The 56,142-nt window shown below is 70.7% G+C and carries 53 protein-coding genes, 5 tRNA genes and 1 pseudogene (2 of these 59 running past the window's edge); 38 read left to right on the top strand and 21 right to left on the bottom strand.

From position 1 onward, the window contains the following. The 8 genes from DJ476_RS08370 to DJ476_RS08335 all read left to right on the top strand — a co-directional run. A protein-coding gene (locus DJ476_RS08370) for an ABC transporter permease (protein WP_112490206.1) crosses the window boundary here: on the top strand, nt 1-923 show its 3' portion. It extends 85 nt beyond the left edge of the window; the window shows 923 of its 1,008 coding nt (coding positions 86-1,008); the start codon falls outside the window, past its left edge; it ends in the stop codon at nt 921-923. After that, nucleotides 920-1,996 carry an ABC transporter ATP-binding protein gene (locus DJ476_RS08365; RefSeq protein ID WP_112490205.1) on the top strand — a complete coding sequence of 359 codons (1,077 nt, stop codon included), beginning with the start codon at nt 920-922 and terminating at the stop codon, nt 1,994-1,996. The genes DJ476_RS08370 and DJ476_RS08365 overlap by 4 nt, the downstream gene beginning before the upstream one ends. Before the next feature lie 33 nt (nt 1,997-2,029). Further along, nucleotides 2,030-3,442: a GH1 family beta-glucosidase gene (locus DJ476_RS08360; protein ID WP_112490204.1), complete on the top strand. Its 1,413-nt coding sequence runs from the start codon at nt 2,030-2,032 to the stop codon at nt 3,440-3,442. A gap of 81 nt (nt 3,443-3,523) precedes the next feature. After that, nucleotides 3,524-6,625 carry a glycoside hydrolase family 3 N-terminal domain-containing protein gene (locus DJ476_RS08355; RefSeq protein ID WP_112490203.1) on the top strand — a complete coding sequence of 1,034 codons (3,102 nt, stop codon included), beginning with the start codon at nt 3,524-3,526 and terminating at the stop codon, nt 6,623-6,625. 58 nt (nt 6,626-6,683) lie between these two features. After that, on the top strand, nt 6,684-8,072 hold the full coding sequence (locus tag DJ476_RS08350; protein ID WP_103421507.1) for a hypothetical protein: 1,389 nt from the start codon (nt 6,684-6,686) through the stop codon (nt 8,070-8,072). A gap of 275 nt (nt 8,073-8,347) precedes the next feature. Beyond that, nucleotides 8,348-8,581 (top strand): hypothetical protein, encoded by a 234-nt coding sequence (locus tag DJ476_RS08345; RefSeq protein ID WP_019766964.1) that lies wholly within the window; start codon nt 8,348-8,350, stop codon nt 8,579-8,581. 198 nt (nt 8,582-8,779) lie between these two features. Next, complete coding sequence (locus tag DJ476_RS08340) at nt 8,780-9,685, top strand: AraC family transcriptional regulator (protein WP_112490202.1); 906 nt, start codon at nt 8,780-8,782, stop codon at nt 9,683-9,685. A gap of 175 nt (nt 9,686-9,860) precedes the next feature. Continuing rightward, complete coding sequence (locus tag DJ476_RS08335) at nt 9,861-10,103, top strand: hypothetical protein (protein WP_103421509.1); 243 nt, start codon at nt 9,861-9,863, stop codon at nt 10,101-10,103. 77 nt (nt 10,104-10,180) lie between these two features. On the opposite strand, the gene DJ476_RS35460 is transcribed toward DJ476_RS08335, so the two are convergent. Both DJ476_RS35460 and DJ476_RS08325 read right to left on the bottom strand, forming a co-directional pair. After that, nucleotides 10,181-10,450 carry a DUF397 domain-containing protein gene (locus DJ476_RS35460; RefSeq protein WP_103421510.1) on the bottom strand — a complete coding sequence of 90 codons (270 nt, stop codon included), beginning with the start codon at nt 10,448-10,450 and terminating at the stop codon, nt 10,181-10,183. A gap of 89 nt (nt 10,451-10,539) precedes the next feature. Beyond that, nucleotides 10,540-11,280 (bottom strand): annotated as a pseudogene (locus tag DJ476_RS08325) (helix-turn-helix domain-containing protein); the annotation flags it as partial. A gap of 111 nt (nt 11,281-11,391) precedes the next feature. Here DJ476_RS08325 and DJ476_RS08320 point away from each other — a divergent pair. Together DJ476_RS08320 and DJ476_RS08315 are read left to right on the top strand one after the other, a co-directional pair. Next, nucleotides 11,392-11,805, top strand: coding sequence for an ATP-binding protein (locus DJ476_RS08320; protein WP_112490201.1), 414 nt, complete (start codon nt 11,392-11,394; stop codon nt 11,803-11,805). 77 nt (nt 11,806-11,882) lie between these two features. Further along, nucleotides 11,883-12,878 (top strand): NAD(P)/FAD-dependent oxidoreductase, encoded by a 996-nt coding sequence (locus DJ476_RS08315; RefSeq protein WP_103421513.1) that lies wholly within the window; start codon nt 11,883-11,885, stop codon nt 12,876-12,878. Nucleotides 12,879-12,931: 53 nt separating this feature from the next. Here the strand turns inward: DJ476_RS08315 and DJ476_RS08310 are convergent, their stop codons facing one another. The 5 genes from DJ476_RS08310 to DJ476_RS08290 form a co-directional block, all read right to left on the bottom strand. Beyond that, complete coding sequence (locus DJ476_RS08310) at nt 12,932-13,144, bottom strand: hypothetical protein (protein ID WP_103421514.1); 213 nt, start codon at nt 13,142-13,144, stop codon at nt 12,932-12,934. A 94-nt stretch (nt 13,145-13,238) separates the two neighbouring features. Then, nucleotides 13,239-13,853: a hypothetical protein gene (locus DJ476_RS08305; protein ID WP_103421515.1), complete on the bottom strand. Its 615-nt coding sequence runs from the start codon at nt 13,851-13,853 to the stop codon at nt 13,239-13,241. Nucleotides 13,854-14,083: 230 nt separating this feature from the next. After that, on the bottom strand, nt 14,084-14,710 hold the full coding sequence (locus DJ476_RS08300; RefSeq protein WP_112490200.1) for a GNAT family N-acetyltransferase: 627 nt from the start codon (nt 14,708-14,710) through the stop codon (nt 14,084-14,086). A gap of 61 nt (nt 14,711-14,771) precedes the next feature. Further along, nucleotides 14,772-15,236, bottom strand: coding sequence for a hypothetical protein (locus DJ476_RS08295; RefSeq protein WP_112490199.1), 465 nt, complete (start codon nt 15,234-15,236; stop codon nt 14,772-14,774). A 124-nt stretch (nt 15,237-15,360) separates the two neighbouring features. Beyond that, complete coding sequence (locus DJ476_RS08290; RefSeq protein ID WP_103421518.1) at nt 15,361-15,741, bottom strand: winged helix-turn-helix transcriptional regulator; 381 nt, start codon at nt 15,739-15,741, stop codon at nt 15,361-15,363. Nucleotides 15,742-15,851: 110 nt separating this feature from the next. Between DJ476_RS08290 and DJ476_RS08285 the strand changes: the two genes are divergently transcribed. From DJ476_RS08285 to DJ476_RS08275, 3 genes are all read left to right on the top strand, one after another. Continuing rightward, the gene (locus DJ476_RS08285) at nt 15,852-16,259 is read left to right on the top strand and encodes a RidA family protein (protein WP_103421519.1); all 408 of its coding nucleotides are present in this window, start codon (nt 15,852-15,854) and stop codon (nt 16,257-16,259) included. A gap of 208 nt (nt 16,260-16,467) precedes the next feature. Then, complete coding sequence (locus DJ476_RS08280; protein ID WP_103421520.1) at nt 16,468-16,734, top strand: GlsB/YeaQ/YmgE family stress response membrane protein; 267 nt, start codon at nt 16,468-16,470, stop codon at nt 16,732-16,734. Between the two features lie 141 nt (nt 16,735-16,875). Continuing rightward, nucleotides 16,876-18,399, top strand: a complete 1,524-nt coding sequence (locus tag DJ476_RS08275; RefSeq protein WP_112490198.1) for a catalase — start codon at nt 16,876-16,878, stop codon at nt 18,397-18,399. 69 nt (nt 18,400-18,468) lie between these two features. On the opposite strand, the gene DJ476_RS08270 is transcribed toward DJ476_RS08275, so the two are convergent. Further along, nucleotides 18,469-19,032 (bottom strand): MSMEG_1061 family FMN-dependent PPOX-type flavoprotein, encoded by a 564-nt coding sequence (locus DJ476_RS08270; protein ID WP_103421522.1) that lies wholly within the window; start codon nt 19,030-19,032, stop codon nt 18,469-18,471. A 235-nt stretch (nt 19,033-19,267) separates the two neighbouring features. Here DJ476_RS08270 and DJ476_RS08265 point away from each other — a divergent pair, with 235 nt between their 5' ends. From DJ476_RS08265 to DJ476_RS08250, 4 genes are all read left to right on the top strand, one after another. Further along, entirely contained in the window at nt 19,268-20,332 is a 1,065-nt protein-coding gene (locus DJ476_RS08265; protein ID WP_112490197.1) for a FecCD family ABC transporter permease, read from the top strand. After that, nucleotides 20,329-21,402, top strand: a complete 1,074-nt coding sequence (locus tag DJ476_RS08260) for a FecCD family ABC transporter permease (protein WP_112490196.1) — start codon at nt 20,329-20,331, stop codon at nt 21,400-21,402. The genes DJ476_RS08265 and DJ476_RS08260 overlap by 4 nt, the downstream gene beginning before the upstream one ends. 97 nt (nt 21,403-21,499) lie before the next feature. Further along, nucleotides 21,500-22,309, top strand: coding sequence for an ABC transporter ATP-binding protein (locus DJ476_RS08255; RefSeq protein ID WP_053562748.1), 810 nt, complete (start codon nt 21,500-21,502; stop codon nt 22,307-22,309). Nucleotides 22,310-22,442: 133 nt separating this feature from the next. After that, a complete protein-coding gene (locus DJ476_RS08250; RefSeq protein WP_112490195.1) occupies nt 22,443-23,468 on the top strand; it encodes an iron-siderophore ABC transporter substrate-binding protein in 1,026 nt (341 codons plus the stop codon). Between the two features lie 120 nt (nt 23,469-23,588). Here DJ476_RS08250 and DJ476_RS08245 read toward each other — a convergent pair whose 3' ends face one another. Then, a complete protein-coding gene (locus DJ476_RS08245) occupies nt 23,589-24,215 on the bottom strand; it encodes a YceI family protein (protein ID WP_070201884.1) in 627 nt (208 codons plus the stop codon). A gap of 248 nt (nt 24,216-24,463) precedes the next feature. Here DJ476_RS08245 and DJ476_RS08240 point away from each other — a divergent pair, with 248 nt between their 5' ends. After that, complete coding sequence (locus tag DJ476_RS08240; protein WP_103421525.1) at nt 24,464-24,841, top strand: hypothetical protein; 378 nt, start codon at nt 24,464-24,466, stop codon at nt 24,839-24,841. Nucleotides 24,842-25,002: 161 nt separating this feature from the next. After that, nucleotides 25,003-25,179 (top strand): hypothetical protein, encoded by a 177-nt coding sequence (locus DJ476_RS08235; protein ID WP_162638543.1) that lies wholly within the window; start codon nt 25,003-25,005, stop codon nt 25,177-25,179. Between the two features lie 81 nt (nt 25,180-25,260). Here DJ476_RS08235 and DJ476_RS08230 read toward each other — a convergent pair whose 3' ends face one another. Further along, nucleotides 25,261-26,472, bottom strand: coding sequence for a glycoside hydrolase family 64 protein (locus tag DJ476_RS08230; RefSeq protein ID WP_112490193.1), 1,212 nt, complete (start codon nt 26,470-26,472; stop codon nt 25,261-25,263). A gap of 431 nt (nt 26,473-26,903) precedes the next feature. Between DJ476_RS08230 and DJ476_RS08225 the strand changes: the two genes are divergently transcribed. The 3 genes from DJ476_RS08225 (at nt 26,904) to DJ476_RS08215 (ending at nt 32,913) form a co-directional block, all read left to right on the top strand. After that, a complete protein-coding gene (locus DJ476_RS08225; RefSeq protein ID WP_112490192.1) occupies nt 26,904-30,788 on the top strand; it encodes an endo-alpha-N-acetylgalactosaminidase family protein in 3,885 nt (1,294 codons plus the stop codon). A gap of 264 nt (nt 30,789-31,052) precedes the next feature. Continuing rightward, complete coding sequence (locus tag DJ476_RS08220) at nt 31,053-32,639, top strand: acyl-CoA carboxylase subunit beta (RefSeq protein ID WP_028416541.1); 1,587 nt, start codon at nt 31,053-31,055, stop codon at nt 32,637-32,639. A gap of 70 nt (nt 32,640-32,709) precedes the next feature. Continuing rightward, nucleotides 32,710-32,913 (top strand): acyl-CoA carboxylase subunit epsilon, encoded by a 204-nt coding sequence (locus DJ476_RS08215; protein WP_053559225.1) that lies wholly within the window; start codon nt 32,710-32,712, stop codon nt 32,911-32,913. 78 nt (nt 32,914-32,991) lie between these two features. Here the strand turns inward: DJ476_RS08215 and DJ476_RS08210 are convergent, their stop codons facing one another. The 8 genes from DJ476_RS08210 to DJ476_RS08175 form a co-directional block, all read right to left on the bottom strand. After that, nucleotides 32,992-33,573, bottom strand: coding sequence for a GTP-binding protein (locus DJ476_RS08210; RefSeq protein WP_014048542.1), 582 nt, complete (start codon nt 33,571-33,573; stop codon nt 32,992-32,994). Beyond that, the gene (locus DJ476_RS08205) at nt 33,554-34,186 is read right to left on the bottom strand and encodes a DUF742 domain-containing protein (RefSeq protein WP_112490191.1); all 633 of its coding nucleotides are present in this window, start codon (nt 34,184-34,186) and stop codon (nt 33,554-33,556) included. The genes DJ476_RS08210 and DJ476_RS08205 overlap by 20 nt, the downstream gene beginning before the upstream one ends. A gap of 90 nt (nt 34,187-34,276) precedes the next feature. Further along, nucleotides 34,277-34,690 (bottom strand): roadblock/LC7 domain-containing protein, encoded by a 414-nt coding sequence (locus DJ476_RS08200; protein WP_006127847.1) that lies wholly within the window; start codon nt 34,688-34,690, stop codon nt 34,277-34,279. A gap of 10 nt (nt 34,691-34,700) precedes the next feature. Then, nucleotides 34,701-37,982, bottom strand: a complete 3,282-nt coding sequence (locus tag DJ476_RS08195) for a sensor histidine kinase (protein WP_112490190.1) — start codon at nt 37,980-37,982, stop codon at nt 34,701-34,703. A 363-nt stretch (nt 37,983-38,345) separates the two neighbouring features. Beyond that, the gene (locus DJ476_RS08190; protein ID WP_015611636.1) at nt 38,346-38,927 is read right to left on the bottom strand and encodes a GTP-binding protein; all 582 of its coding nucleotides are present in this window, start codon (nt 38,925-38,927) and stop codon (nt 38,346-38,348) included. Beyond that, nucleotides 38,908-39,315, bottom strand: a complete 408-nt coding sequence (locus DJ476_RS08185) for a DUF742 domain-containing protein (protein WP_003966010.1) — start codon at nt 39,313-39,315, stop codon at nt 38,908-38,910. The genes DJ476_RS08190 and DJ476_RS08185 overlap by 20 nt, the downstream gene beginning before the upstream one ends. 134 nt (nt 39,316-39,449) lie before the next feature. Continuing rightward, complete coding sequence (locus DJ476_RS08180; protein ID WP_006127850.1) at nt 39,450-39,863, bottom strand: roadblock/LC7 domain-containing protein; 414 nt, start codon at nt 39,861-39,863, stop codon at nt 39,450-39,452. Between the two features lie 9 nt (nt 39,864-39,872). Continuing rightward, a complete protein-coding gene (locus tag DJ476_RS08175) occupies nt 39,873-43,592 on the bottom strand; it encodes a sensor histidine kinase (protein ID WP_112490189.1) in 3,720 nt (1,239 codons plus the stop codon). 579 nt (nt 43,593-44,171) lie between these two features. Here DJ476_RS08175 and DJ476_RS08170 point away from each other — a divergent pair. The 9 genes from DJ476_RS08170 to DJ476_RS08130 all read left to right on the top strand — a co-directional run bounded on the left by DJ476_RS08170 (nt 44,172) and on the right by DJ476_RS08130 (nt 48,304). Next, nucleotides 44,172-44,357, top strand: a complete 186-nt coding sequence (locus DJ476_RS08170) for a hypothetical protein (protein ID WP_019763135.1) — start codon at nt 44,172-44,174, stop codon at nt 44,355-44,357. A 258-nt stretch (nt 44,358-44,615) separates the two neighbouring features. Then, on the top strand, nt 44,616-45,401 hold the full coding sequence (locus tag DJ476_RS08165; protein WP_103418908.1) for a fumarylacetoacetate hydrolase family protein: 786 nt from the start codon (nt 44,616-44,618) through the stop codon (nt 45,399-45,401). Further along, the gene (gltX, locus tag DJ476_RS08160) at nt 45,394-46,908 is read left to right on the top strand and encodes a glutamate--tRNA ligase (RefSeq protein WP_103418909.1); all 1,515 of its coding nucleotides are present in this window, start codon (nt 45,394-45,396) and stop codon (nt 46,906-46,908) included. The genes DJ476_RS08165 and gltX overlap by 8 nt, the downstream gene beginning before the upstream one ends. Nucleotides 46,909-47,003: 95 nt before the next feature. Continuing rightward, nucleotides 47,004-47,723, top strand: a complete 720-nt coding sequence (locus DJ476_RS08155) for an HAD family hydrolase (protein WP_103418910.1) — start codon at nt 47,004-47,006, stop codon at nt 47,721-47,723. 88 nt (nt 47,724-47,811) lie between these two features. Next, a tRNA-Gln gene (locus DJ476_RS08150) sits at nt 47,812-47,883 on the top strand. A gap of 38 nt (nt 47,884-47,921) precedes the next feature. Then, nucleotides 47,922-47,994: transfer RNA gene (locus tag DJ476_RS08145), tRNA-Glu, on the top strand. 60 nt (nt 47,995-48,054) lie between these two features. Continuing rightward, a tRNA-Glu gene (locus DJ476_RS08140) sits at nt 48,055-48,127 on the top strand. A gap of 12 nt (nt 48,128-48,139) precedes the next feature. Further along, a tRNA-Gln gene (locus DJ476_RS08135) sits at nt 48,140-48,211 on the top strand. A gap of 20 nt (nt 48,212-48,231) precedes the next feature. Further along, nucleotides 48,232-48,304 (top strand) — tRNA-Glu (locus tag DJ476_RS08130). A gap of 203 nt (nt 48,305-48,507) precedes the next feature. On the opposite strand, the gene ndgR is transcribed toward DJ476_RS08130, so the two are convergent. Continuing rightward, on the bottom strand, nt 48,508-49,224 hold the full coding sequence (ndgR, locus tag DJ476_RS08125; protein ID WP_026237628.1) for an IclR family transcriptional regulator NdgR: 717 nt from the start codon (nt 49,222-49,224) through the stop codon (nt 48,508-48,510). Nucleotides 49,225-49,397: 173 nt separating this feature from the next. Here ndgR and leuC point away from each other — a divergent pair, with 173 nt between their 5' ends. The 4 genes from leuC to DJ476_RS08105 all read left to right on the top strand — a co-directional run bounded on the left by leuC (nt 49,398) and on the right by DJ476_RS08105 (nt 52,546). Then, the gene (leuC, locus tag DJ476_RS08120) at nt 49,398-50,825 is read left to right on the top strand and encodes a 3-isopropylmalate dehydratase large subunit (protein WP_103418911.1); all 1,428 of its coding nucleotides are present in this window, start codon (nt 49,398-49,400) and stop codon (nt 50,823-50,825) included. Nucleotides 50,826-50,827: 2 nt separating this feature from the next. After that, nucleotides 50,828-51,421 carry a 3-isopropylmalate dehydratase small subunit gene (gene leuD / locus DJ476_RS08115; RefSeq protein WP_103418912.1) on the top strand — a complete coding sequence of 198 codons (594 nt, stop codon included), beginning with the start codon at nt 50,828-50,830 and terminating at the stop codon, nt 51,419-51,421. A gap of 104 nt (nt 51,422-51,525) precedes the next feature. Then, the gene (locus DJ476_RS08110) at nt 51,526-51,753 is read left to right on the top strand and encodes an SCO5555 family protein (protein ID WP_070199296.1); all 228 of its coding nucleotides are present in this window, start codon (nt 51,526-51,528) and stop codon (nt 51,751-51,753) included. A 142-nt stretch (nt 51,754-51,895) separates the two neighbouring features. Further along, on the top strand, nt 51,896-52,546 hold the full coding sequence (locus DJ476_RS08105) for an HU family DNA-binding protein (protein WP_018488679.1): 651 nt from the start codon (nt 51,896-51,898) through the stop codon (nt 52,544-52,546). 190 nt (nt 52,547-52,736) lie between these two features. On the opposite strand, the gene DJ476_RS08100 is transcribed toward DJ476_RS08105, so the two are convergent. Both DJ476_RS08100 and cofC read right to left on the bottom strand, forming a co-directional pair. Continuing rightward, nucleotides 52,737-52,940 (bottom strand): hypothetical protein, encoded by a 204-nt coding sequence (locus tag DJ476_RS08100; protein WP_070199294.1) that lies wholly within the window; start codon nt 52,938-52,940, stop codon nt 52,737-52,739. A 10-nt stretch (nt 52,941-52,950) separates the two neighbouring features. After that, nucleotides 52,951-53,643: a 2-phospho-L-lactate guanylyltransferase gene (cofC, locus tag DJ476_RS08095; RefSeq protein ID WP_103418913.1), complete on the bottom strand. Its 693-nt coding sequence runs from the start codon at nt 53,641-53,643 to the stop codon at nt 52,951-52,953. A 161-nt stretch (nt 53,644-53,804) separates the two neighbouring features. Here cofC and DJ476_RS08090 point away from each other — a divergent pair, with 161 nt between their 5' ends. The 3 genes in view from DJ476_RS08090 to DJ476_RS08080 are tightly spaced (at most 34 nt apart) and all read left to right on the top strand, a layout consistent with a single transcriptional unit that may run on beyond the window. Further along, a complete protein-coding gene (locus DJ476_RS08090) occupies nt 53,805-54,557 on the top strand; it encodes a lysophospholipid acyltransferase family protein (RefSeq protein WP_112490188.1) in 753 nt (250 codons plus the stop codon). After that, nucleotides 54,554-55,564, top strand: coding sequence for an NAD(P)H-dependent glycerol-3-phosphate dehydrogenase (locus DJ476_RS08085; RefSeq protein ID WP_070199291.1), 1,011 nt, complete (start codon nt 54,554-54,556; stop codon nt 55,562-55,564). The genes DJ476_RS08090 and DJ476_RS08085 overlap by 4 nt, the downstream gene beginning before the upstream one ends. Nucleotides 55,565-55,598: 34 nt before the next feature. Continuing rightward, nucleotides 55,599-56,142 carry the start of a D-alanine--D-alanine ligase family protein gene (locus DJ476_RS08080; protein WP_112490187.1) on the top strand. 632 nt of this gene lie beyond the right edge of the window, so the window shows 544 of its 1,176 coding nt (coding positions 1-544); the start codon lies at nt 55,599-55,601; the stop codon falls past the right edge of the window.

Raw genomic sequence — 56,142 nt, 5'->3', positions numbered from 1 at the left:
TGCGCGGCGGCAAGACCCGGACCGGGCTGCTCCTGCTCGCGTTCTTCGTCCTGCTGGCCGTCATCGGCCCGTGGATCGCCCCGTACGACCCCGACGCCATGAGCGACCAGCTCCTCCAACCCCCGTCCGGGGAGCACTGGTTCGGCACCACCCACACCGGGCAGGACGTCCTCTCCCAGATCCTCGTCGGCACCCGGGGCGTCCTGATCGTCGGGTTCGTCGCGGCCCTCATCGCCACCGTGCTCTCGGTCCTCATCGGGGTCACCGCGGGCTTCCTCGGCGGGGCGGTCGACGAGATCCTCTCCGCGCTCGCCAACATCTTCCTGGTGCTGCCCGGCCTCCCACTGATCATCATCGTGGCGAGCTTCGTCCCCGACACCGGCGATCTGCTCATCGCCTTCGCCATCGCCCTGACCTCCTGGGCCTGGGGGTCCCGCATCCTGCGCGCCCAGACCCTGTCGCTGCGCCGCCGCGACTACGTGGAGGCGGCCCGCGCCACGGGGGAGTCGACCTGGCGGATCATCCTCTTCGAGATCATGCCGAACCTCACCGCCGTGATCGCCTCCGGCTTCGTCGGCACGGTCATCTTCGCCGTCCTCACCGAGATCACCCTCGCCTTCATCGGGGTCGCGGACATCTCGCACTGGAACTGGGGCACGGTCCTCTTCTGGGCCCAGTCCAACCAGGCCCTCGCCCAGGGCGCCTGGTGGTGGTTCGTCCCGGCCGGACTCTGCATCGCCCTGCTGGGCACCGCGCTCGCCCTCATCAACTTCGGCATCGACGAGTTCGTCAACCCGCGCCTGCGCACCGCCACCGGCTCCTCCCGGAAGGTGAAGATGCGCGTCGGCTTCACCCCCGTGGCCCGCAAGCCCCCGGTCGGTGCCCCACCCGAGCCCAGCACCAGCAAGGAGCCCCGCCCATGAGCGCCGAGCCGGTCCTCACCATCAGCGGACTGAACGTCGACTACGGCACCGACGAGCGGGCTGTGCACGCCCTGCGGGACACCGACCTCACCCTCCACCGGGGCGAAGTCCTGGGCCTGGCAGGGGAGTCGGGGTCCGGCAAGTCGACCCTGGCGTACGCCGTGACCCGGCTGCTCGCCCCGCCCGGGGTGATCACCGGGGGAGAGGTCCACTACCACCGGCCCGGCGGCGACCGGCTGGACATCCTCTCCCTCTCCCCGGAGCAGCTGCGCGCCTTCCGCTGGCAGGAGCTGTCCCTCGTCTTCCAGGGAGCGATGAACTCCCTCAACCCGGTGCACACGGTCCACAGCCAGCTCACCGACGTGCTCAAAGCCCACCGCCCCGATCTGAAGAAGGCCCAACGAACCGAACGTGCGAAGGAGTTGCTGAGCCTCGTCGGGATCTCCCCCGACCGGCTCGCCGCCTACCCGCACCAGCTCTCCGGCGGGATGCGGCAGCGCGTGATGATCGCGATGGCGCTCGCCCTGGAGCCCGAGATCGTCATCATGGACGAGCCGACGACCGCGCTCGACGTGGTGATGCAGCGCCAGATCCTGCGACGACTGGTCCAGTTGAGGGAACAGATCGGCTTCTCGGTCGTGTTCATCACCCATGACATCTCGCTCCTGATCGAATTCTCGGACCGGATCGCGATCATGTACGGGGGCCGCATCGTGGAGGAGGCGGGCGCGGCGGAGATCTACCGCGACCCCCGCCACCCTTACAGCGACGGGCTGCTCCACTCCTTCCCCGCGCTCCACGGCCCGCGCCGCGAGCTGACCGGCATCCCCGGCTCGCCCCCGCACCTCTCCGCGATGCCCACCGGCTGCGCGTTCCACCCGCGGTGCGGCAAGGCCTTCGAGCCGTGCGCCGTACGGGTCCCGCAGCTGACGGCCCCGGCGACGGTCGCGGCCGGTGCGCCTGCCGGGGCGACGGTCCCGGCCACCACCCCGGCCGTGGCCGCCGCCCCTCCGCCCGGCGCGCCCGGCGACCCCGGACGCCGTACGGTCGCCTGCCATCTGCATGCCCCCTGACCAGGCCCTTCCCCTCCTACGTACGGAGACCGGATGAACCTCGCCACCAGCCCGCAGCGCCTCCTCCGTCCCACCGCGGTACGCGGACTCCCGGCCGGCTTCCGCTGGGGCGTCGCCACCTCCGCGTACCAGATCGAGGGAGCCGCCGCCGAGGACGGCCGCACCCCCTCCATCTGGGACACCTTCTGCCGGGTGCCCGGCGCGGTCGAGGGCGGTGAGAACGGGGATGTGGCCTGCGACCACTACCACCGGATGCCCGAGGACGTGGAGCTGATCGCGGGCCTCGGCGTCGACACGTACCGCTTCTCGCTCGCCTGGCCCCGCATCCAGCCGGGCGGCCGGGGCCCGGCGAACGCGAAGGGGCTGGACTTCTACAAGCGGCTGGTCGACGAACTCCACGGGCGGGGCGTCACCCCGTGGATCACTCTCTACCACTGGGACCTGCCGCAGGAGTTGGAGGACGCGGGCGGCTGGCCCGCACGGGACACGGCCCTGCGCTTCGCGGAGTACGCCTCCCTCGCGTACGAGGCCCTCGGCGACCGGGTCGAGCACTGGACCACGCTCAACGAGCCCTGGTGCTCGGCGATGCTCGGTTACGCGTACGGCGTCCACGCCCCCGGCCGCAAGGATTTCGGCGCCTCGATGCACGCCGTCCACCATCTGCTCCTGGGCCATGGACTGGCGGCCCGGGCGCTGCGGGAGGCGGCGGGGAGCAACCCCCTGGAGCTGGGCATCACCCTCAACCTGGGCACCGCCACACCCGAGACGCCGAGCGAGGCGGACCGGGAGGCGTGCCGCCGCGCCGACGGCATGGGCACCCGCCTCTACCTGGACCCGATCACGCACGGCCGCTACCCGGCGGACGTCGTCGCGGACCTGGCCGCCCAGGGCGTGGAACTCCCGTTGCAGGAAGGCGACTTGGCGGCGATCTCCACCCCGCTCGACGTTCTCGGCGTCAACTTCTACCGGGGGATGCAGTTCTCCGGGGTCACCGAGGACGGATCACCGACCGACGCCGATGGGCTGCCCGTCGTCCGGGTGGTGGAGCGGGAGCTGCCCCGTACGGCGATGGACTGGGAGATCACTCCTACCGAACTCGCCGATCTGCTCGTACGGTTGGAGCGTGACTACGGACTCCCGACCGTCATCACCGAGAACGGTGCCGCCTTCGACGACGCCGTGGCCGAGGACGGCTCCGTCCCCGACGCCGACCGCACCGCCTACCTCGCGGACCACATCGACGCCGTCGTCGCCGCCCGCGCCCAAGGGGCCGACGTCCGGGGCTACTTCGCCTGGTCGCTGATGGACAACTTCGAGTGGGCGTACGGCTACGACAAGCGGTTCGGCATCGTCCGGGTCGACTACGCCACGCAGACCCGCACGCTCAAGGACAGCGCCAAGTGGTACCGCGACACGATCCGGCTCACCCGGGACGAGCAGCGGTAACCCGCAGGCCCTTTCCCGCGACACGCATTCCTTCTTTCCGACGACCCATCCGACCCCAAAAAGAGAGCGCTCCCAAAACTCATGTATCGCACCCCGCGCCTCCGCCCCCGCAAGGGCCGGAGCAGACCCGCGACCGCCGTCCTGGCCGCCGCCGCGGTCCTGGCCACCCTGCTCGCCGGAGCCGCGCCCAGCCAGGCGGCCCCCGACGACGAACCGGCCCCCGTCCTCATCGACCGTTTCGAGGGCGAGGTCCCGCTCGGCAACACCCCGCCCGCCGACGCCATCTTCACCTGGGGCGGCAACGCCACCGACCACCCGCAGCTGAAGCTGGCCGAGCGCGCCGACGCCCCCGAGGGCGAAAAGGTCCTCGAAGGCTCCTACGACATAAGCGCGTACGGCGGGTTCAGCCACGAGTTCGCCGTGGACACCCCGCCCCAGGACTGGACCGCCCACAAGGGCGTCCGCTTCTGGTGGTACGGCCAGAACACCGCGCCCCTGCCGCCCGGTTCGGGCAAGCGCATCCACTTCGAGATCAAGGACGGCGGGGCGAACGGCGGCGCCTCCGAGCTGTGGACCACCTCCTTCACCGACGACTGGGAGGGCTGGCAGCTCGTCGAGATCCCGTTCGCGGACTTCGTCTACCGGGCCGACTACCAGCCCGTCGGCGGCATCGACCAGATCCTGGGTCTCAACGAGATGTGGGGGTACGCCTTCACCATGCCGCCCGGCGCCCCCGGGGCCTTCGCCCTGGACGCCGTCGAGCTGTACGGCAAGGCCGACCCGGCGCTGACCGCGAGCGTGGTGACCGACGCGGCCGTGCACCCCGTGAAGAACGGCGGCAGCGCGGACCTCACCCTCTCCGTCGCCACCACCGGCTCCGTCCCCACCGAGGAGCCGATCACCGTCACGTACGCCACCCAGGGCGGCACGGCGGTCGCGGGCAAGGACTACACCCCGGTCAGCGGCACCCACACCTTCCCCGCCGGCACCGCCTCCGGGACCAGCCACAAGGTGACCGTCCGCACGGCGAAGGCGTCCAAGCCCGCCGAGGCGAAGACGATCCCGCTGGAGCTGACCGTCACCGGCGCCAAGGCCCCGGCGGAGCACCCGCAGGTCGTCATCGACGCCCACGGACTCCCGTACCAGAACGCCAAGCTGCCCGTGAAGCAGCGGGTCGCGGACCTGCTGGGCCGGATGTCCCTCGCGGAGAAGGCCGGTCAGATGACCCAGGCCGAACGCAACGCGCTCCGCACCCCCGGCGACATCGCCGCGTACGACCTCGGCTCGCTGCTCTCCGGCGGCGGCTCGGTCCCGACCCCCAACACGGCAGCCGCCTGGGCCAAGATGGTCGACGCCTACCAGCTCCGCGCCCAGGCCACCCGCTTCCAGATCCCGCTGATCTACGGCGTGGACGCGGTGCACGGCCACAACAACGTGGTCGGCGCGACGATCATGCCGCACAACATCGGCATCGGCGCGGGCCGCGACCCGAAGAGCGCCGAGAAGACGGGTGCGATCACCGCGAAGGAGGTCCGGGCCACCGGCATCCCGTGGGACTTCGCCCCTTGCGTCTGCGTCACGCGCGACGAGCGCTGGGGCCGCTCCTACGAGGCGTTCGGTGAGGACCCGGCGCTGGTCGAGGCCATGGAGACGGTCATCCAGGGCATGCAGGGCCACCCGTCCGGCAAGGACCTGCACCGCAACGACAAGGTCCTCGGCAGCGCCAAGCACTTCGTCGGGGACGGCGGCACCGAGTACGGCTCCTCCACCACCGGCTCGTACACGACCGACCAGGGCATCACCAAGGTCACCCGCCAGGAGCTGGAGGCGGTGCACCTGTCGCCGTTCGCGGAGTCGGTCAAGCGGGGCGTGGGCACGATCATGCCGTCGTACTCCTCGCTCGACATCATCGGTGACGGCGAGGGCCCGGTGAAGATGCACGCCCACGGCGAGATGATCAACGGTGTCCTCAAGGACCGGATGGGCTTCGAGGGCTTCGTCATCAGCGACTGGCAGGCCATCGACCAGATCCCCGGCGACTACCCGAGCGACGTCCGTACGTCGGTCAACGCCGGACTCGACATGATCATGGTCCCGACCGCGTACCAGGAGTTCACCAAGACCCTGAAGGACGAGGTAACGGCGGGCCGGATCAGCGAGGCCCGGATCGACGACGCGGTCTCCCGCATCCTCACCCAGAAGTTCCGCCTCGGCCTCTTCGAGAAGCCGTACGCGGACAGCACCCACCTGGACAAGGTCGGCTCGGCCGCACACCGCGCGGTGGCGCGCGAGGCGGTGGCGAAGTCGCAGGTGCTCCTGAAGAACGACGGAGCGGTCCTGCCCCTCAAGCCGAACCAGAAGGTGTACGTCGCCGGGTCCAACGCCGACGACATCGGCAACCAGGCCGGCGGCTGGACGATCAGCTGGCAGGGCTCCTCCGGCAAGATCACTCCCGGCACCACGATCCTGGAGGGGATGAAGAAGGCGGCGAAGAACCCCGACTCCGTCACGTACTCGAAGGACGCCTCGGCCGCCACGGACGGTCACGACGTGGGCGTGGTGGTCGTCGGGGAGACCCCGTACGCCGAAGGCATCGGTGACGTCGGCAACGGCCACGACCTGGAGCTGACCGCCGCCGACAAGGCCGCCGTCGAGAAGGTCTGCGCGGCCATGAAGTGCGCAGTCCTCATCGTCTCGGGCCGCCCGCAGCTCATCGGGGACCAGCTCGGGGACATGGACGCGCTGGTCGCCTCCTGGCTGCCGGGCTCCGAGGGCGACGGCGTGGCCGACGTGCTCTACGGCAAGCGCCCCTTCACCGGACAGCTCCCGGTGACCTGGCCGAAGTCGGAGGCGCAGCTTCCGATCAACGTCGGGGACACGGCGTACGACCCGCAGTTCCCGTACGGCTGGGGCCTGACGACCCTGAACAAGCCCCCGGCCGGAGGCGAGCTGACCCTCGCCGCCCTCGCCGTCGCCGCCCAGGTGGCGCAGAAGGCGAAGCTGGGCAAGACCCCGGCGGGCAAGGCCATCGTGGACCAGGCGCGGCTGCTGGTCCAGCAGAAGATCAACGGGAAGTTCACGCAGAGTGTCTCCAAGCCCTTCGCGGAGGCGGACCACCTGCTGCTCAAGGGTGACCTGACGGGCGCGGTGGCCAAGCTGCGCACGGCCTACCGAGCCGCGTAGGCACCCCGCTCTCCGGGCGGGCGACGGCATTCGTCGCCCGCCTGGAGTAGCGTTAAGTATGAGGAAAAGGCTCTTCCCCACGCTGTTGGCGGGCCTGCTGCTCATCATCGCAGCGGCTGCACTCGCCCTGACCTCCCCTGCGTCGGCGGCCCCGGCCGCGACGATCAACGACGCCGCCCAGGCCCTGCGCGAGGACCCGGTCTATGTGGACCCGGGCGCCCGCGATCAGCTCTCCGTCGCTGACGAGAAGGCCCTGGAAGCCAAGATCCTGGACGCCGACAAGCCGGTCTTCGTCGCCGTCCTGCCCGACACCGAGGCCTTCCCCGAGGAAGGCCTCCTTGCAACCCTGCGCAGCGACACCGGCATCACCGGCGTCTACGCGATACGCCTCGGCGACGGCTTCAACGCGGGCGCGGACCCGCAGGTCATGCCCACGCGGGCGGTCGACAACCTGACCGCCTCGGTCAAGAACCCGGCCACCGCCACCGACGCCACCTCCCAGCTCAACGCCTTCGTCGACCGCGCCGTCGAACAGGCCCGGGGCACCGCCCCCACCTCCTGGTCCGGCACCGGAGGCGGCACGGCCGACGACTCCGGAGCCCCGGTCGGCGGCCTGATCACGCTCGGCGCCCTGGTGGCGGCGGGCGGCGCGGGCGCGTACGCGGTCTCCCGCCGCAACAAGCGCCGAAAGGAGGAAGAGGAGCGCATCGCCCTCGACAAGCTCCGGGTCGTGGTGGACGAGGACATCACCGCGTACGGCGAGACCCTGGAGCGCCTGGACTTCCACCCCGCCGAACCGGGCGCCGACGACACCATGCGCGGCGACTACGAACGCGCCCTGGACTCCTACGAGACCGCCAAGACGAAGATGGCCAAGGCCGAGCACCCCTCCGACGTGCGCGGGGTGACCCAGGCCCTGGAGGACGGCCGCTTCTCCCTCGCCGTCCTGGAGGCCCGCCGCACCGGCAAGGAGATCCCGGCCCGCCGCCCGCCCTGCTTCTTCGACCCGCGCCACGGCCCCTCGGTGGCCGACGTCCGCTGGACCCCCTCCGGCGGCGCGCCCCGCGAGGTCCCGGTCTGCGCGGCGGACGAGGTACGCCTGAGCCGGGGCGAGGACCCCATGAGCCGCATGGTCGACGTGGGCGACGGCAACCGCCGCCCGTACTGGGAGGCGGGCCCGGCCTACGGCCCCTGGGCCGGTGGCTACTTCGCCGGAGGCCTCCTCCCGGCCCTCCTGATGGGCACCATGCTCGGCTCCATGCTCGCCACCCCGGCGTACGCCTCCGAGTACGGCGGCGGTGACTTCGGCGCGGGCGGCGAATGGGGCGGCGGCGACTTCTCCGGCTCCGACTTCGACTCCTCCGGCTTCGGCGGTGGCTTCGGGGACGGCGGCGGGTTCGGTGACGGCGGTGGCTTCGGCGGCGGATTCGACGGCGGCGGGTTCTGACGCCCGGCCTGCTGGAGCCTGCCCCCCGGCGCCCCGGCCTCGGTGACGGCCGGGGGACGGGTACCCGTCCCTGAAGCTGAGTGAGAGACGCTGGGCACCCGGGCGTGCTCCTCGTCGGCGCTTCTTGCACGGTGCCGGCGGCGGGGGAGGTGCGCCGGGCGGACGGAAGCGTCGTGGTCTGGTGAGCCCGCGGTCGGCACCTCCGGAAACCCGCGGTCGGCGTCCCCGGAAATTCGGGGCGTGCCCTTTCCGGGGGCTGAGCCGTTGGACACGGCATGAAGAAGCGAAGCGTTCTCGCCGTCGTCACTCTCGCCACCGGAGCGGTCATCGCCGCGATCTCCCCGCACCCCGGAGGCGGGGACACCGCCCACGCGGCCGAGCCGCCGGTCAGCCTGGGTGCGCTGGACCAGATCGGGGACCTCGGCAAGGTGGTCGACGGTGCGGCGGACACGGCCTCCTCCACCGCCGGCACGGTGACCACGACCCTCTCCGAGGCCCGTTTCAGCTGAGCCGACGACCACCGGCACACGAAAGGGCGGCCCACCGGGAAGATCCGGTGGGCCGCCCTTTCGCATGCCCGCCCGGTCACGTACGGGAGCCGGGGGCCACGACCCCGACCGATCCGGGCGCGGAACGGTCGGGTCCGGCAGCCCGGCCGCTTCCTACGGTGGACGGACGGAGGAAGGCAGGAGAAACAGGAGGCAAGGTTGCTGGAACGACTGAACGAGGCCATGGAGTACATCGAGTCGCACCTCGGTGAGCGCATCGAGGTCGCGGACCTCGCGCGGACCGCGACGACCTCGGAGTACCACTTCCGCCGGATGTTCTCCGCACTGGCGGGCGTCCCGCTGGCGGAGTACATCCGCCGACGCCGGATGACCGTCGCGGGCGCCGAGGTCCTCGGGCACCCCGACCGCACGCTCCTGGAGGTGGCCGTGCGCTACGGCTACGACACGGGGGAGGGCTTTGCCCGCGCGTTCCGGGCCGTGCACGGCATCGGCCCCGGCGAGGCCCGGCGGACCGGCGCGGTTCTGCGGTCCCAGCAACGCCTGACCTTCCGGCTCGTCGTCGAAGGGAGCAGTGCCATGAACTACAGGCTGGTGGAGAAGGGGGAGTTCCGGGTGGTGGGGAGGAGGGCCCGCGTACCCCTGATCCATGAGGGGCCGAATCCGGCCATCGCGGAGTTCATCCGCTCTATCGGGCGGGAGGAGCTGGAGCGCATCGCGGCCCTCTCCGACCAGGAGCCGGCCGGGCTGGTCGGCGTGAGCGACCAGCTCGACCCGAGCCGGGCGGAGGGCACCGAACTCGACTACTACCACGGCGTGGTGACGGGCCCGGAGCCCTCGGACGAGGGCACGGAGGAGGGCTTGGACTCCCTGCCCGTACCGGCCGGTGCCTGGGCGGTCTTCACGAACGACGGGGAGTTCCCGCAGGCCCTCCAGTACCTCTGGCGGGACGTCTTCACCCAGTGGTTCCCCTCGAACCCGTACGCCTCCCGGCCCGGCCCGGAGATCCTGAGCGTGCGGTTGTACGAGGAGGGGAGGCGTGCGGCGGCGGAGCTGTGGATCCCGGTGGAGCGGGTGGAGCGGCTGGAGCGCGAGCCGGGCCGCTAGTCGGCGATGCGCATGTTCACGGCCAAGGGGCATATGCGAGGTCTTATTGGTCTAGACCTATTGTGCGCGGGCTCGCCGCTCGCTAGCTTCTCTCGGCGGCGCGCGCCGATCGGATCGGCTCTACCCCTTCATTGGTGCACAGTCATGTGCGTCGACTGGAAACGGAGTTACCGACATGCGCAGACGTATCACCACCATCGCGGTCACCGCTGTGGCGGCGGCCGCGATGGCCCTCGGCGCCGCCTCCACCGTGTCGGCCGTGGGCGGCGGCTACACCATCCGCGGCCACTACGCGTCCCAGGCGGACTGCCGGGCCGCCGGGGCGGTCGGTGCCGCCGCCCACATATGGAGCCCGCTCTTCATCTGTCAGCCGTTCGCGGCGCAGCCGGGCGTGTACGAGCTGTGGGTGCGGTACTAGGCCGTGCCGCGCCGCTCATGAGAACCGCCCCGCTTCCGGCCGAGATGCCGGGGGCGGGGCGGGCGCGGTGGTGTGCGTCAGAGAGCGGTGCCGCTCCGCACGAAGGCGCCCCAGGCGGCGGGCTCGACGGTGAGGACGGGCCCGTCGGTCACCTTGGAGTCGCGGATGTGGACGGCGGCGGGGTGGGCGGCGACTTCGATGCAGTTGCCGCCGTCACCGTTGCTGTAGCTGGACTTGTGCCAGTCGTAGGCGACTTCGATGCAGGCGCCGCCCTGGTCGCTGCTGTGGCTGGACTTGAACCAGTGGAGGGTGGTGCGGCCTGGGGCCAGGTGTGCTGCGCGGGACATGTCTCTCCAAGCAGAGCGGCGAGCAGTGCGTCGAGTAGCCGGACGCTCTTCTCAACGGTGAGCGCCTGGGAACGCAGCATCCCATATTTCTGCATGAGGGCGCTGACGTGGGCTGGATCGTCGTACAGCTCGGCTCGCAGGTGCATTTCGGCGTACGCGAGTTGATCGTGATCCTGCGTCTCCAGCAGGACCAGTGGCCCTGCGAGACCAGCGTGTTTGGGAGTCTTCCGCGGCATGATCTGAATGGTGACGAACGGCAGATCCATGCAGCGCCGCAGGTGGAGAAGCTGGTCACGCGTGGTTTCGGGGTCGCCCAATTCGCTGTACAGGATGCTCTCTTCGAGGATGAAGTGCAGGATCGGCCGAGGCTTCCGTTCCAGCAGCTTCTGTCGGTCGAGCCGTATGGCGACTCGCTCCTCGATCACGTCCGCTTCCAGGGGCGGGTAGTGGCAGGAGAAAACGAGACGCGCGTACGCCTCCGTCTGGAGGATCCCTGGAATGAGCTGAGTCTCGTACCAGAACAGGCTCACCGCGTCTTGCTCGTAGTCCACGTAATCCTGGGAGAGCACCAGATACCGCTCTTTCTTCGGGACCTTCGTTACCGCTACCTCTAACGCGCCCTTGGTTCCGAGCAGTTCGTCCAGCTCGATGGCGAAGTCCAGCTTGAGCGACCGGCGCCCCTGCTCGATGGAGGCGATGGTGTCCTCGCCTACGCCTAGCTGCTCGGCCAGAGCCGGCTGCGTCAGCCCCGCCTGTTTGCGGAAGTGGGCGAGCTGTGCCCCGATGACATGCCACGAACTGACTCGCCTGTTTCGCTTTCCTGGTTGCATGCGATGGCTCTCCCCGGCCTCGTGCCACTTCGACCCGTCAAGAGTCGTACAGATGCGATGTACGACCCTCCGCTCTGCTCCACCCTAGTCACGGTGTGTGAGCGTGAAGGCATGAACGAGACAACCCAACCCCCCTACCTCCGCACGAACTTCTACTGCCGCGACCGCAGCTCGGTCCCGGTCGTACGTAAGTTCACCCGCAAGGCGCTGATCGAGTGGGGGTGCGAGGAACGCGCCTACGACATGCTGCTCTGCGTGACCGAGCTGGCGACCAACGCCCTCCGGCACGGCGTTCCGCCGGGGCGCGGATTCCGGGTCAAGATCTCTCTGGAGCGGCTGGAGGCGGCGCTCCGGATCGAGCTGCACGACAGCGGTGACGGCGAGGTGCGGATGGCGGACGGGCTGCCCGGTGTGGAGGAGGAGGGCGGCCGGGGGCTGCTTCTGGTCTCCGCGCTGGCGGACAAGTGGGGCGTGGCGGAGCGGAACCCCGGCAAGATCGTGTGGTGCGAGTTCACGCTCGGGTGAGTTTGCCGTTCCGGCAATGAGGTTTGTCGTTCCTGCCGGGCCGCGCGCACCATCGGCACCACATGGAGGTGATCCGCATGGAGGGCAGGAACGACATGGAACAGCGGCAGGCACAGCGGCGGCGGTACGACGTGGTGGTCGTGGGCGGCGGGGCGGCCGGGCTCAGCGGGGCGCTCACCCTGGCGCGGGCCCGGCGCTCGGTGCTGGTGATCGACGCGGGGGAGCCCCGTAACGCGCCCGCGTCGCATGTCCACAACTACCTGGGCCGGGAGTCGACCCCGCCCGGGGAGCTGCTGGCGATCGGCCGGGGCGAGGTGACCGGGTACGGCGGGGAGATCGCCGGGGGCCGGGTGGCCTCGGCCGAGCGGCTGCCGGAGGACGGCGGCTTCCGCGTCGCGCTGGAGGACGGCTCCTCGGTGGAGGCGCGCAGGCTCCTGGTGACGACGGGGCTCGTGGACGAGCTGCCGCCCGTACCGGGGCTGGCGGAGCGCTGGGGGCGGGAGGTGCTGCACTGCCCGTACTGCCACGGGCGCGAGGTGGCGGACCGCCCGGTCGGGGTGCTGTCCGTCGGCCCCCTCGCCGTACATCAGGCGCTGATGTGGCGGCAGTGGAGCGACGACGTCACCCTCTTCCGCCACACGGGCCCGGAGCCGACGGACGAGGAGTACGAGCAGCTCGCCGCGCGCGGGGTGGCCGTGGTGGACGGCGAAGTGGAGGGGCTGGAGGTCACGGACGACCGGCTCACCGGCGTACGTCTGGCGGGCGGCCGGGTGATCCCGCGCGAGGCCGTCGTGGTGCAGGCCCGTTTCACCGCCCGCTCGGCCGTGCTGGAGTCGCTCGGCCTGGCGGCGGTCCCGCAGGAGATGGGCGGTGAGGTGATCGGTACGTACGTCCCCACCGACCCGGTCGGCGCGACGGAGGTCCCCGGGGTCTGGGCCGCGGGCAACGTCACCCGCCTCACCGAACAGGTCATCGGCGCCGCCGCGGCCGGTCTGATGGCGGGCGCCGCGATCAACGGCGACCTGATCGCGGAGGACACCCGGATCGCGGTGGAGGAGCGGCGGCGCGGCTGACGCGACCGAGGGGCCTGTCCCTGCCGGAACTCTCGCGGGTTCTGCGGGAACTCCTACGAGAACACGGCGGAGAACAGGTCCCCCACCCACCCGAAGAACGTGTGGATCAGCACCGCCAGCAGCAGGAAGATCCCGACGGTCACCAGCGTGGCCGTGGAGCAGCCGCGCCCCTCGCCCGCCTCGGGCTCGTCCCGCCCGCCGCCCAACTCCGCATCGAAGAGATCCACGGCCTGCCCCACCCCATCGCGTATGTCGACGACCATCATGCGGAGCCCTCCCCGGCCCCGCGGGGTGAACTCTCGCACGGCCGGGGACGGGCGGCGCAGGGGGCTCGTACTCAGGGTGGGGGAGTCGGCGTACTCAGTGGGCCGGGTGGCCGCCCGCGTGGATCACCTCGGCCACCTCCGTCGTCGGCAGGGGCCCGCCGGTCACCTCGGCCCGGTCGGAGGAGAGCAGCCAGCCGCCGTCGGCCCCACGGGCGAACGTCATCGTGCGAGGGAGCGCCGACTCCTCGCAATCCGGGGCGTCGCCCTCGGTCTGCTGCGGGGTGGACGAGAAGTAGAGGCGGGTGTGGTCGGTGAGCCGGAGCGTGGCCGTACGGTCGGTGACGTCCGCGCCGGTGACTTCGACGTCGACCCGTGCCCTGGTATAGCCGCCGTCGACGCCTTCGTACTGCCGGCCCTTCTCCGCCAGTGCTGTCAGCTCGCTGCGGGCGCGGGCGGCCATGGCGGGGGTGGCCCGCAGGCTCCCGCTCGCCGCTTCCACCGTCGGCCGGGCGGTCGTGAGCATGTCGGCCCGCTGCTGGAGGTAGTCCGTGGCGAGCCGGGCCAGTTCGGTGGTGTCGGCGGTGCTCGCGGACGGTGTCGTACGGGGCGGGGACGGCTGGATGTGGGGCGGCAGGTGGATGAGTGCGAGCAGGGCCGCCGTCGCGGTGACGCCCGCGGCGATGACACGTCCGGGTCCTGGCCTGGCCATGGTGCCTCGATCCCCCGTTTCTTCGCTGCTTCGCTTGCCCTGCTGCCCTGGTGCGCCTTGCTGCCGTCCTGGCTGTGCTGTTCTTGCTGTGCTGTTCAGGTTGTCCTGAGTGTCTCCTGTGAGGGGAGACGTGCTGGAGGGGGCGGGGCGTTCCGGGCCGGGCGATCTCCGTCCGGTTCTCGTCCGGGAATGTCCGATTCCTGGACGAGAACCGTGCGGTGTACGTCCTCTCAGTCGCGCGGGTCGCGAAGGCCGTGGGAGTCGCGCGGGTCGCGCCACATGCCCCAGAGGGTCGGGGCGCCGTCGCCCGGCAGGGCGAACTCCTCGCGCACGGTGAAGCCGAAGTGCTCGTAGACCGGGAGGTTGGAGGCCTTGGAGGACTCCAGATAGACGGGCTGCCCGGCCGCGTCGGCCTTGGCCAGCCCCGAGCGGAGCAGCCGGGACCCGTGTCCCTGGCCCTGGGCGGCGGGGTCGGCGCCGATCAGCGCCAGGGACCAGTGGGGTTCCTGGGGCGTGTGGCGGGCGGCCGTCTCCACGGCGTCCCGGAAGAGCCCGGCCCGGTCGCCCAGGATGTTCCGTAGCTCCTGGATGGTCTCCGCGTCCGGGACGGCCTTGGCCTGTGCCTCCGGCGCCACCCAGAACGCGGCAGCCGCCCCCGTGCGCTCGCACACGCCGTGGTGGACGTACTGCCGGGTGAAGAGCGTGGTGAAGTAGCGGCCCAACGCCGCCTCACGGGAAGCGTCTTCGGGAAAGAACCAGCGCATCATCGGGTCGTCGTCGAAGGCGAGGGCGAGCGTGCGGCTGATGTCCGGGGCGTCGTCGGCCGTAGCCGTACGTGGAACGTTCGATATCGGCATAAAGGCCATTCTGCACCCGATGATCTTGAGCGTCGGGGGCGGGGGTGGGGCAGAGTGCCCGTCAGGCCGCCCCGGAGCCTTCCGCCTCTCGCGTACCGGAGTTGGCGCGCAGGGCGATGGCCGACCAGATGCCCGCCAGCACCAGCGCGCCCGCCGCCATGGCCGCGACCTCCAGGGCCTCCGGGCGCCAGCCCAGGGAGAGGCGGGTGCCGATGACGAGGAGGATCACGGAGATGGTGCCGGGGGAGGGGATCGGCACCCGCGCCGCCGTCGCCCGCAGCACACCGGCCGCCGCCAGGCCGGTGGCGGCCCAGACGGCGAGGTAGGCCCAGGGCGAACCCGAGGCGGCGGCGAGCAGCCCGTAGTCGTCGGGGCCGAGGCGGAACAGCGAACCGGCCCAGCCCAGACCCACCCCGAGGGCGGTGACGGCCACCACCCACAGCGTGTGGCGCCACCAGGGGCCGGGGCGCACGGCCACTTCGTCGTCGTCCGCGAATCCGCCGGCGGACGGTTCCAGGAAATCCATCACGCCTGTGGAGACGCGCGCGGGGGCCCGGGCGTTGCCTCCGACGCCCCATCACATGATCGAACCACCGCACCGGTTGGCGTCCCCGGTCCCGTGGCCGGTCTCGTCGCCGGTCCCATGGTCCTCAGCCCGGGAAGCGGTCGCGGGCCTCCTCGATGTGGCCCAGATACTGCTGCGTCCAGTCGCACATGCGGTGGACCGTCCCCCGCAGGCCTTGGCCCGGCTCGGTGAGGGTGTACTCGACCTTCGGCGGGACCGTCGGGTACACGGTCCGCTCGACCAGGCCGTTGCGCTCCAGCATGCGCAGGTTCTGGGTGAGCATCTTGTGGCTGATGCCGTCGACCTCCTTCAGTACCTCGCTGAAGCGCAGGGTGCGGTCCCCGAGGGCCTCGATGATCAGGAGCGCCCATTTGTTGGCGACGTCCGAGAAGATCTCCCGCGCCAGGGAGTCCGCTCGGCGCAGGTCCGCCTCGTCGGGCGAGCCGCTGAACTGCTTGGTCACCATGAGGTTCCTCCGTCACCGGAAAGTGCGTTCTTCCACGTCAGGGCTGACTCTCCTACGGTTCCTGAGTAACCACAAGTGACCGTAGAACGCTGCACGAGGAGACGTCGGACATGGCCATCACTCTGTTGGACCCCGAAGGACTGCCGAAGATCGGTGCCTACCGGCAGGTCTCGGTCGCGACCGGATCCCGGCTCGTCTTCGTCGCCGGGCAGGTCGCCTGGGACGCCGACGGCACCACGGTCGGTGCGGGCGACCTCGTCGCCCAGGTCGAGCAGTGCTACCTGAACATCGGGACGGCGCTGGCCGCGGCCGGCGGCTCGTTCGACGACGTGGCGAAGCTGACCGTGTACGTCGTCGACTGGACGCCCGACAAGCTGCCGCTGTTCCTGGAGGGCGCGGCCCGGGCGGCGGCGAAGCTGGGCGTCACCCCGGTCCCGCCGGGCACGCTGGTGGGCGTCGCGGCCCTGGACGTACCGGAGCACCTGGTGGAGATCGAGGCGACGGCGGTCCTGGCCTGAGGAGGGGCGGCCCCGGCACGGCTCCCCTCCCGCCCCGCCACCGGAGACGCGGGAGGGGCCCGTCCGGCGTAACGCACCGCGCCGAATGAGGGGCACGGGGGTGACGGTCGGGGACAGGCCCAGGTGTGAGGTGCCGCTGAGGGGATACGCGGAGGGTGCCAGGCACCACAGGGGTGTCGGTACGTCGGCAACGGAGAAGGAGACTCTCGTGAGCATCATCGCCTGGATCCTCATCGGCCTGTTCGCGGGCGCCATCGCCAAGGCGCTGATGCCGGGCAAGGACCCGGGCGGCTGTCTCCTGACGATGGTCATCGGCATCGTGGGCGGGCTGCTCGGCGGCTGGCTGGGCAAGGTGATCTTCGGCGTCGACTCGATCGACGGATTCTTCAGCCTGTCGACGTGGATCGCGGCCGTCGTCGGTTCGGTGATCATCCTGCTGCTCTACCGCCTGGTCTCGGGTCAGCGGACCCGCTGACACGGCCTGGCGGGGCCTTCTCCTCGACGGGTCGATTCGTCCCGGTCTGCCTACATTGGCAGAGGGCCGACAGGGCAGCCGTGGCAGGAGCCGATGCCGATGCCGACACGCCGGCGAAGACCGACAAGAGGAAACGACGACATGACCGACATCTCGCGCAAGCCGACCACCTCCGACTCCGGCGCCCCGGTGGAGAGCGACGAGCATTCGCTCACCGTCGGCCCGGGCGGACCGATCCTGCTCCAGGACTCGTACCTGATCGAGCAGATGGCCCAGTTCAACCGCGAACGCATCCCCGAACGCCAGCCGCACGCCAAGGGCAGCGGAGCGTTCGGGAAGTTCGAGGTGACCGCGGACGTGTCCGCGTACACGAAGGCGGCGCTCTTCCAGCCGGGCACCACGACCGACCTGGTCGTCCGGTTCTCCACCGTGGCGGGGGAGCGGGGCAGCCCGGACACCTGGCGGGACCCGCGCGGCTTCGCGGTGAAGTTCTACACCACCGAGGGCAACTACGACATGGTGGGCAACAACACCCCCGTGTTCTTCGTGAAGGACCCGATGAAGTTCCAGCACTTCATCCGGTCCCAGAAACGCCGGGCGGACAACAACCTCCGCGACCACGACATGCAGTGGGACTTCTGGACGCTCTCGCCGGAGTCGGCCCACCAGGTCACCTGGCTGTTGGGGGACCGGGGCATCCCGCGCACCTGGCGCCACATGAACGGCTACACCTCGCACACGTACATGTGGATCAACGCCGAGGGCCAGCGGTTCTGGGTGAAGTACCACTTCAAGACCGACCAGGGCATCGAGACGTTCACGCAGCACGAGGCCGACCAGATGGCGGCGGCGGACACCGACTACCACACGCGTGATCTCTTCGAGCACATCCGCGACGGCGACTTCCCGAGCTGGACGCTGAAGGTCCAGATCATGCCGTACGAGGAGGCCGCGGACTACCGGTTCAACCCCTTCGACCTGACCAAGGTGTGGCCGCACGGCGACTACCCGCTGATCGAGGTCGGCCGGATGACGCTGGACCGCAACCCCACGGACAACCACGCCGAGATCGAGCAGGCGGCCTTCCAGCCGAACAACTTCGTCCCCGGCATCGGCCCGAGCCCGGACCGGATGCTCCTGGCGCGGCTGTTCTCCTACGCCGACGCGCACCGCCACCGCATCGGCGGCAACTACCAGCAGCTGCCCGTCAACGCCCCGGTCGCCCCGGTGCACACGTACTCCAAGGACGGGGCGATGGCGTACCGGAAGACCTCAGACCCGGTCTACGCCCCCAACTCCAAGGGCGGCCCGGCGGCCGACACCGAGCGCTACGGCACCCCGCCGAGCTGGTACGCCGACGGGGACATCACCCGGGCGGCCTACGTCGACCACGCCGAGGACGACGACTGGGGCCAGGCGGGCACGATGGTCCGCGAGGTCCTGGACGACGCGGCCCGGGACCGGCTGGTGGACAACGTGGTCGGCCACCTCCTCAACGGGGTGACCGAGCCGGTGCTCCAGCGGGCCTTCACGTACTGGTCGAACATCGACGCCACCCTCGGCAAGCGCATCCAGGAGGGCGTCCGGGCGAAGGCCGACGAGAAGGACCCGAAGGCCGCCGAACAGGCCAACCCGGCCCGCAGCTCCATGCAGCGCAAGGCCTGAACCGGGAGCAGTGCGTGGCCCCCACCCCGTCGACACGGGGCGGGGGCCTTTCGCGTGCCCAGGAGACGGTCAGCCCCCCGCCCCCTCCCACGTCTCCGGCGCCCACACCCCCGACCGGCGCAGGGCGTTCGGGCAGTGGCGGAAGATCTCGTCGATCTCGACGACCAGGGCGAGCTGGGGGCGGCGGCCCTTCAGGGTCATCGCGTCGAAGAACGGGGCGTCGGTGAGGATGCGGGCGCGGCCGTTGACGCGGAGGACGTCCATCGCGCCGGGTATCAGGTAGAGCAGGCCCACGTGCGGGTTGGACAGGATGTTGTGGAAGCTGTCCGCGCGGCGGTTGCCCGGGCGGTCGGGGAGGGCCAGGGTGCCGCGGTCCAGGACATGGGTGAAGCCGGGGCCGTCGCCGCGCGGGGTGGCGTCGCAGTTGCCCGCGGCGTCGGAGGTGGAGAGGACGCAGAACGGGGAGCGGGCCAGCAGGGCCACGTCGTCGTCGGTGAGCCGGTCGTGGACCTTGTCGATGACGACCGGGTGCGGGGTGCCCAGGATCTCGCGCAGTTCCTCCGCCGAGCCCAGGGGTACGGCCCCGGCCGGCGGTCCGGAGGTGGGGGCGGCGGTCTCGGCGGCGTACGACAAGGAAAGGCTCCGGGATCGTGGGGGTGCGGCGGTGTGGGGGCGGACCGGCGCTGTTAGGGTGACCTTACTTTGGGCCCCCTCATGTCCCCCGTCCGGGGTGAAATGTTCCCTGCCCGGGGCGGAACGAAGCGTTCTGCCGCTGGCCGCCCCGAGCCCTGCCCGTACGCGCCGATGAACAAGGGTGAGACACCGTGCACCACCGCATTCCGGGGGCCGCCGTCCCGGTGGCCGGGCTGTGAGCGGCTCGACCCTCACGGCCGCGCAGCGCAGGCCGCAGAAGAAGGAGGCGCGGCCCCGGCGGAGCCGGCCCGTCCTCGCCCTCGGGCTCCTCGCCTCCCTCGGCGTGCTGCTGCTCGCCGTGGTGGCCAGCCTCGCCATCGGCTCCGGGGACGTGCCGTTCCGCGATGTGCTGCCCGGCGTCTTCGACCCCGACCTCACCGTCAAGGGCCAGCTGGTCATCCAGGAGGTCCGCATCCCGCGCACCGTCGCCGGGCTGCTCGCCGGTGCGGCCCTCGGGCTCGCGGGGACCGTCATGCAGGGCGTCGCCCGTAACCCCCTGGCCGACCCCCAGCTCCTCGGCATCAACGCGGGCGCCTCCGTCGCCGTCGTCTGCTCCATCACGCTGCTCGGCTTCACCGTCGCCACCCAGTTCATCTGGTTCGGCTTCCTCGGCGCGCTGCTCGCCGCTCTTCTCGTCTACGGGGTCGGCTCGCTGGGACGGGAGGGGGCGACGCCCGTGAAGCTGGCCCTCGCGGGGGCCGCGACCGCCGCCGTTCTCACCTCGATCACCAGCGCGATCCTGCTCCAGGACCGGGGCAGCTACGACCAGTTCCGGTTCTGGCAGCTCGGGGCGCTGACCGCCCGCTCCTCCGAGGTGCTCTGGCAGGTCTCCCCGTTCATCCTCGTCGGGACCGTCCTCGCCTTCTCGCTCGGGCCGCAGCTCAACGCCCTCTCCCTCGGCGACGACCTCGCGCGCGGCCTGGGCCAGCGGGTCGGGCGGGCCCGGATGGTCTCCGCCCTCGCCGTGGTGATCCTCTGCGGCGCCGCCACCGTCGTCGCCGGGCCCATCGGCTTCGTCGGCCTCGCCGTACCGCACGCCGCCCGGCTGATCACCGGGCCCGACTACCGCTGGGTGCTCCCGTACAGCATGGTCCTCGCCCCGATCATGCTGCTCGTCGCGGACATCATCGGCCGCGTGATCGCCCCGCCCGGCGAGGTGCAGGTCGGCGTGATCACCGCCGCCGTCGGCTGCATCCCCTTCATCTGGCTGGTCCGGCGCAGGAAGCTGGTGGAACTGTGAGCGGGCCCACCGCCGTGTCCACGGAGAAGGACCGGCTCGCCGCCGCCGTACGCGAGGTCGCCGCCGTACGGGGCCGGGGGCGGCGGCGGTCCGTCACCGTCGCCACCGCCCTGCTCGTCGCCGCGGTCGCCGGCTTCGGCCTCTCCCTCAGCGTCGGGGACATGGTCATGCCGATCGGGAAGGTCGTCGACACCCTCCTCGGGGGCGGCGACGGCGGCTCGCAGTTCGTCGTCCTGGAGCTGCGGCTGCCCCGCGCCCTCCTCGCCGTCCTCGTCGGCGCCGCGTTCGGGCTCTCCGGCGGCGTCTTCCAGACCGTGCTGCGCAACCCGCTCGCCAGCCCCGACCTCATCGGCATCAGCGCCGGGGCCAGCGCCGTCGCCGTCACCGCCGCACTCCTCTTCCAGGTCAGCGGACTCGCCCTCTCCGCGAGCGCCCTGGCCGGTTCGATCGCCGCCGGGGCCGCCATCTATCTGCTCGCCTGGCGGCAGGGCGTCGCCGGACAGCGCCTCGTCCTCGTCGGGATCGGCGTCGGCATGGGGCTCTCCAGCGTCGTCTGGTACGTGATGGCCCGCTCCGACGTCACCGACGCGCAGGAGGCCTTCCGCTGGCTGGCGGGCAGCCTCAACGGGCGCTCCTGGAACCAGTTCTGGCCGATGGCCGGGGCGCTCGCCCTCCTCGTCCCGCTCACCGCCCTCGCCGCGCACGCCCTGCGCCCCCTCCAGCTCGGGGACGACGCCGCCGCCGGACTCGGCACGAAGGTGGAGACGGGCCGCCTCGCCCTGCTCGGGTGCGCCACGGCCCTGGCGGGGGTCGCCACGGCGGCGGCCGGGCCCGTCGGGTTCGTGGCCTTCGTCGCCGCGCCGATCGCCCGCCGGCTGGTCCCGGGCCGGGGCGCCGCCCTGCCCCACGCGGCCCTGACCGGCGCGCTGCTGGTCCTCGTCGCGGACTTCGCGGCCCAGCACCTGCTGCCCTCCGTCCAGCTGCCGGTGGGCGTGGTCACCAGCATCATCGGCGCCCCGTACCTGCTCCTCCTCCTGGCCCGCGCCAACCGCGTGGGGAGCGGGGGCTGAGATGACGGCGTACGGGAAGAACGCGGTGCACGGGAAGAACGCGGTGTACGAGAAGAACGACGAGACGCAGGACGACAACGAAAGGCGTGGACCGGACGTGGCTGAGCACACCTTGGAAGCCCGGGACGTCCGGCTCGGCTACGGCGAGCGGGAGATCGTCCGCGACCTCAGCGTGACCGTCCCGCCCGGGCGGATCACCGTCATCGTCGGCCCCAACGCCTGCGGCAAGTCGACCCTGCTGCGCTCGATGGCCCGGCTGCTCGCCCCCACCGCCGGGGCGGTGCTCCTGAACGGCCGGTCCATCCAGGAGATGCCCACCAAGGAGGTCGCCGCCGTCCTCGGCATCCTGCCGCAGAGCCCCACCGCCCCCGAGGGCATCACCGTCTCCGACCTGGTCGGCCGCGGCCGCTACCCGCACCAGGGCTGGTTCCGCCGCTGGAGCGCCGAGGACGACGAGGCGGTCGCGCAGGCGCTGCTCTCCACCGACGTCCTGGAGCTGGCCGACCGGCCGGTGGACGAACTCTCCGGCGGTCAGCGCCAGCGGGTGTGGATCGCGATGGCGCTGGCGCAGCGCACGGACATCCTGCTGCTCGACGAGCCGACCACCTATCTGGACGCCAGCCACCAGCTCGACGTCCTCGACCTGCTCACCGACCTCAACCGGGAGCGCGGCGTCACCATGGTCGCGGTGCTCCACGACCTGAACCTCGCCTGCCGGTACGCGGACCACATGATCGCCATGAAGGGCGGCCGGATCCTGGCGGAGGGGGCGCCCGTCGACATCGTGACGGAGGAGCTGGTCGGCGAGGTCTTCGGGATGCGCTGCTCGGTGATCGAGGACCCGGCGTCCGCCACCCCGATGGTGGTGCCGCTGGGCCGCCACCATGTGAAGAACCCGGCGGCGTAGACCGTAGTGACGGCTGCCCGGAACCGTACGGACGGCTGCCCAGGACCGTAAGAAACCAGCCAGGAAACCGCCGGGAACCGGACGGGCCAACCCGATGGCACCGTTGTCATTAGGCGAGGCTAACCTAAAACGTATGAACGCTTCCGCTTCCCGCCGCTCCCGCCGCGCCCCCGCCCTGATGGCCGGTGCCGTCGCCGCCCTCCTCGTCGGCGTCTCCGCCTGTGGTTCCTCGGACGACTCGTCCTCCGACACCTCCGGTTCCGCATCTCCCGCCGCCTCCCAGGGCGCCTTCCCCGCCAAGGTGGCGACCAAGTTCGGTGAGATCACCATCGAAAAGCAGCCCAAGCGCATCGTCGCGCTCGGCTGGGGCGACGCCGAGACCGTGCTCGCGCTCGGCGGCCAGCCGGTCGGGGCGAGCGACTGGCTGCCCTTCGGCGGCGAGGGCGTCGGCCCCTGGGCCAAGGGCATGTACGACAAGGCCCCCGAGCTGATCGGCACGATGGAGCCGGAGTTCGAGAAGATCGCCTCCCTCCAGCCCGACCTCATCGTGGACACCAAGTCCAGCGGCGACCAGACCCGTTACGACACCCTGAAGAAGATCGCCCCGACCGTGGGCGTGCCCAAGGGCGGCGACCAGTACACGATCTCGTGGGAGCAGCAGACCACGATGATCGCCGCCGCCATGGGCGTGCCCGAGAAGGGCAAGGAGCTGATCGCGGAGACCACGAAGAAGTTCGAGGCCGCCGCAAAGGCGCACCCCGAGTTCAAGGACGCCACGATCGTCCTCGGCTCGCGCACCTCCGAGGGTTATGGCGCGTACGTCGGCGGCACGGGCCGCGTCAACTTCGTGGAGCGCCTCGGCTTCAAGAACAGCCCGGCCGTCGAGGCCAAGGCCGACGGAGGCTTCTCCGTCCCCATCTCCAAGGAGAACCTCGAACTCCTCGACGCCGACCTCACGGTGATGACCCCGATCGGCATCCCCGCCACGGACATCAGCAACGACCCGCTGTACAAGGCGGTCCCCTCGGTCAAGGCCGGCCACGCCCTGATCTTCGACGAGAAGGAGATCTCCCAGGCGTTCGCCACGGACTCCGTCCTCTCCGTCTCGTACGCCCTGGAGAAGGTCGTCCCGCTCTTCGCGGAGAAGGTCAAGAAGTAACCCCGTACGAGCACTGGTCCGTACGCGTACGTACGCGAGCGCGCCCCGCACCCCGGATGTCCCGGGTGCGGGGCGCGCCGTCGTCTGCGCCGGTGTGGGGCTCGGATGCGCGGCCGCGGGTCACGCCTGCGGGGTGGCGGCCTTGATCGCGGAGATGTCGAAGTTCAGCTTGACCTTGTCGCTGACCATGACCCCGCCGGTCTCCAGCGCCGCGTTCCAGGTCAGGCCCCAGTCGGAGCGCAGGATGTCCGTGCTGCCCTCGAAGCCGACGCGCTCGTTGCCGTAGACGTCGGTGGCGGAGCCGTTGAACTCCAGGTCGATGGAGAGGGGGCGCGTGACGTCCTTGATGGTCAGGTCGCCGGTGATGCGGTACGTGTCGCCGCCCAGCTGCTCGGCGCGCGTCGAGCGGAACGTCATCAGGGGGAATTTCTCGGCGTCGAAGAAGTCGCCGCTCACCAGGTGGCCGTCGCGGTCCGCGATGCCGGTGTCGATGCTGGCGATCTTCACGTCGATGGCGGCGGAGGAGTTCGCCGGGTCGGTGCCGTCCAGGGTGAGGGTGCCCTCGTGCTCGCCGAAGGAGCCGCGCACGTTGGTGACCATCGCGTGGCGCACGGTGAAGCCGATGCTGCTGTGGGCCGGGTCGATGGTGTAGGTGCCGGTCAGCGCGGCCAGGGCGGGGTCCACCGCGGGGGCCTCGGCGGTGGCGGTCGGGGTGGCGGCGGTCGACTTGCGGGTGAACAGAGCCATGGCTCCTCCTCGGGGGACGTGCACGGCGGTGTCGTGCGTCGATGTTGTTTAACGTTCAACGAGAACGACTCTAGCGTCATCTTGTTCAAGTTTCAACCTTTCGGTGGGTGGGGATCGGGTCTGGCGCGTTCGGTCAAGGAACTGGCGCGGATCGTCAACCACTTCGGCCGGGCGCCCCGTAAGAATCGAAGTCCCCGCGGGCCGAGCGTGTCTTGACCTGGTCCGGGGTGGAACGAAATGGGGAACGTATGGAGAAGCACCTGAGGGCCGGTGCCGTCGCCGGTCTGTCCGTCGCTCTGTTCGGCGCGATGCTGGCCGGGCCGGCTCCGGCCGTCGCCGCGGGGAAGGCCAAGCCCACGTCCGAGACGGTGAAGTTCAACTGCAAGGTCCGCACGCTCGAGGACAAGCACGGCATCGCGGAGTTCAAGGGCTGCAAGAAGAACGGGAAGTACCAGGTTTCGATACGGACCAAGGACACCAAGCTGGACGGCTGGCCCTCGCGCGCCTGGATCGACAGGGACGGCATCAAGGTCGTCAGCGCCGTCGCCGACGGCAAGGGCAAGTGGTCCCCCTGGATGACCACCGGGTGGACCACGAACGCGGGCCCCTACAAGGCTCACGCGTGACCGGGTGAGATGACGGCGTGGGGAGGGCGGGTGCGCGAGGCGCGCCCGGCCCCCCACGGGCGTATGCGGGTGCGCGGCCGTGGGGGGCGGGGGTGTCCGGGGGTGTCCGGGGGGTGCGGGGGTGTCCCCGGGCGCCCCGCGTCCCGGCCCCGCACCCCGGCGTGCGGTCCCGCGCCCCGGCGCCGAGCACCTGCCTGAACAACTACGTCACCGGCGTCTTCACCTACGTCGGGCAGCGGGGCGACGGCGCCCGTCAGTACCGGTCCGGCTCCGGCAACATCTACGCCGACGAGGGCAACCACTGGGACGTGACCTACTACAACTGCGGCGGCTGCTGACCGGCCGCCGGTCGTCACGTCCTCTGGACGCACGGGTGCCCCCGCCGGCCGGGCCGACGGGGGCAACTCACGGGGCTGACGTCAGGAGCCCACGCTCACCGTGAAGCGGCGCGGGTTCCCGTCGTGCGCCGCGCCCGAGACGTCCGGCTCGCCGTCCGGGCGGACGTCGTCGTACGGGAACGCGTAGCCGATCGGGCTGTTGGCGTGGACCACCCGGGACCAGTGGTTGGTCACCTCGGTCCTGTAGTAGTCCGCCACCGTCGTGCCGTTCGGCTGGCTCGGGTGGCTCAGCATGATCGAGCGGTTGAAGCCCGCCGCCAGCCGGGCCAGGATCGCCTTCTTCTCGTCCGAGTCGCTCGGGTTGTTGGTGAACGGCCCGTGGTTGCAGGTGAAGATGTCCTTCGTCTCCGGCTTGGTGAACGTGTGGCCGCCCTCGAAGGTCAGGACGTCCCCGCTCACCCGGCCGGCCAGCGTGCCCCGGCCGCCCTGGAGGTCGATCCGCAGGTCCTCGGAGCGGTACTTCTCCCACACCTCGTCGATCTGCGCCTCGAACAGGCCACGGAACGGCATCTCGGCCGGCCGGTCGAAGTACGGGGCCATGATGTTCTGCGGCGAGACCACCCGCAGCACCTTGCCGTCGTCGCCCCGGGTGATCAGCTGGTCCCAGGGCTGCCCGTCGGCCGCCGCCTGGGCGGTGAGGTCCGCCGCGATCCGCTCCACCGCGTCCTCGGGGTGCGCGGGCACGACATGGGTGCCGTCCCCCTCCAGCGTGATGCCGATCGGGAGGGCGGTGATCAGGTCCACGTAGCTGATGTTGGAGTACAGCTGCTGGGTGTTGAAGGTGAACTCGGCGAACGCCCAGGTCCGCCCGTAGTTCGGGTCCGTCGGCGTGGCGAAGGCGGGCTCCACCAGGGACGGGCCCGGGTTGAGGTAGAAGTCCAGCTTGTCGTCGCGGACGAAGTAGACCCGCGCCCCGTACATCTGCGGCAGGGTCAGCACCACCGGCGCGGCGCCCGCCGCGTCGAGCGGGATCGCGCAGTCCACCGGGAGCGGGGTCTCCGGCGCGCCCGGGGAGTCGGGGCGGTAGACCTCGCCGTTCGCCCGGAGCAGCACCCAGCCGTCGGTGGCCAGCTCGCGGCCGGTGACGTACGCGTACACCTGGCCCGGCAACGACTTGTTCTCCAGGGCCAGTTCGCAGGTCGCGGGGGCCGCCGAGGCGCGCGGGGAGAGGGCGGTGCCCCAGGCGGGGTACGTCAGGGCGGTGGCCGTGGCGGCGGCACCGGTCAGGAACATTCGGCGTGAAATCACGAGGGAACTCCCGAGAGCGTGGGGGTCGCAGACACGTCGTGGGGATGGGGTGGGGGAGGGACCGGACAGTGGGGGTGTCTGCGGAGTGCGCACCACTCTCGCCAGGGGTGGGGCGGGCGTCAACACTTGCGACTGAGAGCGCTCTCAAAAGTTCCAGGTCTTCACAACTCGACGCCCGGAAGCGGTACTTGCCGGAGCCGAGCGGGTGCGAACCGTGACCGTACGGGGGGATGGGCCCGGCTGTACGGAGGCGGTTCCGGCCAAGAGGCGCACACAGGTGCCAAGAGGTGAACGAGAGGGCGCCCCGACGGCCCCGTACCCCCACTTGGACTTACGGACCACGGTTGTTGGACGGAGGCGGCCCCCGGCCCCGTCCTTCGTTGACGGTGTCCCGACACGAGGACTACTCAGGGGCCATGTCGCCAAGATTCCCCTCCGCCGGCCCGGTCTCCGTGGTCCCGGCCATCGCCTCAGCCGCCGTCCTGGCGCTGGTGGGGACCGCCGCCCTCCCCGCCGCGGCCGCCCCGCCCCCCGCACCGGCCGGAGCGGCCCGGTCCGCCGCCGCGTCCGCCACCATCGGCTCCGACAGCCTCACCGTCTCCGTGGCCGAGGACTTCCCGCGCGTCCTCTCGTACACCGACCGGGCCAGCGGCAAACGGCTCCTCGGCAGTACGCGGCCGGTCACCGCCGTCACCCTCAACGGCACCGCCCACCCGGTGAAGCTCAAGGGCGCGCCGAAGGTGAGCGGCTCCTCCGCCCGCTACACCCTCGCCTTCGACGGCCTCCCCGGGGTCGAGATCGACGCCTCGCTCACCCTCTCCGGCCGGACCACCACCTTCAAGGTGACCGCCGTCCGCGACACCGCCGCCTTCCGGGTCGGGACCATCGACATCCCCGGCCACGACCTGATCTCGGTCGGCTCCACCGAACCGGGCGCCGCCACCGCCTTCACCACCCTGGACCCGGACTCCACCCGTACCGCCGACGTCTTCGCCGAGGTCACCGGGGAGACCAAGCCCGACCCCGCGCCCCTCGGCGCCACCTACGCCCTCCTCAACACCGACTCGCTCGCCGCCGCCGTCGAGTCCAACTCCTCCTACGACAAGCCCTCCGGACCCACCAACGGCGATGACGCCCGCTTCTGGCGCCAGGCCCGCACCGAGGCCGACGGCAGCGTCCGGGTCGGCGTCAGCTCGGGCCAGTGGACCTACCGGGGCGAGGGCGCTCCGAAGCCGGAGAACGGGGGGAACCTGCCCTGGGCCAAGGTCGTCGTCACCCCCGACGCCAACGGGGACAAGGCCGTCGACTGGCAGGACGCGGCCATCGCCTTCCGTTCCATCGGCATCACCGCGCCCGGCAGCGAGCAGACCGCCGACCGGGTCGTCACCCACATCCCGTTCAACTTCGCCAGCCAGGCCACCCACCCCTTCCTGCGCACCCTGGACGACGTCAAGCGGATCTCCCAGGCCACCGACGGCCTCGGCCAGCTCGCCGTCCTCAAGGGGTACGGCTCCGAGGGCCACGACTCCGCCCACCCCGACTACGGCGGCAACTACAACAAGCGCGCGGGCGGCCTCAAGGACCTCAACACCCTGCTGAAGCAGGGCAAGAAGTGGGGCGCCACCTTCGGCGTCCACGTCAACGCCACCGAGTCCTACCCGGAGGCCAGGGCCTTCAGCGAACAGCTCGTCGACAAGACCAAGCCCGGCTGGAACTGGCTCAACCAGAGCTACTACATCGACCAGCGCCGCGACCTCAACAGCGGCGACCTGGCGAAGCGCTTCCAGCAACTGCGGAACGAGACCGACCGCAACCTCGCCTTCCTCTACATCGACGTCTACTACACCCACGGCTGGATCGCCGACAAGACGATCCAGACCGTGCAGCAGCAGGGGTGGACGGTCGGCACCGAGTGGTCCGACAAGTTCGAACGCGCCTCGCTCTGGTCCCACTGGGCCAACGACCTCAACTACGGCGGGGCCACCAACAAGGGGCTCAACTCCCAGATCATCCGGTTCATCCGCAACAGCGAGAAGGACATCTGGAACAACCACCCGGTCCTCGGCCAGAGCGCCCTGGAGGAGTTCGAGGGGTGGACCGGCGAGACCGACTGGAACGCCTTCACCGCCACCATCTGGCAGAAGAACCTCCCCGCCAAGTACCTCCAGCAGCAGGAGATCACCCGCTGGGACGGCAACGACATCACCTTCACCGGCGGGGTGCGCGGCACGGTCGAGAACGGGAAGCGGACCTTCTACCAGCAGGGCCGCAAGGTGCTCAGCGGCACCGACTACCTGCTGCCGTGGGACGGCGGCAAGAAGCTCTACCACTACAGCGAGACCGGGGGCACCAGCACCTGGGAGGTGCCGGGCAAGGGCCCGTACACCGTCTACGAACTGACCGACAACGGGCGGGAGAAGGTCGCCACCGTACGCCCGGTGAACGGGAGGATCACGCTCACCGCCACCGCCGGACAGCCGTACGTCCTCTACCCGACCCAGGCGCCCCGCGCGGCCGACCCGGCCTGGGGCCAGGGCACGCCGCTCAAGGACCCCGGCTTCAACGACCGTACGCTGAAAGGCTGGACGAAGACCGGCACCGTCGTACGGGACACCGACGCGCAGGGCCGCAACAGCGCCGCCCTCTCCGGCACCCCCGCCGCCGCGCTCTCCCAGACCGTCACCGGACTCCGGCCCGGCAAGCGCTACACCGCCTCCGCCCTCATCGAGGTCGAACCCGGCCAGTCCCGTCGTACGACGTTGAGCGCGGGCGGGCGGTCGGTCGCCGTCGAGCGGTCCACGGCCGAGGACTTCGTCGCCGCGTCCGACTGGCACGGCACCCACTTCCAGCGCGCCAAGGTGAACTTCACCGCCCCCGCCAACGGCCGCACCACCCTGCGCATCGAGGCGGCGGCGGGCTCCGGGGCGACCGTCCGGGCCGATGACGTACGGATCGTCGAGAACGCCCCCGCCACCCGGGCCGGGACGGTGGTGTACGAGGACTTCGAGGCGGTCGACCAGGGGTGGGGGCCCTTCCTCAAGGGCGACGCGGGCGGCTCCACCGACCCCCGCACCCACATCTCCCAGCTCAACGCCCCGTACACCCGGTCAGGCTGGAACGGGAAGCTCATCGACGACGTGCTCGGGGGCAAGGAGTCCCTGAAGTCCCACGAGGAGAACACCGGGCTCGTCTACCGCACGGCCCCCTGGACCGTTCCCATGAAGGACGGCCACCGGTACAAGGTGGAGTTCGCCTACCAGTCCAGTCATGCCGGCGCCTACGCCTGGGTCGACGGCTACGACCGGAACGCGGGCGGCAGGGCCGTCTCCACCGAGACCCGCGCCACCCCCATCGGGCAGCAGCGCACCACCGGCCACTTCAGCCAGATCCTCACCGCCGGGTGCGGCGACACCTGGACCGGGCTGCGGAAGCGGGCCGGGGCACCCCAGGGCGCGGACTTCGTGCTCGACGCCTTCACCGTGACCGACCTCGGGCCCGCCCCCGCCGGTCAGGAGGCGGTCTGCGGCACGCTCACGGTTGCCGCCGACGCCACGACCCTGGAGCCGGGGGCTCCGAACACCGTGAAGGCGGTCTTCGGCAACGACGAGGCGACGGCCGCCACCGGGGTGGAGCTGGCGCTGACGGTCCCGGAGGGGTGGCAGGCCGAGCCCACGGGGGCGCTCGCCTTCGACTCCGTCGCCCCGGGCGCGAAGGTCACCGGCAGCTGGCGGGTCACCCCGCCGGTCGACGCCCCGTACGGCACGTACCAGCTCGCCGCCCGGGCCACGTACGCCGTCCAGGACGCCCCGCGCACGCTCGGCGCGCAGACCTCCGTACGGACCCTTCCGCCGCCACCCACCGAGGACCGCTGGGCCAGCGACCTCGACTGGACGGAGGCCCGGAACGGCTGGGGGCCCGTCGAGCGGGACCAGTCCAACGGGGAGACCGGGAGCGGTGACGGCAGCCCGCTGCGGATCGGCGGAGTCACCTACGCCAAGGGGCTCGGCACCCACGCCCCGGCGACGATCCGCTACTACCTGGGCGGGAGGTGCACCTCCTTCACCGCCGAGGTCGGCGTCGACGACGTCCAGACCAGCCGGGGCAGCGTACGGTTCTCCGTCACCGCCGACGGTACGGAGAAGGTGAAGTCACCGGTGCTGGGCGCCGCCGACCCGGCCTGGCGGCTTACCGCCGATGTCACCGGCGCGCGGTACGTCGAACTCGTCGTCGACGACGGCGGTGACGGCAACGGCAACGACCACGCCGACTGGGGCAACGCCCGCTTCCACTGCGGAGGTTGAACCCCCGTCGAACAGCGGCCGCGGCGCGGTGGCGCCGGGCTGAACATTGCTGGGCCATACTGAGGGGGCCTTCGGGCCCCCTCAGGGGTGTGTGGCCCACGGCACACCGGGCCCTTTGTGGGGTTCACACAACACGGGGCGGCGTTTCGCTGGTGGATCGCCTGCACGGCGGGATGGTTCTGTTGACTCCCACCACGAAACCGGGCAGGAGACTGTACGGAGTCGACGGCACGATTTCTGGGTCGGGGTTCGTAGGGTCGATGCATGACCGTTGTGGACGAAACCCAGGGTGAGCAGCCGAGCGACACGCGTGGCCGGGTGGCCGAACTGCTGGCCCTGCGCGAGCAGGCCCGGCGCGGCCCGAGCGAGCGCGCGACCCAGGCGCAGCACGCCAAGGGCAAGCTGACCGCCCGCGAGCGCATCGAGCTGCTGCTCGACCCGGGCTCGTTCAAGGAGGTCGAGCAGCTCCGCCGCCACCGGGCCACCGGGTTCGGCCTGGAGGCGAAGAAGCCGTACACGGACGGTGTCATCACCGGCTGGGGCACGGTCGAGGGCCGCACGGTCTTCGTCTACGCGCACGACTTCCGGATCTTCGGCGGGGCGCTGGGCGAGGCCCATGCCACGAAGATCCACAAGATCATGGACATGGCCATCTCGGCCGGTGCGCCGCTGGTGTCGCTGAACGACGGCGCGGGCGCCCGTATCCAGGAGGGCGTTTCGGCGCTCGCCGGGTACGGCGGGATCTTCCAGCGCAACACGCGGGCCTCGGGTGTCATCCCGCAGATCAGTGTGATGCTCGGCCCGTGTGCGGGCGGCGCGGCCTACAGCCCGGCGCTCACCGACTTCGTGTTCATGGTCCGTGAGACCTCGCAGATGTTCATCACCGGTCCGGACGTCGTCAAGGCGGTCACCGGTGAGGAGATCACCCAGAACGGCCTCGGCGGCGCGGACGTGCACGCCGAGACCTCGGGCGTCGCGCACTTCGCGTACGACGACGAGGAGACCTGCATCGCCGAGGTCCGCTACCTCATCGGGATGCTCCCCTCCAACAACCGCGAGAACCCGCCGACCGCCCCGAGCGACGACCCGGCCGACCGCCGCAGCGACGTGCTCCTGGACCTGGTCCCGGCCGACGGCAACCGCCCGTACGACATGCACCAGGTGATCGAGGAGCTCGTCGACGACGGCGACTACCTGGAGATCCACGAGCGCTGGGCCCGCAACATCATCTGCGCGCTGGCCCGCCTGGACGGCCAGGTCGTGGGCATCGTCGCCAACCAGCCGCAGGCGCTCGCCGGGGTCCTGGACATCGAGGCGTCCGAGAAGGCCGCCAGGTTCGTCCAGATGTGTGACGCCTTCAACATCCCGATCATCACCCTTCTGGACGTCCCCGGCTTCCTGCCCGGCGTCGACCAGGAGCACGGTGGGATCATCCGGCACGGCGCGAAGCTTCTGTACGCCTACTGCAACGCCACCGTCCCCCGGATCTCCCTGATCCTGCGGAAGGCCTACGGAGGCGCGTACATCGTCATGGACTCCCAGTCCATCGGGGCCGACCTCACCTACGCCTGGCCCACCAACGAGATCGCGGTCATGGGCGCCGAAGGTGCCGCCAACGTGATCTTCCGCCGCCAGATCGCCGAGGCCGAGGACCCCGAGGCCATGCGCACCCGCATGGTCAAGGAGTACAAGGCCGAGCTGATGCACCCCTACTACGCGGCCGAGCGCGGCCTCGTCGACGACGTCATCGACCCCGCCGAGACCCGCGAGGTGCTCATCGCCTCGCTCGCCATGCTCCGCACCAAGCACGCCGACCTGCCGTCCCGCAAGCACGGCAACCCGCCGCAGTAGTCGCCCACCGCGACGGCGCGATCCGCCGCACGGTCCACGACACCTGCCGAGAAGACGGAGACACCCCGCCATGAGCCTGACTTCCGCCGAGTCCGTCCTGCGCGTCGAGAAGGGGCACGCCGACCCCGAGGAGCTGGCGGCCATCACCGCCGTCCTGATGGCCCGCGCCGCCGCCCAGCCCGCCGCCCCCGCCCGCCGGGGCCGCGACACGGCCGGCTGGCGCCGTCTGGAGCGCACCCCGGGCTTCCGCGCCCCGCACAGCTGGCAGGGCTGACGCTCAAGAGGCGTTACGAGAAGGGCCCCGCACTCCTCAGGAGTGCGGGGCCCTTTCGCGTACGTACCGCGAGGCGTCCTAACGCAGGCGGGCCATCAGGGCGTGCTCGACCAGCGTGATGAGCGCGCTCTTGGCGTCGGCGCGGTGGCGGGCGTCCGTCGTCAGGATCGGGGTGTCCGGCCCGATCTGGAGCGCTTCCCGCACCTCGTCGGGGGTGTAGGGCTGGTGTCCGTCGAAGCCGTTGAGGGCGATGACGAAGGGGAGGCCGCTGTTTTCGAAGTAGTCGACGGCGGGGAAGCAGTCGGCGAGGCGGCGGGTGTCGACGAGGACGACGGCGCCGATGGCGCCGCGGACCAGGTCGTCCCACATGAACCAGAAGCGGTCCTGGCCGGGCGTACCGAAGAGGTACAGGATCAGGTCCTGGTCCAGGGTGATGCGGCCGAAGTCCATGGCCACCGTCGTGGTGGTCTTGTCCCCGGTGTGGGTGAGGTCGTCGATGCCCGCGGAGGCGGACGTCATCACGGCTTCGGTGCGCAGCGGATTGATCTCCGAAACGGCACCGACAAACGTGGTCTTACCCACGCCGAAGCCCCCTGCCACCACGATCTTCGCCGAGGTAGTGGAGCGGGCCGCTCCGCCGCTAGAGCTTGCGAAGTCCACTGAGCACCCTTTCGAGCAGTGTCACATCTGGCTGGCCGCCGGCGGCCTCGTCGCCGCCGGGCTGATGGATAGCGACGAGTCCGGCCTCGGCCAGGTCGGCGACGAGGATCCGGGCAACGCCGAGGGGGATCGAGAGCAGCGCCGAAACCTCGGCGACCGACTTGATCTCGATGCAGAGCCGGCAGATCCGCTGGTGCTCGGGCAACTGCCCTTGCAGCCGGGACGGATCGGCCGTGGTGCTGACCAGTGCCTCGATGGCGAGCTGGTAACGCGGCCGGGTCCGGCCGCCGGTCATGGCGTACGGACGGACCAGCGGATTGTGCGCGGCGGGCTTGGCGGGCTCGGGAGCCCGCCGCTGCTGCCCCGGCTGCGGACGGGACTGCCGGGGCGCATCGTACCGCTGTTGCTGCTGCGGCCACGGCGAATTCGGCTGCTGCTGGGGCCACTCGGGACCCTGCGCGCCCTGTTGCTGCTGCGGCTGCTGATATGGCTGATACGGACTCCCCGGGGCCTGGCCGCCGGATGCGGCGGGGAAGCCGAAACGGTCGTCACCGTGCTCACCCGAAACCCTCTGCTCACCCTCGTATGGGTGTCCGCCTGTGGGTGCTGCCACGTTTCCTCCTCCGACTGCCGGTCGCCGATCCCAGTGGGGCCGCGCCACCGCACCTTATGGTGCGGTGGCGAGAAACGCACTGTCTGTTTACTAGTTAAGAAGACTTCCCTGAAGCTCGGCGCGGAGGTCCGGGGTCAGAACACTGCCCGCGCGGTCGACCAGAAGGGCCATCTCGTACCCGACCAGACCGATGTCGGCGTCCGGGTGGGCGAGCACGGCCAGCGACGAACCGTCCGAGATGGACATGATGAAGAGGAATCCCCGCTCCATCTCCACGACGGTCTGGTTCACCGCCCCGCCCTCGAAGATCCGGGAGGCGCCCGCGGTCAGCGACGTCAGACCGGAGGCGACGGCCGCCAGCTGGTCGGCGCGGTCGCGCGGGAATCCTTCGGACATGGCCAGCAGGAGTCCGTCGGCGGAGACCACCACCGTGTGCGACACCCCGGGGGTGTTGTCCACGAAGTTGGTGATCAACCAGTTCAGATTCTGCGCCGCCTGGCTCATCGGGCTCACACTAACGCTCCTGGTTGTAGGTGTTACTGGTGTCCGACCCCGCGTTGCGTCCCCGCTGAATGCCCCGCCGCAGGTTGCTCAACCTGCCGCGGACGTCCTCGGGGGCGCGGGAGACCTGTGGGCCGCCCTGCTGGGTCTGCTCCGCCGTGCCCTCGACCAGGTTGGCCTTGGGCACGCGCCGGGGGAGGCCGGAGGGGGTGATTCCGCCCGCCTTCGGCTCACGGAGCTTCTCGGCCCGCTCCCAGCGCTCGTCGTTCGTCGAGCGCCAGTCGTCGGAACCGTCCCCGTCCGTCTGCGGGGCCTGCCGCTCTTCCCGCTGCGGCTGCCGCTGCGGAAGGGGAGCGGGCTTCTCGCTGCCACGGCTGCCCGGCTGCCAGTGCTGCGCACCGCCGCGGCGGGGCAGACCGGCTTCGGTCAGCTCGTGGTCGGCGTTCGGGTCGGATCCCGGACGTTCGAAGCCTACGCGCTCCTGCGACGGTGCGGGAACGCTCGGAACAGAATCCGCCTCAGCCTGCCGAACCGGCTCAAAAGTGTTCTGGAAACCGCTCTGAACAGGCCAGTCGTCCTGGTGGGACTGGTCGGTCGGGGCAGCGTACCGGTCGGCGGCGTACGGGTCCTGCGGGTTCTCCGGAGCGGCATATGCCGGTTCCGCGTACCCCTCCTGGGGCTGCGCCGGGGACCCGTTCTGCTCCTGCTGCTGCGGGTAGCCGTCCTCGGTGCCGTACCCCTGCTGCTCGTAGGAGCCGTTGTACGCGGCCTGCTCCTGCTGCTGCGCGGCGTTCTGGCCGTACTGCTCCTGGCTGTACTGGTCCTGGCCGTAGGACTCCTGGGCGTACCCCTGCGAGCCGTCGGCGTACGCGTCCTGCCCGGCGTACTGGTCCTGGGCGTACCCCTCCTGGCCGTACCCCTGCTGCTCCTGGGCGGAGCCGTCCGGGAAAGGGGAGCCGGTGCCGGTCTGGGCCTCCAGCGCCGCCCGGCGCTCCTCGCGCATCAGCGAGCGGTTGACCGGGTCCAGCTGGTTCGGGTCCGCCGGGGCCTCGTAGCGCGAGTCGTCGAAGCCCAGCTCCGCCGCGGTGCGCATGCGGCCGTGCTGCGGGGCCGGCTCGAAGGAGTTCTGCTGCTCGGGAATGATCGAGGAGACGGTGAAGTCGTCGTGCCCGTCCAGGGAGTCGCCACCACCACCGTGGGTGATCGCGTCCGGGAGCATGACCAGCGACGTCGTCCCGGCCTGCTCGCCCGAGGGGCGGAGCTGGACCCGGATGCCGTGCCGGTCGGCGAGCCGGCCGACCACGAACAGGCCCATGCGCTGGGAGACCGCCGCGTCCACGGTCGGCGGGTTGGCCAGCTTGTGGTTGATGTCGGCGAAGTCCTCGGCGGTGAGGCCGATGCCCTTGTCGTGGATCTCGACCATCACCCGGCCGTCGGGCAGCCGGGTCGCGGTGACCCGGACCTTGGTCTGCGGCGAGGAGAACGTGGTGGCGTTCTCCAGCAGCTCGGCCAGCAGGTGCACGAGGTCGGTGACGGCCCGGCCGTGGATCTCGGCCTCCGGGACCCCGGACAGCTCGATGCGCTCGTACGACTCCACCTCGGAGGAGGCGGCGCGCAGGACGTCCACCAGCGGCACCGGCTGGTCCCAGCGGCGGCCGGGCTCCTCGCCCGCGAGGATGAGGAGGTTCTCGCCGTTCCGCCGCATACGGGTGGCCAGGTGGTCCAGCTTGAAGAGGCTCTCCAGCTGGTCCGGGTCGGCCTCGTTGTTCTCCAGGTCGGTGATCAGGGTCAGCTGGCCCTCGATGAGTGACTGGTTGCGGCGCGAGAGGTTGGTGAAGATCGCGTTGACGTTGCCCCGCAGCATGGCCTGCTCGGCGGCGAGCCGGACGGCCTCGCGGTGCACCTGGTCGAAGGCGCGGGCGACCTCGCCGATCTCGTCCTGCGTGTTGATCGGGATGGGCTGCACCCGGGTGTCGACCCGGCCCGGCTCCGTACGGGAGAGCTGGTCGACGAGGGTGGGCAGCCGCTGCTCCGCGATGGAGAACGCGGCGGTACGCAGCCGGCGCATCGAGTGGCTCATCTGGCGGGCCATGAGCCCGGCCAGCAGGAAGGCGGCCAGCAGGGCGATCACGACGATCAGGCCGTTGACGATGGCGTCGGACTTGGCGTCGGAGGAGATCTCGGCGGCCTCGTTCACCGCCTTGTCGACGAGGTCCTTCTCGACCGTCGCGTACCCCTCGAACTTGGCGGTCGCGGCGGCCATCCAGGTCTCGGGCGTGATGCCCTTCTTCGCCAGCTCCTCGGGGGTCTGGCCCCGCCCGATCTGCTGGACCATGCCGTCGTAGACCGAACCGTCGATGCTCGGCGGGGCCACGAAGTCCTGGCCCGCGGCCTCGGCCTGCTCCCGGGCCGTCTTGAGCTGCTTGGCGCCCTCCTCGGCCTTGCCCGCCATGACCTGCTTGAGCCGGTCCACGTCGGCCTGGGTGCCGCCGGCGTTGAACTCGGCGAGGGCGATCTGCTCCAGGTAGTTGTACGAGCCGAAGGCCTTGACCTGCTCGTCGTAGGTGCCGGGCTTCTTGCTCGGGCGCACCAGCAGGTGCATGCCGATCGAGCGCTGAAGCGATTCTGCAGCCTTGGACAGCTCCAGCGCGTAGACGGTGCGGCCGTAGCTGGTGATGTTGCCGGTGCCGAGGCCGAGTTCGTTGGCGAACTGCATCAGCTGGTGCTGGACCTGGGTGTAGCCCTCTTCGGTCTTCACCGGGTCCAGCGCCTGCGAGTAGGCGGCCTTGCGCAGCTCGGGGAGCTTGGGCTCCTCGTTCTTGAAGAGCTTGAGGCGGCGCTCGAGACCCGGCTTGGCGGGCATCTCCTTCACCGCGGCGTCGAAGGCGGCCCGCGCCTCGTCCGTGGTGGCCCGGGACTGCTCGACGATGTCGGCGTCCCGGTCGCCGGAGAGCAGCGGCTGGGCGGTGAGGTCACGCTCGTTGAGCAGCGCCTGACCGTAGTCCGAGGCGGCGCGGACGACGCGCGCGATCTTCTCGGCCTCCTGCGCCTCGCTCCAGGTGTCGATGGATCCCTTCACCTGGAAGCCGCCCATGATCAGGCCGACGACGACCGGGATCAGGAGAATCGCGTTCAGCCGGGTGGCCACCCGCCAGTTGCGCGGGGAGAACGGGCTGGTGCTGCCGGCGGCCGGCTCCGGCTCGGGCGCCTGTGCAGGCGATGCCGCAGCATGCGACGGCGGGGTGAAGTTGCCCCGCTCGGGCTGCACCGCGGAGCCCTCGTTGCTTCGCCTCACTCGACCAACAACCTCTCGGCGTCGGCACCTACGTTGTGCCGGATTATTCGTTCAGGGCCGTAACTACTCGGGAGTTCGACGAATTGCAGCACGGGGACGGGCCCCCTTCCAAACACTCGGAATCGATCATTCCGAGTGGCCCACGCCTCAGATAAAACGGGCATAAAGAGCGAGCCCCGTCAAAAGGCGGGGCTCATGTGAGCGCAGTGGCACCGTGTGGATGCGTCGGGTGGTGGCGCGGGGGCAATTCTCTGTCGAAATGTTATGAACACGGGGGCGGATCGTGTCAAACGACACAGGCCGCCCCCGCGTGACTACAACAACTTCCGTATGGCAAAAACGACTTACGCCTACTTGTCGGGACTACTTCAGGCGTGCCATCAGAGCGTGCTCGACCAGGGTGATCAGGCCGCTCTTTGCGTCCGCGCGGTGCCGCGCGTCCGTCGTGATGATGGGCGCGTCCGGTCCGATCTGCAGGGCCTCGCGTACTTCGTCGGGGGTGTAGGGCTGGTGTCCGTCGAAGCCGTTGAGGGCGATGACGAAGGGGAGGCCGCTGTTTTCGAAGTAGTCGACGGCGGGGAAGCAGTCGGCGAGGCGGCGGGTGTCGACGAGGACGACGGCGCCGATGGCGCCGCGGACCAGGTCGTCCCACATGAACCAGAAGCGGTCCTGGCCGGGCGTACCGAAGAGGTACAGGATCAGGTCCTGGTCGAGCGTGATGCGGCCGAAGTCCATGGCCACCGTCGTGGTGGTCTTGTCCCCGGTGTGGGTGAGGTCGTCGATGCCCGCGGAGGCGGACGTCATCACGGCTTCGGTGCGCAGCGGATTGATCTCCGAAACGGCACCGACAAACGTGGTCTTACCCACGCCGAAGCCGCCCGCCACCACGATCTTCGCCGAGGTAGTGGCGCGAGCCGTCCCGCCGCTAGAGCTTGCGAAGTCCACTGAGCACCCTTTCGAGCAGTGTCACATCCGGCGCGCCGCCGGCCTCTCCGTTGCCCGGCTGGTGGATGGCCACCATGCCGGCTTCCGCCAGGTCCGCCACGAGGATGCGGGCGACGCCGAGCGGCATCGACAGCAGCGCGGAGACCTCGGCCACCGACTTGACCTCGCGGCAGAGGTGGCAGATCCGCTGGTGCTCGGGGAGCAGCGTCCCCAGATGCGCCGGGTCCGCGGTGGTGCTGACCAGTGCCTCTATCGCGAGCTGGTAACGCGGCCGGGTCCGGCCGCCGGTCATGGCATAGGGGCGAACCAGCGGCTGGTCGCCTTCACCGTCGTACGACGCGTGGTGCAGTGCGCCGTACGGATCGGGTGAGGCGGGTGGCGGGGTCATGAATCCTCCGGGCGTGACAGCAGGTTCTCGGCTTGCCGTCTGAAGGGGCCGGTGAGGGGTTTCTGGCGGCCGGACGGGTGAGGGTTGTGGGCAGTACCTGAGGGGATTGTGTCGCGAATCCGCCGCAGGGCCGCCTAGTGGAGCAGACTGCCTTGGAGTTCGGCGCGGAGGTCGGGCGTGAGGACGGTGCCCGCACGGTCGACCAGGAGGGCCATCTCGTAGCCGACGAGACCGATGTCGGCGTCCGGGTGGGCGAGGACGGCGAGTGACGAGCCGTCGGAGATGGACATCAGGAAGAGGAACCCGCGCTCCATCTCCACGACGGTCTGGCTGACGGCGCCGCCCTCGAAGATCCGCGAGGCGCCCGCGGTCAGCGACGTCAGACCGGAGGCGACGGCCGCCAGCTGGTCGGCGCGGTCGCGCGGGAATCCTTCGGACATCGCCAGCAGCAGGCCATCCGCGGAGACCACCACCGTGTGGGACACCCCTGGGGTGTTGTCCACGAAGTTGGTGATCAGCCAGTTCAGATTCTGCGCGGCCTGACTCATGGGGCTCAACTAACGCTCCTGCTGGTGAGTGGGGCCGAGATGGATACTGCCGGTCGACGAGCCGTTTCCGGCCTGCCGTCCCTGCTGGATGCCCCGGCGGAGATTGGTCAGACGACCGCGTACGTCATCGGGCGCACGCGAAACCTGAGGTCCGGACTGGTGATTCTGCTGCTGAGCGGTCCCCGGAACCAAATTGGCCCGGGGAACGCGGCGGGGCAGCCCGGAAGTGGTGACCCCGCCGGCGGCCGGCTTCTTGACCCGCTCGGCCTGGCGTACGAGTTCGTCGTTGGGCGACTCGCGCCAGGAGCTGGTGACCGGGGCCTCGGCCGCACCACGCCGGGGCATGGGCGGAACGGGCACACCGGCGGGCTCCGGAGCGGCCGGTGCCTGCGGCTCGGCGGCCTGCCGGCCGCCCTGGCCCGGACCGTGGAACCAGTTGGTCTCCAGGGTGTCGTACAGCGGCGTACGGCCGTCCCCGGGACCGGCCGGCGGCAGGGCCTCCGGCTGCTGGGGCAGCGCGGGACGGTACGGCGCCTCGCCCGCGGGGGAGGCCGCCGGACGCGGGGCGCCGAAGTCGCTGCCGTCCAGGCCGCGCTGGCGCGGGGCGGAAAGCCCCTGGCCCTGGTTCTGGCCCTGCTGGAGCGGCGCGTTGAAGTCGGGCCGCGCGAACTGGGCGGTACTCGCCGGGTCCTGGGCCTGCCGGCCGTACTGCTGGTTCTGCGGCGCGTCGAAGTCCGGACGGGCGAACTCGGCGGTCGCGCCCGGGTCCTGGAGTCCGTTCACCGGGGCGTTGAACGCCGGGTCCTGGCCGGGGACCGAGGGCTGGGCGAACTGCCCGGTGGTCTCGTGCTCCTCGTGGCCGCGCGGGGCGTCGATGCCCCAGTTGGCGGCCTGGGGGCGCTGCTGCGGGTTGCCGCCGGGCAGCTCGGCACGCGGACCGCCGGTCGGCGGCAGCTGACGGCCGGGGCCGCCGGGCTGCTGGAAACCGCCCTGGCCGTCGGGGCCGTTCTGCTCGTGCCGGGCCTGCTGCGGCTGCGGGGCACCGGGGCCCTGCTGGTGCTGCGGCTGGCCCTGACGGCCCTGCTGCGGCCCCTGCTGCTGGCCGAACTGGTTCTGCTGGCCGCCCTGCTGGTTGTTCTGCGGGGCGAACGCGTTCTGGCGGCCGCCCTGGCCGGGGGAGGCCGGGGCGCCGTGACCGAACAGGTTGGGCTGACCCGGCTCCGTACGGCCGGGGGCCTCGCCCTGGCCGCCGCGGGCGCCGAGCCGGGCGCCGTTGCCGAAGGCGCCGGAGAGGCCGCCGCCCTGGCGCTGCGGCTCCTGGCCCGGGAAGCCCTGGCTCTGGTTGCCGTTCTGCTGGCCGTTCTCCCGCGCGGGGAGGGCGGCGCGCGGACCGGAGCCCGCGCCGACCTGGCCGCGCTGGCCGCCGGGGCCGGAGCCGAGGCTCTTGCCGCCCGGGCCGCCGGGACCGCCGCCGGGGCGCTGACCGCCCGCGGAGCCGTTGCCGTTACCGGCGAGCAGACCGCCCGGAGCACCGCCCGGCTGCTGGCCGGGACCCTGCTTGGACGGGGGCTGCTTGCCGCCGTGGGCGACGTCGACGGGGAGCATGACCAGCGCGGTCGTGCCGCCGGAGTCGGAGGGGCGCAGCTGGATGCGGATGCCGTGACGCAGCGAGAGCCGGCCGACCACGAACAGACCCATGCGGCGGGAGACCGAGACGTCCACGGTCGGCGGCTGCGCGAGCCGCTCGTTGATCGCCGCGAGGTCCTCGGGGGAGAGGCCGATACCCGTGTCGTGGATCTCGACCAGCACCCGGCCGTCGGGCAGCGCGTGACCGGTGACCCGGACCTTCGTCTGCGGCGAGGAGAACGATGTCGCGTTCTCCAGCAGCTCGGCGAGGAGGTGCACGAGGTCGTTGACGACCCGGCCCGCGACCTCGGTGGCGGGCACCGCGGAGAGTTCGATGCGCTCGTACTGCTCCACCTCGGAGGCGGCGGCACGGAGCACGTCGACCAGCGGGACGGGGCGGGTCCACCGGCGGCCCGGCTCCTCACCCGCGAGGACGAGGAGGTTCTCGCCGTTACGGCGCATACGGGTCGCGAGGTGGTCGAGCTTGAAGAGCGAGGAGAGCTGGTCCGGGTCGGCCTCGCGCGATTCCAGCTCGGAGATGAGCGAGAGCTGGCGCTGGATGAGACCCTGCGAACGGCGCGAGAGGTTGGTGAACATCGCGTTGACGTTGCCCCGGAGGAGGGCCTGCTCGGCGGCGAGGCGGACGGCCTCGCGGTGCACGTCGTCGAAGGCCGCGGCCACCTGGCCGATCTCGTCCCGGGAGTGCACACCGACCGACTCGACGGAGGTGTCGACGTCCTGCGGGTCGGTCTCGGAGAGCTGCTTGACCAGCTCGGGCAGCCGGTCCTGGGCGACCCGGGTGGCGGTGTCCTGGAGGCGGCGCAGCGAGCGGATCATGGAGCGGGCCACCACGAAGGCGCCGACGAGCGAGACACCGAGCACGATGAGGATGACCGCACCGTTGATGATCGCCTCGCGCTGGGAGGCCTCGCGCAACTCGCGCGCCTTGGCCTCCATGTCGCTGAGGAGGGTGGTCTCGATCGTCTTCATCGCGTCGATCTTGGTGGAGGACTGGTCGTACCAGTCCATGTACGAGCGCACCCTGGCCCCGTCGATCCCGTTCGGGGTGTCGAGGATGTGCTTGGCGTACATGTTCGCCGCGTTGATCTCGGGGTTGTTCCCGTTGTCCAGCGGAGCCATCAGGTCCACCGCGCTCTCGCCGGTCGACCCGTAGATCGCCTTGAACGAGCTGATCGCGCGGGTTTCCTTGTCGAGCGCGTTGGAGCCGAACTGCTTGTCGTTCTCGTTGAGGTGCGGTTCCTTGACCGAGCCACCGGGCAGCGCGGCCGCGATGATCGCGCGCTGGATCGAGGCGTACTCCTTGGCGGAGGAGAACGCCGCCAGGGCACGGGTCCGCTTGATCATGTCCGGGTTGCTGGTCGCCTGGGCCATGTCCTGGGACAGGCTGAGCAGCGAGGTGATCAGCTGGCTGTACTGGTCGATGGTGTTGAGGGACGGCGCGTCCTTCTCGTACGCCGACTTGCGGATCGACCGGATGTCACCGAGCTGCGAGGCGATCTGGGCGACGCTGGCGTGGATGCTCTCCAGCGCGTCGTCGCCCTCGAAGTCGCCGATCTCGTTGGTCGCGTCGAGGAACGCGTCCTTGGCCCGGTCCGTCTTCTCACGCGGCTGGGAGACCTTGTAGTCGGTCGCCTTGGAGCCGTTGGAGAGCGGACCGGCGGACGAGTCGCGCTCCACCTGGAGGGCCTGCGCGAGCGAGGTCGCCTGCTTGGTCATCTGGGTCAGCAGCTGCATGTGCTCCAGCTGCTGCATGTCGGTCATGGACTCGTTGATCCGCAGACCGCCCAGGCTGGTCGCCGCCACCACCGGGAGGGCGAGGAGCGAGACCAGTCGCGTACTGATGCGCCAGTTACGGAGCGCTATTCGCGAGCCCGTATCGGACGGACCGCGGGAGGGCGCGGGCGTGCCCGGCTCCTCCCCGCCGCTCGGCGTCGGGCCCGGGCGCTGCGCACGGTCGCCGTTGTCGCCGGCAGCGGCCGGCCCGGGGTTCTGGGCGTGCTGGGGCGAGGAACCGCGGTCGGTCCCGCCGCGCGGCTCCTGTTCCGCCGGAGCGCTGCCATCCCTCTTGAAACGTCCCTGCACTAGCGTCGCAACCTCTGGACCAGGCGTTCCGTCCGGATACGGACAGAACGGTGTCGGCGTTGTAGGGCACTGGAAGCGCCCCATGATGGTCGTGGAGTGACCGGCGTACTCTCCCCCTCCCGCCGCCGCTCGGCGCTGCGTTGCGCCCCGGTGCGCCGGTCTGAAACCCGCGGCGGTGCGTGGAATTCCAGCACAGTGCAGGATCTCCAACAAGGCCCATGTACCGGGCTGTGACCTGCGTGACACGTTGTGATGAGCGAGTAACAAGCAGTGGAGAGTGATCGTGGGTAAAACGGACTATCGGGGAGGAGTCGCTTAGGGGTGGGGGGTGTCCCAGTCGCGATGATCAGGAGCGGAATGGTGGATTCAGTGGCGGAATGTCCGTTTCTCACACTGTGATCCACTGCCCGGAATGGTCCAATTGTCGATTACTTCGTGAGCAAACTCACATGATGATCGTCGCCTCAACCCGGCTTCGGCAGGGAATCGGATGTTTAGCCTGACGCTTTACAGGGATGGCCAATCCGACAAGTCCGCGCCACCTGGGTGGCGCCCGAACCGACAGGGTCCTGACGGCAGATGAAGACGACGACGATCCGCAACACCGCCAACCCCCGGCGCACCACGCTGGCGCACCTCAAGGACGCCGAGGCGCTGCAGACGCCGTTCCTGCCGGAGCACGCCGCCGCCCTGCCCAACGTGACGGCCAACCCGCGCCGCACCATCCTCATGGAAGCCCCCGTCGCGGTCGCGACCGCCCAGTAGTCCCCGGGGCGATGCGCGAGGCTGTGCCCCCTCACAGCGCCAGCGCCTCGCCCGGCCCGGATCGCCCCGTCACGCCGCCCAGCACGCACGCTCGCGGCGTTGGCCAAACGCCCTGGTAGCTCCGCTACAAGGGCCTTCGGCCGCCTTGCGATCGCACGCACTGGACGACGCTCCTTTTGGGGCGATCCGCGCCGGGCGAGGCGCTAGCCTGGAGCGTCAGTCTTCAGCCAGCCAGCAAGTGAGGGGCGACAGCATCCCGTGCGCATCGCCAGGTTCTCCATCGACGGCAATGTCGCCTTCGGCGCCGTCGAAGGACAGGGCACCGTGGAATCCGGTGACCTCGTCCTCGACATCATCAAGGGCATCCCGTACGCCGACTTCGAGCTCTCGGGCACCAAGGTCCCGCTGAACAAGGTCCGGCTGCTGCCCCCCGTGCTCCCCAACAAGGTCGTGGCCATCGGCCGCAACTACGCGGAGCACGCCGCCGAGCTGGGCCACGAGGTCCCCGAAGCGCCGATCACCTTCTTCAAGCCCACCACCTCGGTGATCGGCTCCGGCGACGCGATCGAGTACCCCTCCTTCTCCAGCGAGCTGCACCACGAGGCCGAGCTGGCCGTGGTCATCGGCCGCATGTGCCGCGAGGTCCCGCGCGAGCGCGTGAAGGACGTGGTCTTCGGCTACACCTGCGCCAACGACGTCACCGCCCGCGATGTGCAGCAGCGCGAGAAGCAGTGGGCCCGCGCCAAGGGCTTCGACACCTCCTGCCCACTGGGCCCCTGGGTGGAGACCGACGTGGACCCCCACGACCTCACCATCCAGGCGACGGTCAACGGCGAGCAGCGGCAGCTCGGCCGCACGAGCGACATGGTCCGCTCCATCGAGGACCTGGTCGTCCACATCACGGAGGCCATGACCCTCCTCCCGGGCGACGTCATCCTCACGGGCACCCCCGCAGGGGTCGGACCCCTGCACGTCGGCGACGAGGTCGCCGTCACCATCGAAGGCATCGGCACTCTCACCAACAAGGTGATCAAGCGTGGCTAACGCACCCTCCCCCAAGCTCTCGGCTCCGCTCGACCAGGGGGTACCCCCTCGCGTCCGTTTCTGTCCCTCCCCGACCGGCAACCCCCATGTGGGCCTGGTCCGCACGGCCCTGTTCAACTGGGCCTTCGCCCGGCACCACCAGGGCACCCTGGTCTTCCGGATCGAGGACACCGACGCCGCGCGCGACTCCGAGGAGTCCTACGAGCAGCTGCTCGACTCCATGCGCTGGCTCGGCCTGGACTGGGACGAGGGCCCGGAGACCGGCGGCCCGCACGCCCCCTACCGCCAGTCGCAGCGGATGGACCTGTACCAGGACGTCGCCGGGAAGCTGCTCGCCGGCGGGTACGCGTACGCCTGCTACTGCACCACCGAGGAGCTGGACACCCGCCGCGACGCCGCCCGCGCCGCGGGGAAGCCGTCCGGTTACGACGGCCACTGCCGCGACCTCACCGCCGAGCAGAAGGCGGCGTACGAGGCCGAGGGCCGCACCTCGATCGTCCGCTTCCGGATGCCCGACGAGGCCATCACCTTCACCGACCTGGTCCGCGGCGAGATCACCGTCCAGCCGGAGAACGTCCCCGACTACGGCATCGTCCGCGCCAACGGGGCCCCGCTCTACACCCTGGTCAACCCGGTCGACGACGCCCTGATGGAGATCACCCACGTCCTGCGCGGCGAGGACCTGCTCTCCTCCACGCCGCGCCAGATCGCCCTGTACCGGGCGCTCATCGAGCTGGGCATCGCCAAGGACATCCCCGCCTTCGGCCACCTGCCGTACGTCATGGGCGAGGGCAACAAGAAGCTCTCCAAGCGCGACCCGCAGGCCTCCCTCAACCTCTACCGGGAGCGCGGCTTCCTCCCCGAGGGGCTGCTGAACTACCTCTCGCTGCTCGGCTGGTCGATCGCCGAGGACCGCGACATCTTCTCGGTGGACGAGCTGGTCGCCGCGTTCGACATCGAGGACGTCAACGCCAACCCGGCCCGTTTCGACCTCAAGAAGGCCGAGCACATCAACGCCGAGCACATCCGCATGCTGGACGTGAAGACCTTCACCGAGGCCTGCGGCCCCTGGCTGAAGGCCCCCTTCGCCCCCTGGGCCCCGGAGGCCTTCGACGCGGAGAAGTGGACGCGGATCGCCCCGTACGCCCAGACCCGCGTCACGGTCCTCTCCGACATCACCGACAACGTCGACTTCCTCTTCCTCGACGAGCCGGTGGAGGACGAGGCGTCCTGGACCAAGGCGATGAAGGGCGACCCGGTGGCCCTGCTCACCACCGCCCGCGCCAACCTGGAGGCGGCCGACTGGAGCGACGCGGAGTCCCTGAAGAACGCCGTTCTCACCGCCGGCGAGGCGCACGGCCTCAAGCTCGGCAAGGCCCAGGCCCCGGTCCGGGTCGCCGTGACCGGCCGCACCATCGGGCTGCCGCTCTTCGAGTCCCTGGAGATCCTGGGCCGCGAGAAGAGCCTGGCCCGCATCGACGCGGCGCTGGCCAAGCTGACCGCGTAGCGACGCACGCCCCTCGGGAGGGCCGCGGCCGACCGGCTGCGGCCCTCCCGCCTTTTCCCGGCCACGGCCCCGCACGGGCGACTACGGTGGCGTACATGCCGATCCGCGCCGTGCTCTGGGACATCGACGACACGATCTTCGACTACGCGGGCGCCGACCACACCGGTATGCGGCTCCACCTGGAGGGCGTGGGGCTGCCCGAGGCGTACGCGTCGGTCGACGAGGCCCTCGCCGCCTGGAAGGCCATCACCGCCGTGCACTGGGCCCGCGTCGCCGCAGGCGAGACGGACTTCCTCGGTCAGCGCCGGGACCGGGTGCGGGAGTTCCTCTCGCGGCCCCTGACGGACGACGAGGCCGACGACTGGTTCGCCGGGCACCTGGCCCACTACGAGGCCGCCTGGCAGCTCTTCCCGGACGTGCTGCCGGTCCTGGACCGGCTGGCCTCCGGCTACCGCCACGCGGTCCTCTCCAACTCCAGCAGCGAGAACCAGCACCGCAAGCTGACCGCGCTCGGCGTCCGGGACCGGTTCGAGGCGATGGTCTGCGCCGTGGAGCTGGGCATCTCCAAGCCCGAGCCCGGTGCCTTCCACGCGGCCTGCGAGGCGCTCGCGCTGGAGCCGCACGAAGTGGCGTACGTGGGGGACGAGCCCGACATCGACGCGAGCGGGGCCGTCGCCGCCGGACTGGCGGGCATCTGGCTCGACCGGCGGGGGAGGGGCGGGCGCCCGGACCTCGTGACGATCACCGGGCTGGACCAGCTCCCCGGGCTGCTGGCGGGCGATACCCGTTTTGGAGCGCCGGACACCTTCGGGTAATGTTCTTTCTGCGCCGCCCGAGCGGGACGGAAGATCCGACCGGGAAGCGCAGACAGAAGTGAAGCCCCCTCCAGGGGTTGCATTTCAGTGGGCTATGGTGTAATTGGCAACACTACGGTTTCTGGTACCGTCATTCTAGGTTCGAGTCCTGGTAGCCCAGCGCAGTACCAGCAAGACCAGCAGTATCCAGCAGGACAAGCCCCCGTTGTGTAGCGGCCTAGCACGCTGCCCTCTCACGGCAGTAGCGCCGGTTCGAATCCGGTCGGGGGTACAGATCCTTCCCGCGAGAACACCTGGGTCGCACCCACGTTTTCGATGCAGGATCGCTAGGGCCCCCGTTGTGTAGCGGCCTAGCACGCTGCCCTCTCACGGCAGTAGCGCCGGTTCGAATCCGGTCGGGGGTACTTGTCACACCATGGGCTATGGTGTAATTGGCAACACTACGGTTTCTGGTACCGTCATTCTAGGTTCGAGTCCTGGTAGCCCAGCGCAAGTCAGCAGTAACCACGCCCCCGTTGTGTAGCGGCCTAGCACGCTGCCCTCTCACGGCAGTAGCGCCGGTTCGAATCCGGTCGGGGGTACAACAGAGCGGTACGGGAAGACCCTTCACCTCGGTGGAGGGTCTTCTTGCTTGTCCGGGCCGGGGTGCGCCGGGGCGATTCGCCTCCGCTGTACGGCCGTTGGCCGCGGGAGAGCTGTCGGCCGGGGAGGAAAAAGGGCCGCCACGGCGCTGGGGCGGCCTTCCGACGAGGAGCTAGGAGCGGACGGGGGTGCGGGGGCGGCGTCAGCCCGAGCGGCGCAGGGCCTCGCTCAGGCGGGCCGCCGAGTCGATGACCGCCTGGGCGTGCATCCGGCCCGGGTGACGGGTCAGCCGCTCGATCGGCCCGGAGACCGAGACGGCGGCGACCACCCGGTTCGACGGGCCGCGCACCGGGGCCGAGACCGAGGCGACGCCCGGCTCCCGCTCACCGATCGACTGGGCCCAGCCCCGCCGCCGTACGCCGGAGAGCGCCGTCGCGGTGAACCGGGCGCCCTGGAGGCCCCGGTGCAGCCGCTCCGGCTCCTCCCAGGCCATCAGGATCTGGGCCGAGGAGCCCGCCTTCATGGTGAGCGTGGAGCCGACCGGCACCGTGTCCCGGAGTCCGGACAGCCGCTCCGCCGCCGCCACGCAGATGCGCATGTCGCCCTGCCGGCGGTAGAGCTGGGCGCTCTCGCCGGTGATGTCGCGCAGGTGGGTGAGTACCGGTCCGGCCGTGGCCAGCAGGCGGTCCTCGCCCGCCGCGGCTGCCAGTTCCGACAGCCGGGGGCCGAGGATGAACCGGCCCTGCATGTCCCTCGCCACCATCCGGTGGTGTTCCAGTGCCACGGCCAGACGGTGGGCCGTGGGCCGTGCGAGCCCGGTCGCCGCGACCAGCCCGGCGAGGGTGGCCGGACCGGACTCCAGGGCGCTCAGTACCAGAGCTGCCTTGTCGAGAACGCCGACGCCGCTAGAGTTGTCCATACGACGATACTCCCGTCTCACTCTGTGAAACGCAAGTTCAATTTTCTCCGGAAGTTGCGAACCTGTACGGGCGGCCCCACAACGGCCCGTGGCCACCGCCCCGCAGGGGATCCGGACGGCGGCGTACCGAATCTCTAGTTGGGCCGGCGAAGACGCCGGCCGGAGGGAAAGCGATGGGTAGGACACTCGCGGAGAAGGTCTGGGACGACCATGTCGTCCGGCGCGCGGAGGGCGAGCCCGACCTCCTCTTCATCGATCTGCACCTGCTGCACGAGGTGACCAGCCCGCAGGCCTTCGACGGTCTGCGCCAGGCCGGACGCCCGGTGCGGCGCCTCGACCTCACCATCGCCACCGAGGACCACAACACCCCGACCCTCGACATCGACAAGCCGATCGCGGACCCGGTCTCCCGCGCCCAGCTGGAGACCCTGCGCAAGAACTGCGCGGATTTCGGCGTACGGCTGCACCCGCTGGGCGACGTCGAGCAGGGCGTCGTGCACGTGGTCGGCCCGCAGCTGGGCCTGACCCAGCCCGGCACCACCGTGGTCTGCGGCGACTCCCACACCTCCACGCACGGCGCGTTCGGCGCGCTGGCGTTCGGCATCGGCACCAGCCAGGTGGAGCACGTCCTGGCCACCCAGACGCTGCCGCTGGCCCGCCCCAAGACCATGGCCATCACCGTCGAGGGCGAACTGCCCGAGGACGTCACCGCCAAGGACCTGATCCTCGCGATCATCGCCCGGATCGGCACCGGCGGAGGCCAGGGCTACATCCTCGAATACCGCGGCTCCGCCATCGAGAAGCTCTCGATGGAGGCCCGGATGACCATCTGCAACATGTCGATCGAGGCCGGTGCCCGCGCGGGCATGATCGCCCCGGACGAGACCACCTTCGCCTATCTGGAGGGCCGCGACGCCGCACCCAAGGGCGCGGACTGGGACGCCGCCGTGGCGTACTGGAAGACCCTGCGCACGGACGACGACGCGGTGTTCGACGCCGAGGTCGTCATCGACGCCGCTGCGCTGGCCCCGTTCGTCACCTGGGGCACCAACCCGGGCCAGGGCGCCCCGCTCTCGGCCAACGTCCCCGACCCGGCTTCGTACGAGGACGCATCGGAGCGCAACGCCGCCGAAAAGGCCCTGGAGTACATGGGGTTGACCGCCGGCCAGCCGCTGCGCGACATCAACGTCGACACCGTCTTCGTAGGTTCGTGCACCAACGGCCGCATCGAGGACCTGCGCAACGCCGCCTCGATCCTGGACGGCCGCAAAGTCGCCGACGGCGTACGGATGCTGGTCGTCCCCGGCTCGGTCCGGGTCGCGCTCCAGGCCGTCTCCGAGGGGCTGGACAAGGTCTTCACCGCCGCCGGAGCCGAATGGCGGCACGCGGGTTGCTCGATGTGCCTCGGTATGAACCCCGACCAGCTGGCCCCCGGCGAGCGCTCCGCCTCCACCTCGAACCGCAACTTCGAGGGCCGGCAGGGCAAGGGCGGCCGCACCCACCTGGTCTCGCCCCAGGTCGCCGCCGCCACCGCCGTGCTGGGCCGTCTGGCCTCGCCCGCCGACCTGTCCGACACCCGTACCCCCGCCGGAGTCGCATAGCCATGGAAGCCTTCACCACCCACACCGGCCGGGCCGTCCCGCTGCGCCGCAGCAACGTCGACACCGACCAGATCATCCCCGCCCACTGGCTCAAGAAGGTCACCCGCGACGGGTTCGAGGACGGCCTCTTCGAAGCCTGGCGCAAGGACGCCGACTTCGTCCTCAACCGCCCCGAGCGGCAGGGCGCCACGGTCCTGGTGGCCGGTCCCGACTTCGGTACGGGCTCCTCCCGCGAACACGCCGTCTGGGCCCTGCAGAACTACGGCTTCAAGGCCGTCATCTCCTCCCGCTTCGCCGACATCTTCCGGGGCAACTCGCTGAAGAACGGCCTGCTGACCGTCGTGCTGGACCAGAAGGTCGTCGACGCCCTGTGGGAGCTGAGCGAGGCCGACCCGAGCGCCGAGATCACCGTCGACCTGGAGGCCCGCCAGGTCCGCGCCGGGGGCGTCACGGCCGACTTCGAGCTGGACGAGAACGCCCGCTGGCGGCTGCTGAACGGCCTCGACGACATCAGCCTCACCCTTCAGAACGAAGCGGACATCGCCGCTTACGAGGCCGCCAGGCCGGCCCACAAGCCGCGTACAATTGACGCCTGAGCAGCGGTTTTCCATGACTGCGCCCCCTGCCTCCCGGCAGGGGGCGCAGTCGCTTGTTGAGCCCCCCTCGGGCGACAACTCGCCCCAGATGGCACAATCGGTGCATGGAACGCGACAGCCAACTCGAGCTCTACGGCCACGTCGCGGACCGACTGAAGGAAGCGCACGCGAAGGTGCGTGCACTGCAAGTCCCGGAGAGCGTACGGATGGCGCTCTCCCGGAAGCTGCTGGTCGTCACGGCCGCGGCGAAGCACGATCTCCCGGACGCGGCAAGGCGTCTGGACCGGTTGATGAAGGACCTCGATGAGGGCCGATTCCCCGAAGGTGACTGACACGTGGAACTGCGCATCGGTCGACTTCGTTGCGGCACTAGGGTGATTAGCCCGTTTCGTGTTTGATTTGCGGTATATATCTGCCTAACGTGCGAAAAAGCCTGAACACTTTCGTTCCGGCAATGTCTCCGAAGGGGAAGACGTGAACAAGGCGCAGCTCGTAGAAGCGATTGCCGACAAGGTCGGCGGCCGCCAGCAGGCCGCAGACGCTGTCGACGCGGTACTCGACGCGATCGTCCGTGCCGTTGTCGCCGGGGACCGTGTCTCGGTCACCGGCTTCGGCTCGTTCGAGAAGGTCGACCGCCCCGCCCGGTACGCTCGCAACCCGCAGACGGGTGAGCGCGTCCGGGTCAAGAAGACCTCGGTGCCCCGCTTCCGCGCGGGTCAGGGGTTCAAGGACCTGGTGAGCGGCTCCAAGAAGCTCCCCAAGAACGACGTGGCCGTGAAGAAGGCGCCCAAGGGCAGCCTGTCGGGCGGATCTTCCGCCGCCCGTACGACGGTCAAGGCCGCCGCCGCCAAGAAGTCGGCCGCCAAGAAGGCCACGGCGAAGAAGACCACCGCCAAGAAGACGGCTCCGGCGAAGACCGCGGCCAAGAAGACGACCGCCAAGAAGGCGACCGCCACCGCCAAGAAGGCCACGCCGGCCGCGAAGAAGGCGGCCACGGCGAAGAAGGCCACCGCCACGGCCAAGAAGACCGCGCCCGCCAAGAAGGCCACGGCGAAGAAGGCGCCCGCGAAGAAGACCACCGCGCGCACCACCACGGCCAAGAAGGCCACCGCACGCAAGAAGTGAGACCGGGCGACCGCTCGCTTCGAGGAAACGCGCCGGGCCGGGCTCCCCTCCGGGGGAGCCCGGCCCGCGGGCTGTCCGGGGCCCGTTCGGCCCACCGGAGATGCGCGAGAACGACCGGGCGTGCGTAAAGGACGAACCCGGGCGTGCGTGGAGGGTGGAGGACGGAGAAGAACGACCGGACGGACGTGCGTCAGAACGTCTGCAGCGTCACCAGCGTGATCCGCAGGTCCGCACCCCGGCCCTCGCCCTCGATCCGCACCCGCTGCCCCGGCCGGAGCAGCAGCAGACCGCCCGCGTCGAAGGCCGCGGCGTCGAACTCCACCGGGGTGCCGTCGTCCAGCAGCACACTGCCGGTGCGGGTCTCGGGATCGTACGTGTACGAGGTCGCCTGCATGGGCCGCAGCCTAGCGCTCCACCGGTCCGGCGAAGAGCGGCAGCGCGAGACCGAGCCGCTCCGTGTACGCCCCCACGCCGAGGGCCAGGGCCACCCGCAGATCCTCGCCCGTATCCACGTCCCGGCGCACCGAGTCGACACCGGGCAGCGTAATTTCCACCGCGCCCGAAGCCAGATGCCGGGCGGCGGAGGGGCCGCCGAAAGCCGGACGCAATTCCACGCCCCCGGCACAGGACAGAAATGTCGTTCCGATTCCCGCCGCATCCCGGAGAAATGCGCGAGGAAAAGCGGAGGCAAAATCGAGCACCCGCGCCAATTCGGCGGGGCGCAGCGCCGGCAGATCCGCGTTGAGCGCGGCGACCGGGAGGACGGGGGCGAGCGCCCGCACCGAGCGCGCCCCGTGCGCCAGCGCCGCGTTGAGCCCGGCCGCCGGGGAGTCCGGCACGATCCGCGCACCCAGCGCCGAAAGAGCCGCCCCGGCCGCCGCGTCGTCCGTGACGACCACCACATCCCGCACCCGGGCGCAGGAGAGCGCCGCGGCCACCGTGTCCTGCGCGAAGGCCAGGGCCAGCCGGGGCCGGACGGACTCGCCCGCCGCCCGCCCCAGGCGGCTCTTGGCCCGCGCGAGCGGCTTCAGCGGAACGACCAGGGACCACGGGCCGGCCGGATCGGTGTTCGTGGCGATCTCCCCCTCCGTACGCATGACGACCTATTCTCGCCTGCCGGTACGACAACCCGGAGGACCCCTCCCGAAGGTGAGGCGTACGGTGTTCTCGACAGAGGAGGGGCCTGGGGCGAGACTTGACCGTCGGTAGCCGGCAACAGGTCGCCGTTCCCATGAGGTCCTTAGAGGAAGGTGTCCGAGTGTCCCGCCGCAGAATCGGCTTCTGGTACCGCCTGGCGGCGGTTATCGCCAAGCCGCCACTGGTGGTTCTGTTCAAGCGCGACTGGCGGGGGATGGAACACATTCCGGCCGAGGGCGGATTCATCAGCGCCGTCAACCACAACTCCTATCTGGACCCGCTCTCCTACGGCCACTTCCAGTACAACGCCGGACGGGTGCCCCGGTTCCTGGCGAAGGCGGGCCTCTTCCGCACCCCCTTCGTCGGGATGATGCTGCGCGGCACCGGCCAGATCCCCGTCTACCGCGAGACGACCAACGCGCTGGACGCCTTCCGGGCCGCCGTCGACGCCATCGAGCGCGGCGAGTGCGTGGCCTTCTACCCGGAGGGCACCCTCACCCGCGACCCGCGGATGTGGCCGATGGCCGGCAAGACCGGTGCCGCCCGCGTCGCGCTGATGACCAAGGTCCCGGTCATCCCCGTCGCCCAGTGGGGCGCCAACCAGGTGATGCCGCCGTACGCCAAGGAGAACAAGCTCCGGCTGTTCCCCCGCAAGACGCTGACCGTGCAGGCGGGTCCGCCCGTCGACCTCAGCCGCTTCTACGATGTCGAGCCGACGCCCGAGGTGCTGCGCCAGGCGACCGAGGTCATCATGGCCGCGATCACCCGCCAGCTGGAGGACGTCCGCGGGGAGAAGGCCCCCGCCGAGCTCTACGATCACCGCAAGGCCCGGGCCGAACAACGGCGCAGGGCGCAGGGAAAGGGATCCACGTGACGCACCCCGTCAAAGCGGCCGTCTTCGGAACCGGCTCATGGGGTACGGCGTTCGCCGTGATCCTCGCCGACGCGGGCTGCGACGTCACCCTCTGGGGACGCCGCGCCGAGGTCGCCGAGGCCGTCAACACCACGCACACCAACCCGGACTACCTGCCGGGCATCGAGCTGCCCGCCTCGATCCGGGCCACCACCGACCCCGCCGAGGCGCTGCGCGGCGCCGAGTTCGCCTTCCTCGTCGTGCCCTCCCAGACCCTGCGCGCCAACCTCGCCGACTGGGCCCCGCACCTGGAGTCCGGCACCGTCCTGGTCTCCCTGATGAAGGGCGTCGAGCTGGGCACCGCCAAGCTGATGAGCGAGGTGATCGCGGACGTCGCCAAGGTCTCCGCCGACCGCATCGCCGTCGTCTCGGGCCCCAACCTCGCCAAGGAGATCGCCGAGCGCCGCCCCGCCGCCGCCGTCGTCGCCTGCGCCGACGAGTCCGTCGCCCAGCGCCTCCAGGCCGCCTGCCACACCCCGTACTTCCGGCCCTACACCAACACCGACGTGGTCGGCTGCGAGCTGGGCGGCGCCGTGAAGAACGTCATCGGCCTCGCCGTCGGCATCGCGGACGGCATGGGGCTCGGGGACAACACCAAGGGCTCCCTCATCACCCGGGGCCTGGCCGAGACCACCCGGCTGGGCGTGGCCATGGGCGCCGACCCGCTGACCTTCTCCGGACTCGCGGGCCTGGGCGACCTGGTGGCCACCTGCTCCTCGCCGCTCTCCCGCAACCACACCTTCGGCACCAACCTCGGCCGGGGCATGACGCTCCAGGAGACGATCGCCGTCACCAAGCAGACCGCCGAGGGCGTCAAGTCCTGCGAATCTGTCCTCGACCTGGCCCGCCGGCACGGGGTCGACATGCCCATCACGGAGACCGTCGTCTCGATCGTTCACGAGGGCAAGTCCCCGGTCGTCGCGGTGAAGGAGCTGATGTCGCGGAGCGCCAAGGCCGAGCGACGCTGACTCCTCCTCTACCAGCAGGTACGCTCATCGCGATATGAGCAGCGAGAACCTCCCCCAGAGCCCTGAGCGCCCCGAGAGCCCTGAGCAGCAGCGCCGCAAGCCGCGTGTGGCTGTCGTGTTCGGCGGCCGCAGCTCCGAACACGGCATCTCGGTCGTCACGGCCGGCGCCGTCATGAAGGCCATCGACCGGACGAAGTACGACGTCCTGCCGATCGGTATCACGACGGACGGCCGCTGGGCGCTCACCGCTGATGAGCCCGAACGCATGGCCATCACCGACCGCAAGGTCCCCGACGTGGCCCAGCTGGCGGAGTCCACCGAGGGCAGCGTCGTCCTCTCGGTCGACCCGGGCAGCCGTGAGGTCGTCTACAGCGAACCCGGCTCGGTGCCCAAGGCGCTCGGTGAGGTCGACGTCGTCTTCCCCGTGCTGCACGGCCCGTACGGGGAGGACGGCACGCTCCAGGGGCTGCTGGAACTCTCCGGTGTGCCCTACGTCGGCGCGGGCGTCCTCGCCTCGGCCGTCGGCCAGGACAAGGAGTACATGAAGCGCGTCTTCCTCTCCTTCGGGCTGCCGGTCG

The organism is Streptomyces bacillaris (assembly GCF_003268675.1).
Taxonomy (GTDB): Bacteria; Actinomycetota; Actinomycetes; order Streptomycetales; family Streptomycetaceae; genus Streptomyces; species Streptomyces bacillaris.
This window is presented reverse-complemented; position numbering and strand designations above follow the sequence as displayed.

Bases quoted from the DNA above. Each gene is read 5' to 3' on its own strand.
- DJ476_RS08185 (WP_003966010.1), bottom strand. From the start codon at position 39,315: ATGACCCCGCCACCCGCCTCACCCGATCCGTACGGCGCACTGCACCAC.
- DJ476_RS08215 (WP_053559225.1), top strand. From the start codon at position 32,710: ATGAGCCTGACTTCCGCCGAGTCCGTCCTGCGCGTCGAGAAGGGGCAC.
- leuD (WP_103418912.1), top strand. From the start codon at position 50,828: ATGGAAGCCTTCACCACCCACACCGGCCGGGCCGTCCCGCTGCGCCGC.
- DJ476_RS08355 (WP_112490203.1), top strand. From the start codon at position 3,524: ATGTATCGCACCCCGCGCCTCCGCCCCCGCAAGGGCCGGAGCAGACCC.
- DJ476_RS08245 (WP_070201884.1), bottom strand. From the start codon at position 24,215: ATGGCTCTGTTCACCCGCAAGTCGACCGCCGCCACCCCGACCGCCACC.
- DJ476_RS08300 (WP_112490200.1), bottom strand. From the start codon at position 14,710: ATGCCGATATCGAACGTTCCACGTACGGCTACGGCCGACGACGCCCCG.
- DJ476_RS08100 (WP_070199294.1), bottom strand. From the start codon at position 52,940: ATGCAGGCGACCTCGTACACGTACGATCCCGAGACCCGCACCGGCAGT.
- DJ476_RS08320 (WP_112490201.1), top strand. From the start codon at position 11,392: ATGAACGAGACAACCCAACCCCCCTACCTCCGCACGAACTTCTACTGC.
- DJ476_RS08345 (WP_019766964.1), top strand. From the start codon at position 8,348: ATGAAGAAGCGAAGCGTTCTCGCCGTCGTCACTCTCGCCACCGGAGCG.
- DJ476_RS08275 (WP_112490198.1), top strand. From the start codon at position 16,876: ATGACCGACATCTCGCGCAAGCCGACCACCTCCGACTCCGGCGCCCCG.
- DJ476_RS08250 (WP_112490195.1), top strand. From the start codon at position 22,443: ATGAACGCTTCCGCTTCCCGCCGCTCCCGCCGCGCCCCCGCCCTGATG.
- DJ476_RS08295 (WP_112490199.1), bottom strand. From the start codon at position 15,236: ATGGATTTCCTGGAACCGTCCGCCGGCGGATTCGCGGACGACGACGAA.
- DJ476_RS35460 (WP_103421510.1), bottom strand. From the start codon at position 10,450: ATGTCCCGCGCAGCACACCTGGCCCCAGGCCGCACCACCCTCCACTGG.
- DJ476_RS08110 (WP_070199296.1), top strand. From the start codon at position 51,526: ATGGAACGCGACAGCCAACTCGAGCTCTACGGCCACGTCGCGGACCGA.
- DJ476_RS08220 (WP_028416541.1), top strand. From the start codon at position 31,053: ATGACCGTTGTGGACGAAACCCAGGGTGAGCAGCCGAGCGACACGCGT.
- DJ476_RS08350 (WP_103421507.1), top strand. From the start codon at position 6,684: ATGAGGAAAAGGCTCTTCCCCACGCTGTTGGCGGGCCTGCTGCTCATC.
- DJ476_RS08310 (WP_103421514.1), bottom strand. From the start codon at position 13,144: ATGATGGTCGTCGACATACGCGATGGGGTGGGGCAGGCCGTGGATCTC.
- DJ476_RS08240 (WP_103421525.1), top strand. From the start codon at position 24,464: ATGGAGAAGCACCTGAGGGCCGGTGCCGTCGCCGGTCTGTCCGTCGCT.
- DJ476_RS08155 (WP_103418910.1), top strand. From the start codon at position 47,004: ATGCCGATCCGCGCCGTGCTCTGGGACATCGACGACACGATCTTCGAC.
- DJ476_RS08335 (WP_103421509.1), top strand. From the start codon at position 9,861: ATGCGCAGACGTATCACCACCATCGCGGTCACCGCTGTGGCGGCGGCC.
- DJ476_RS08365 (WP_112490205.1), top strand. From the start codon at position 920: ATGAGCGCCGAGCCGGTCCTCACCATCAGCGGACTGAACGTCGACTAC.
- DJ476_RS08360 (WP_112490204.1), top strand. From the start codon at position 2,030: ATGAACCTCGCCACCAGCCCGCAGCGCCTCCTCCGTCCCACCGCGGTA.
- DJ476_RS08180 (WP_006127850.1), bottom strand. From the start codon at position 39,863: ATGAGTCAGGCCGCGCAGAATCTGAACTGGCTGATCACCAACTTCGTG.
- ndgR (WP_026237628.1), bottom strand. From the start codon at position 49,224: ATGGACAACTCTAGCGGCGTCGGCGTTCTCGACAAGGCAGCTCTGGTA.
- DJ476_RS08315 (WP_103421513.1), top strand. From the start codon at position 11,883: ATGGAGGGCAGGAACGACATGGAACAGCGGCAGGCACAGCGGCGGCGG.
- DJ476_RS08225 (WP_112490192.1), top strand. From the start codon at position 26,904: ATGTCGCCAAGATTCCCCTCCGCCGGCCCGGTCTCCGTGGTCCCGGCC.
- leuC (WP_103418911.1), top strand. From the start codon at position 49,398: ATGGGTAGGACACTCGCGGAGAAGGTCTGGGACGACCATGTCGTCCGG.
- cofC (WP_103418913.1), bottom strand. From the start codon at position 53,643: ATGCGTACGGAGGGGGAGATCGCCACGAACACCGATCCGGCCGGCCCG.
- DJ476_RS08200 (WP_006127847.1), bottom strand. From the start codon at position 34,690: ATGAGCCAGGCGGCGCAGAATCTGAACTGGTTGATCACCAACTTCGTG.
- DJ476_RS08285 (WP_103421519.1), top strand. From the start codon at position 15,852: ATGGCCATCACTCTGTTGGACCCCGAAGGACTGCCGAAGATCGGTGCC.
- DJ476_RS08305 (WP_103421515.1), bottom strand. From the start codon at position 13,853: ATGGCCAGGCCAGGACCCGGACGTGTCATCGCCGCGGGCGTCACCGCG.
- DJ476_RS08170 (WP_019763135.1), top strand. From the start codon at position 44,172: ATGAAGACGACGACGATCCGCAACACCGCCAACCCCCGGCGCACCACG.
- DJ476_RS08230 (WP_112490193.1), bottom strand. From the start codon at position 26,472: ATGTTCCTGACCGGTGCCGCCGCCACGGCCACCGCCCTGACGTACCCC.
- DJ476_RS08290 (WP_103421518.1), bottom strand. From the start codon at position 15,741: ATGGTGACCAAGCAGTTCAGCGGCTCGCCCGACGAGGCGGACCTGCGC.